Source organism: Pseudoduganella violaceinigra DSM 15887, assembly GCF_000425385.1.
In the GTDB taxonomy this organism is placed as follows: domain Bacteria; phylum Pseudomonadota; class Gammaproteobacteria; order Burkholderiales; family Burkholderiaceae_D; genus Rugamonas; species Rugamonas violaceinigra.
In genome coordinates, this window is record NZ_KE384356.1 from 318,380 (window position 1) to 374,533 (window position 56,154).

Below are 56,154 nucleotides of genomic sequence, written 5' to 3' on the forward strand. Positions count from 1 at the left end.
GTTGCTCCGGCCCCAGCGCCAGCAGCCGCTCCTGCGGCAGCCGCTGCGGTCTCGAGCACCAGCGTTAAAGCCGAAGCCAAGGTCGACGCGAAGACCGAAGCCAAGTCCGAAACCAAGGTTGAAAAGAAGGCCATGCACAAGGAAGCGCACAAGAAGGCTGAAAAAGCTGTTGAAACCAAGTCCGAAGTGAAGGCGAGCCCGGCCCCGACCACGGCCGCGGCGCCTGCACCGGCAGCAGCTCCAGCAGCCAAGTAATACCCGGCTAACCGCGCAGCGCCTTCTGCGCCGCGCGGTATCCCCACCAGGAGGCTTCTTCGAATACGGAGAAGCCGCTCAAGTCAGAATGGGCAAACAACACCGGCCCATCCATCTCCCGCAAAGCCTTCAAACCCGCATCGCTGCGGAATCCCGGAACCGGCACCGCCATCGCATGTCCGCGCAGCGTAATGTCGACACGCTCCACGCATCGTTCAAACTGCTCGCCGTACGCCGCTTTCAAGTCGATGCTGGCCAGCGCCAGCAATTCGTCGGCACTTGCATCCATCATCCACTTGCGCGCCTCGCGCGGGTCGCGGTCCGATAGCGCGACATAGCTGGTGAAGACGGTTTTTTCGGGCGGCGCCACGCGGATATCCTGGTGCGTCGAGACGACATAGCCCAGGCCTTTCGTTCCATGCACGACGTTATCCCACGACAGCGGCGCGGCTGGCAGCTCCTGTGGAAAACGCTTCATCAGGAAGTTCGCCACCATCCATGGCGCATGCATCTGCTTGTGGACATCCGGCATGTTGCCCACAACCCGCGCCGCGACATGCAATGGCATCGCGCAGATGACGCGCCGGGCGCGGATCGTGAACGTACGCGGCACACCGCGTTCAAGCGCAAAGCAAAGCACTTCGGCCCCGCCCGCTGAAGACGTCCGCACCTGCACCGCGCTGCCGGCCAGCCGCTTCGGCCGGGCCAGCCGCTCCATGCCGCTCGCCAGCGCCTGCAGCCCTTCCGGCCAGGTTAACCAGGCGCCCGGCTCCGCGTTTTCCGCCTCGCCGCCGCGGCCGCAGAAATAATGCAATCCTGCCCAGGCGGAAATCGCTTCGATCCCCGCCCCGTAATCATCGCGGCAGCAATATCCCAGGTACCACAGCAAGGAAGGCGAGCGGTAGCTGTTCTGGGCAATCCAGGCGCCAAAACTCATGCCATCCAGGCGCGCCGCCTCGGCATCGGACGATGAATGTTCGCTGGGGAAGGTGAACCGGCGCTTGCCATCCGCCCCCACCGCGCCACGCAAGGCCTCGACCTGGGCCAAGAAGCGCTTATGCTCCGCCAATTCGGCATGCGGTACGCCCTCATGCGGCAGGACGCCTTCCTGCCAGGCGCCGTCGAACAGTACGCGTTCTTCCGGACCATGCAGCACAAAGCGCTCGTCGTAATAGGGTTTGCGGGAATTCGCACCGCGCTGGATGATTTCCAGGTCCGCCAGGATTTCGCGCACGTGCGAACATTCTTCGGTCGGCAACGGCAGGTAATGCGCGCCGGTCGGATAGGCCAGCTCACCGAATTTGCCGCCCGCCGCGTTGCCGTAAGGTTCCGGCCCGTCCAGCATCAGGAAGCCGTCATGCCCCTCCTTGCGCAGCTTCCAGGCGGCGGTCAGCGCCGCAATGCCGGAGCCGAGGATCAGCACATCGGTCGACAAGGACTCCGAAGGCGCCGGCAAGGGCTTGCGGTCGCGCAGGAAATGGCCCTCCTCGCGTCCTGGCGCATTCACCGTCGGCGTAATCTCTTGCCAGCGCAAATACCCCGCCACGCTGGCGGCGGCGGTCACACCGCTGGCCGCGGCCCACGCCAGGAAGGATCGGCGCAGCATCAGCGGATCACCCGGCGCCAGTCCTGCTCGAATTCATGCACCAGCGATTGCGTGTTGAGGCGATTCGGCGCCATCGGCAAGGGCTTCATATCCGGAGGGAAGTCGAACATCGCTTTGGTGGTTTCCGCATCGAGGAAGCGCATCGGCAGGCTGTACTTCTCCGGCGGATGGTAATCGAGCTGCGGCGACGCCATGATGAAACCCCATTCGCCGAACGACGGCACATAGAGGTGATATGGCCAGGTGCGCATGCCGACGTCGCGCAGCGTGGCGTCGACCGTCCAATAGGCGTGCGGCGCAAAGAATGGCGACGTCGCTTGCACCACTGCCAGGCCATTGACGGCGAGGTGCTTTTTCAGCACGCCGTAAAACGGCACCGAATACAGCTTGCCCAGGGCAAAGCTGGATGGATCCGGGAAATCGACGATGGCCGCATCGAAAATTTCCTGGTTCTGCTGCAGCCAGATCGCCGCGTCGGCGTTCACCACCTGCACCCGTTTATCGCGGAAAGACCCCTTGTTCAGCGCCACCAGCTCATCGCGCTGGGTAAAGGCTGCCGTCATGGCCGGGTCCAAATCCACCAGCGTGACATGCTCCACCTGTGGATAACGCAGGACTTCGCGCAGCGCCAGTCCGTCGCCGCCGCCCAGGATCAGGACCCGCTTGGCCCACGGCAGCGCCGCCATCACCGGATGCACCAGCGCCTCGTGGTAGCGGTACTCGTCGCGCGACGAAAACTGCAGATTACCGTTGATGTACAGGCGCAGGTCGTCCTTCCATTTGGTGATCACCAGGCGCTGGTAAGGCGTACTTGTCGAATACACAATCTCATCGCCGAACAGTCCATGTTCGCCCCAGCCGGTCAGCCGGTCCGCGCCGCTGAAACCGATCACCAGCGCCAGCATCACCGCACTGGCACGCAGCAAGCGCCCCGTCACGTTCGCCAGCTCTGTGCGGAAAACGTAAATTGTCCACAGGGCCACGGCAATATTCAGCATCCCGAACAGGAAGCCGGTGCGCACCAGGCCAAGCTGGGGCGCCAGCACCAAGGGGAACAAGAGCGAGACCGCCAGCGCGCCGAGATAGTCGAATGTGAGCACCTTGCTCACCAACTCGCTGAACTCCGTCTGCCGCGCGTTCAGGGCGCGCATCACCAGCGGAATTTCCATGCCCACCAGGGCCCCGACCAGGAATACCATTACATACAGCATGGTGCGGAAAGGCGCGGATGCCCATGCAAAAGTCATGAACAGCGCCGCTGCCGACAGGCCGCCGATCAGGCCCACCGCCAGCTCAATATCGACAAAGCGCGCCAGCACATCGTCGTCTTTTACGTATTTCGAGAAGTGGGCGCCCACCCCCATGGCAAACAAATAGCAGCCGATAATGGTGGAAAACTGCAGCACCGAATCGCCCAGCAGGTAGCTGGAAAGGGCGCCCGCAATCAGTTCATAGGCGAGACCGCAAGACGCGACGACGAACACTGAAACAATGAGAATCTTTTTGGTCATTTGCTCGCTTATGCTCTAATATGTTTTCCTGTTAGCAAGCTTGTCACTTTAACCGGGGATCGACGTGAACGCCATCCTAAATTATTTGCTCCACCTGGCCCTCGCTGCGGTGCTGCTGGTAGTATTTTTCCAGGCCTATACTTGGTTGACGCCTTATGATGAACTCAAGCTGATCCGCCAGGGCAACCATGCCGCGGCGATTTCGCTGGGCGGGGCCATGCTGGGCTTTTCGCTGACCATTGCGTCGAGCATCCTGCATACGAACGACTGGCAACAGTTCCTGGGCTGGGCCTTCGGCGCCATGGTGGTCCAGGCGCTGGGCTACGCGATCACGACACGCTGCCTGAAAATGGCGCAAGACCAGATTGAAGCCGACAACAGCGCCTTCGGCGGCTTGCTCGGCACTATTTCGCTTTCCATCGGCGGCATCAATGCCGCCTGCATTTCCTGAAGAGGTTACATCATGGGTATCGGCAGCTTTATCAAGAAGCAGTTTATCGACGTACTGCAGTGGAACGAAGAGACGGAGGGTGTTCTGTCCTGGCGTTACCCGATGCAGGACTTCGAAATCCAGAACGGCGGCGTGCTGATCGTCCGCGAATCGCAGATCGCGGTCTTCGTCAATGAAGGCCAGATCGCCGACGTCTTCGGCCCGGGCACGCACAAGCTCACCACGCAGACCTTGCCCCTGCTGACCAACCTGAAGAACTGGGACAAGCTGTTCGCCTCCCCGTTCAAGTCGGACGTCTACTTCTTCAGCACCCGCGTGCAGACCGGCCGCAAGTGGGGCACACCGCAGCCGATCACGATCCGCGACAAGGATTTCGACATGATCCGCGTGCGCGCCTTCGGCATGTATTCCTACCGTGTGACCGATCCGCGCAAATTCTTCACTGAATTGAGCGGTACCCGCGAGACCTACACCCGCGACAACGTGGAAGACCAGCTGCGCGGCATCCTGCTGGCCTCCATGGCCAATTCCCTGGGCGCCTCGCAAATCGCCTTCCTCGACATGGCGGCCAACCAGGCCCTGATGGCGCAGGAAGTCAAAGGCGGCCTGGCCGATGCGTTCGCACGCTACGGGATCGGCCTGGACGAATTCAACGTAGCCAGCGTCAGCCTGCCGGAAGAACTGCAAGCCGCGCTGGACGAGCGTATCTCCGCCGGCATGAAGGGCGGCATGAGCGCCGACAAGATGGCCGGCTTCACCAAATTCCAGGTGGCGCAATCGATCCCGCTGGCGGCCCAGAACGAAGGCGGCCTGGCAGGCATGGGCGCCGGCCTCGGCGCCGGCCTGACCGTCGGCCAGGCGATGGGCCAGGCCATGGGCCAGGCCTTGACCCCGGGTGCTGCTCCCGCAGCCCCGGCGCAAGCCGCACCCGCTTCCGCTCCGGCCGCACCGGCGGAAGAATCGATCGAAGACCGTCTGGGCAAGCTGAAAGGCCTGCTGGACAAGGGCCTGATCTCGCCGGCCGATTACGACGCCTCCAAGGCTGAACTGCTGAAAAAGCTGATCGGATAAGCACGGCCGCATGCAAACCGTTTCCTGCCCTAGCTGCGGCGCAGAGGTCAACTTCCGCTCGCACGCCTCCGTCATGGCGGTGTGCGAGTACTGCAACACGCGCGTACTGAAAGAGGCCGGCGCGGTCAAAGACCTGGGCAAGATCTCCTCCGTGCTGGAGGACTATTCCCCGATCCAGATCGGCACCAGCGGCGCGCTGGGCGGCCGCAACTTCAATGTCGTGGGCCGCATCCAGCTGCGTTACGACGCGGGCATGTGGAACGAGTGGTACATCGTCTTCGATGACGCCACCAATGGCTGGCTGGGCGACGCTTCCGGCCAGTACATGGTGACCACGCTGCGCGCGCCCGAAGCGGTGCTGCCGGCGTTTGAAGATCTCAGCCCCGGCAAGCCCTACCAGATTGCCGGCGAACGCTATATGTCGGCCGACGTCCGCACCGCCCAGTGCATCGGCGGGCAGGGCGAGCTGCCGTTCAAGGTGGGCGACGGCTGGCAAGCCAAAGTCGCCGATTTCCGCCGCGGCGAGCAGTTCCTGACCATCGACTATTCCGATGCCGGGCCGCCGCTGCTGTACACCGGCATCGGCGTCACGCTGGAAGCCATGCAGTGCCAGCTGCTGCGCGATGCCGAGGAAATCAAGCGCACCGCCGGCCGCTACCGCGGCAAGCTGGACGCGCTCGATTGCCCCAATTGCGGCACCCAGATCAGTTACCTGCCCGGCCTGACTGCCAGCCTGGTTTGCCAGTCCTGCAACACCCAGATCGACGCCGCCAACCCCAAGGCGGAAGTCATTGCCATCGGCGCGCGGGCGGAGAAAGAGTATTTCACCCTGCCGCTGGGTTCCACGGGCAAGCTGGGAAACCAGGACTTCGCCGTCATCGGCGTGATGCGCCGTGCCGACGATGAAGGCAATGGCTGGACCGAATACCTGCTGTACGGCAGCCGAAACGGCTTCACCTGGCTGGTCGAGACGGAAGACGGCTGGTCGCGCGCCAACGTCCTGGACCAGTGGCCGGACGCGAAATCGCTGGAATCCCAGTCGGTCACGGTCGACAAGGCCGATTACAACAAGCTGTACGACTACAATTCCGTCGTCACTTACGCCGCCGGCGCCTTCAATTGGCGGGTGCAGGTGGGCGACCACACCCACGTCTACGAATACAAGCGCCAGCAGGTCACGCTGGCGGCGGAACTCACGACCTCGGAACTCGGGTGGTCGCGTTCCACGCCGGTGGCCTGGGACCAGATGAAAGCCTGGTTCGGCGATGCGCTCAAAGGCGAAGGGCGCAGCAGCGCTGACGAGGATGCCGGCAAGGAGCGCTACAAGCGCTCGGCCAAGAACTGGATCATGGGCATGCTGGCCTTGAATGCGATTCCGCTGCTGTTCAACTTTGGCGGCAGTATTGGCGTCACCATCGTGGCGGCCCTTTCGCTCTACCTGCCGGCCCTGGTGCTGGACGCGATCGAGGAACAAAAGAAAAAATGAATAGATTCTTCGGCTACGCCCTGGTGGTGACCCTGTTCAGCGTCGGCACCAGCTGGGTACGATTTATCAGCGCTCCCTCGTCGAGCAGCGGTGGCGGCTATCACGGCAGCAGCTGGTCTTCCAACGCCGGCGGCTGGGGTAGCGGCGGCGGTGGCGGCGGTGGAGGCCACAAGTGAGCACGCACCAACCAATCGGAATCCATCTGTTGGCCGACATGTCCGGCATTGAACCGGATGTGCTGGCCGACTGCGCAAGGATTGAGCAACTGCTGCGCGACGCGGCAGCGGCGGCCGGCGCCCAGGTCCTGCACAGCCACTTCCATGGCTTCGGTCCCGGCCTCGGCGTGACCGGCGTGGTCCTGCTGGCCGAGTCCCATATCTCGATCCACACCTGGCCGGAAAACGGCTTCGCAGCCGCCGACATCTTCATGTGCGGCGCGGCCCAGCCGCAGCTCGCACTGGAGCTGATCGAAGAAGCGCTGCAGCCCGAATACTCCGAAGTCCGCACCGTCGATCGCGAACCACCGCATTGACTTGCCATCCCGCCAATGCGACACTGGCGCCTTTCCCCCAAACTGACAGGAGACTAGCCATGCGTACCTTTGATCTTGCCCTCCTGTCGGCTGCCTGAGCTTCCAGCGTTGAGCTAGTGCGCCCAGCCGGGCGCCGACTTTTCCAGACTATCTTTGCCCGCCACGCCCTGCGTGGCTGGCCGCGTTCACCTATGGAAAAAGCTCAACATCATGATCGACTTCGATTACGAAGCATTACGCAGCATCGGCCTTAACAACACCATTATTTCGCGCCTGGCTGGCGCACCGGCAGGCAAACTCTGCCGCATCACCGAATACCAGCGCGACCGCATCACCCTGCACAACGGCACCGCCGAGTTTTCCGCCCGTGCCCTGCCCCGCCTGTTGGCGGATACACCGCTCTGCGTCGGCGACTGGATCATCGCCGACACCAACCATCTGGGAGAGGTGTGGATAATCCAGCGCTTACCCCCAATGAACCAGCTATCCCGTGCCGATGCCCCGGCGATCGCCAGCAATATCGATACGGCTTTGCTGGTCATGGGGCTCGATGGCGATTTCAACCTGCGCCGGATTGAGCGCTACCTGGCGGTCGTCGCCGCGGCGGAAATTACGCCGCTCATCGTGCTCAGCAAACCGGACATTTGCCCGAATACCGGCACCCTGATCGCGGCATTAAGCGCCCGCATTCCCGGCCATATTCAATTCCGGATAATTAACGGCACCAGCCGGGAATCGGTCGCCCAATTGGATCCCTGGCTGGGCGGTGGACAAACGATTTGCCTGCTGGGTTCATCCGGCGCCGGTAAATCGACCTTAACCAACGCCCTCACTGGCGCCGATCAGGAAACCGGCGGGGTCAGGTATGGCGATAATCGCGGACGCCACACGACGACCGCACGCTCCATGCATTTCTGTTTATCGGGCGCCTGCATTATCGATACGCCGGGATTAAGGTGCCTAAGTCCGGAAACATTATCGTCGGCATTCGATGATATTGAATCCCTGGCGGCCGGCTGCCAATTCCGCGATTGCCGGCATGAAGCAGAGCCCGGCTGTGCCGTCGTGGGCCACGTCGACCCGGATCGCCTGCGCAACTTCCATAAGCTGCAACGCGAAGTGCGCCGCAACCAGCAGACCGCACTGGAACGCATCGCAGAGCGGCAAAAGTGGAAATCACTGATCAGGTCGGTACGCAGCCGCCAGAGAGCAGGATAGTTTTCATTATGCCAATTGTTGACATGATTGAACTAAACCTTAGCTCTCCTGGACAGTGGCTTCGATATTGTTACCATCGAAGTCGAGAATGAAAGCGCTATAGAAGTTAACATCGCTCACACGCGGCCCTGGGGAGCCATTATCTTCGGCCCCCAGATCGATCGCCGCATAATAAAAGGCATTGACTGCCGCCCGGTCGGGCGCATTAAATGCCAGATGAATTGGGCTGCGTGAGGCTTCGTGCCGGTGATCCCAATAACTGGGAATTTCGGCGCCGACCCAAAGAAAAGGATGGCCGGCGGCCTCGGCATAAATTGCCCAGTCCAGATCGCTCACCGCGCGTCGGATTCCAAGCGGAGCCAGGCAGGCATCAAATAGCGCCGCGCTGCGCATAAAATCGGACACCACAATACCGAGATGGTGGATCATGCATGCCTCCCATCGCCACTGTTGGTTCAAGACTAGCACCGCCATTAGGCCCGTGGCGCACCACTCGGCCAGCCGGTCATCGGGTAAACTGTGGGGACTGAAACAAGAGGTCTTACGCCATGCGCAAAGCCGCGCCATTTGCCCTGCTATTCATTCTCGCCGGCTGCGGCGATACCTACACGCCCGGACCACTGTACCAGGCGACTTCCCCCGATTGCAGCACGCCAGTCGACGCCGATACCTTCGAACTGCCACGCGGCGTTACGGTCGCCGCGACCACCGTCCTGCCCCAGCCGGCCGAAGGGGGCATCGAGATCGGGGTGAACTACATGCTGCCGCGTACCACGCAGGTGAAATTCGCCACGGCCCATTTCCAGGTCAGCCAGCCGAAAGGCGCCCTGATCGAAAATGCCACGGTGTTAAGCGTCTACCAGCGCCCGACCAATGCCCGCGCCGAAATGGTGGAGATAGTCAACGGCGTGCCGCTGGCACTCTTTTCCGTCGGCACCAGCGACGACACCCAGTTCCGCTACCGCCTGATCATCAAAGGCAAACTGCCGCAACGCTTCGACCTGACGCCGCCGGATGTCATCATCGGCGGCAAACGCTATGTCTCCCGCACCTTCACCTACCGCTGGTTTGAGGACAAGCAGGCGTTTGGCATGTGCCACTAATTTACGTACACGGGATCGCTGCGCCGTGGATGGCGCGGGCGGCGGGGCTGCAGAGATAGAGGATGACATCCGCCAGGGCTTCCGGCGTCACCCATTTGCTGTGGTCAGCCGTGGGCATCGAGGCACGGTTATCGGGCGTATCGATGGTGCCGGGCAGGACACAATTGACGTTGATTCCCTGGCCCCGCAGTTCCGCCGACATTGATTCCGTCAGCCTGGCCACCACGTCCTTGCTGGCGCAGTAAGCGCCCACATTTGCCATACCCTGGCGCGCGGAGGCGGACGCGATGTTCACCACCTTGCCGCCCTGCCCGTCCAGCATCCCAGGCACGACAGCCGCGACGGCATTACGCAGGCTGCGCACATTCAGATCGAACATTTCATCCCATTGCGCGTCGGACGTCGCATGCACAGGCGTGCCCATCGCGAAGCCGCCGGCGATATTGCAGAGCGCGTCAATGCGGCCAAAACGCTCGGCCGCAGCCCGCGCCGCGGCAGCAACCGAGGCCGCATCGCGCAAGTCGGCCACCGCCAACATGCGGCGTTCGCTGGCCGGTCCACAAGCCGCTTCCAGGCGCGCCACATCGCGTCCAAGCAGTACCGTATTGGCGCCTGCGGCATCGAATGCCTTTGCGACCGCACGGCCAAGTGCGCCAGCGGCGCCGGTGATGAAGATAGTGGTCATTGGATTCCTTCGGTCGACAATTTTCGAATTGTGCTTTCAACCAGGACGCGGGCCGACTGACAGTCCAACGCAGCCAGCGCCGGCAGGTCGCGGGTCTTGCCGGCCTCGCGGGCAAGCAGGTAACCAAGATAATAACCGCGCCGTACAGGCAAGCCGGAGCTTTTCCCCGCCATCAGGAAGAACTCCCTATACGTTTCCAGGTCGTCCCTGTCCAGCACGGACAGCAGTTGCTTCCAAGCGGCCGGCAGCTGGGCCCGCATGGCGTCGGGCATGCCGCGTGGATAATCGAGCATCAGCTCCTTTTCGTTGGCGCCCGGGTTCATGACCTCGGAGACATAGGTCGCCAGGCCTTCCGACCAGAGATTGGCCCATACCAGGCCATCACCGCACTTGAAATGCTCCAGGTGCATGACGTGGAAAAGCTCGTGATGGAACAGCGGGGCGGCATTGCCGTTCGGGTCAATCCTCGCAATCACGTCCGCCCCAAACACCAGGTGCTGTTCGCCATTCGGCCCGAGCGTGCGCATACCGCCATTCATTTCCCCCAGCGAATGGAGCACGGTGGTGGGAGCGTCGAGCTGGAAGTGCGGGAATTTGGCCTGATAGGTCGCCATATGCTGCTGCAGGGCGCCGCCAAAGTCGTTGGCTTTTTCCAGATAGCTTGCGCGGATGGCAGGGAAGCCTTCAATGGCGGCCTGCATGCGCCGGTCCTGCTCCGCGCGCGTGAAGCGGCCGTAGAACTCGGGGTATAGCCGCTGCATAGCCTTCTTCATTGCAGCGACACGCTCGGGCATTGGCATCTGCGCCGTGGCGTCATAGGCTGCGGCGAAATCGGGGGCGATATTGCGCAAAGGTGCGGCGAACGCGGAGCTGGCCGCGAGTACTGCGCCGGCAAGGAGGAGGCGTCGCATCATTGCGAAAAATGCAAATCGTAGCACAGGCCCGTGCCGAAGAGGCAAAGGTAAGCGAAGTTGCCGCTAAAAAGAAAAAGGCAGCCGAAGCTGCCTTTCCAATGCGGCGGGAAAAAAGGGATCAGCCCTTGATCTTGCGCAGTTTTGCGATTGCTGCCAGCTGGCCGATAGCCGCTGCCAGTTCCGCTTGTGCTTTCGCGTAGTCGATACCGGTCTGCTTGTTGGCCAGGCTTTCTTCCGCCAGTTTCTTGGCGGCTTCAGCTTTGGCTTCATCCAGGTCATGACCACGGATCGCGGTGTCAGCCAGGACCGTCACGGAATTTGGCTGCACTTCCAGCAGGCCACCGGCGACGAAGACGAACTCTTCTTCAGCCTGGCCAGGAATCTGGATGCGCACCGCGCCCGGACGGATACGGGTGATCAGGGGGGTGTGCTTCGGGTAGATACCCAGCTCGCCCTGCTCGCCCGGCAACGCCACGAAAGTCGCTTCGCCCGAGAAGATCTGCTCTTCGGCCGAAACCACATCAACGTGAATAGTGTTTGCCATGTTTATCCTCTGTAGCTATAGCGGCCCCGGTGAGGAGGCCGCTACGACAATCGAATTAGCCCAGTTTCTTGGCTTTTTCGATGGCTTCTTCGATGGTACCAACCATGTAGAAGGCCTGTTCTGGCAGGTGGTCCAGTTCGCCGGAAGCGATCATCTTGAAGCCCTTGATCGTGTCTTTCAGCGAAACGTACTTACCTGGGGAACCGGTAAACACTTCAGCAACGTGGAACGGCTGGGACAGGAAACGCTGCATCTTACGCGCGCGTGCCACGACCAGCTTGTCTTCCGGCGCCAGTTCGTCCATACCCAGAATCGCGATAATGTCGCGCAGTTCCTTGTAGCGCTGCAGGGTGCCCTGTACGGCGCGTGCGGTGGCGTAGTGCTCATCGCCCACGACCAGCGGATCCAGCTGGCGGGAGGTCGAATCCAGTGGGTCAACCGCAGGGTAGATACCCAGGGCGGCGATGTCACGGGACAGAACGACGGTGGAATCCAAGTGACCGAAGGTGGTCGCTGGCGACGGGTCGGTCAAGTCATCCGCTGGAACGTACACGGCCTGGATCGAGGTGATCGAACCGGTCTTGGTGGAGGTAATACGCTCCTGCAGACGGCCCATCTCTTCAGCCAGGGTCGGCTGGTAACCCACGGCGGAAGGCATACGGCCCAGCAGTGCGGACACTTCGGTACCGGCCAGGGTGAAGCGGTAGATGTTATCCACGAAGAACAGAACGTCACGGCCTTCGTCACGGAAGGACTCGGCGATGGTCAGACCGGTCAGCGCCACGCGCAGACGGTTGCCAGGTGGTTCGTTCATCTGACCGTAAACCATGGCCACTTTGGAGTTGGCCGGGTTTTCCAGGTCAACCACTTTGGCGTCAGCCATTTCGTGGTAGAAGTCGTTACCTTCACGGGTACGCTCACCAACACCGGCGAACACGGACAGACCCGAGTGCGCTTTAGCGATGTTGTTGATCAGTTCCATCATGTTCACGGTCTTGCCCACACCTGCGCCGCCGAACAGACCAACCTTACCACCCTTAGCGAATGGGCAGACCAGGTCAATCACCTTGATGCCGGTTTCCAGCAGGTCTTGGGATGGGGACAGTTCGTCGTAAGCAGGCGCCACGCGGTGGATCGAAGCGGTTTGCTCGTGGGAGACAGGGCCGCATTCGTCGATCGGGTTGCCCAGCACGTCCATAATACGGCCCAGGGTGGCTTTACCCACTGGAACCATGATTGGTTTGCCGGTGTTCTGGATGGTCATACCGCGACGCAGACCGTCGGAGGAGCCCAGAGCAATGGTACGGACAATGCCGTCACCCAACTGCTGTTGCACTTCCAGGGTCAGCTCGGAGCCTTCCATTTTCAGCGCGTCAAAAACCTTAGGCATCGCGTTGCGTGGGAACTCAACGTCCACCACAGCGCCGATACACTGAACGATTTTGCCATCAGCCATGTTCGTTCCTTCAAATATAGTTAAATTCGTTTAAACCGCTGCCGCACCGGCGACGATTTCAGACAGTTCTTTGGTAATTGCAGCCTGGCGGGTCTTGTTGTAGACCAGCTTCAGCTCACCGATCACGTTGCCGGCGTTGTCCGATGCGGACTTCATCGCCACCATACGCGCCGATTGCTCGGACGCCAGGTTTTCTGCAACGGCCTGGTACACCAGCGCTTCGATATAGCGCTCAAGCAGTTCGTCGATCACGGAAGCCGCGTCAGGCTCGTAGATGTAATCCCAGTTGTGGGACTTGTCATCGGCCTTCATCTTGTCCGCGGTCAGCGGCAACAGCTGCTCGACCAACGGTTCTTGCTTCATCGTGTTGATGAACTTGGTGTAGCACAGGTAAACGGCGTCCAGTTTGCCTTCCTGGAATTTCTCCAGCATCACTTGCACCGGGCCGATCAGCTTTTCCAGGTGCGGCGTATCGCCGATCTGGGTTGCTTGTGCGACCACTGGTACACCGACGCGGTTCAGGAAGCCCAAACCTTTGTTACCAATTGCGACTGCTTCAATCTTGTTGCCTGCAGCTTCCAGCTCGCGGGTCTTGTTGGTCACCATACGCAGAACGTTGGTGTTCATACCACCGCACAGACCTTTGTCGGTCGTTACGATGATAAAGCCCACAGCCTTGGCTTCCGACCCGGCTTCAGCCAGGAACGGGTGCGTGTACTCGGGGTTGGCATTCGCCAAGTTTGCAGCGATGTTACGAATCTTGTCACTGTAGGGACGGGCGGCGCGCATACGATCCTGCGCCTTGCGCATTTTCGATGCGGCGACCATTTCCATCGCCTTGGTGATCTTCTTCGTATTCTCTACGCTCTTGATCTTGCCACGTATCTCTTTACCTGCTGCCATGATCCTTCTCCTTTGCGGGGTGGCCCGTTGCCGGGCCACCAGGTATTAGTTTGCGAAGGATTTCTTGAAATCAGCAATGGCGGCGGACAGCGCAGCTTCGCCATCTTTGTCCAGTTGCTTGGTTTCTTCGATCTTGGCCAGCAGAGCGGAGTGCTTGGTCTTCAGGAACGAGTGCAGTTCGCCTTCGAAAGCCAGCACGCGCTTGACAGCGACGTCGTCCAGGAAGCCCTTGTTCACTGCGAACAGGGAAGCGCCCATCAGGGAAATCGACAGCGGCGAGTACTGAGCTTGCTTCAGCAGTTCGGTCACGCGGGCACCGCGGTCCAGCTGCTTACGGGTCGATTCGTCCAGGTCGGAAGCGAACTGCGCGAACGCAGCCAGTTCACGGTACTGTGCCAAGTCGGTACGGATACCGCCGGACAGGTTCTTGATGACCTTGGTCTGGGCTGCGCCACCAACGCGGGACACCGAGATACCTGCGTTAATCGCAGGACGGATACCGGAGTTGAACAGCGAGGTTTCCAGGAAGATCTGGCCGTCGGTAATCGAAATCACGTTGGTTGGAACGAACGCGGAAACGTCGCCAGCCTGGGTTTCGATGATCGGCAGCGCGGTCAGGGAACCGGTCTTGCCCTTGACTTCACCCTTGGTGAAGGCTTCGACGTAGTCGGCGTTCACGCGGGCGGCGCGTTCCAGCAGACGGGAGTGCAGGTAGAACACGTCGCCTGGGTATGCTTCGCGGCCTGGTGGGCGGCGCAGCAGCAGGGAGATCTGACGGTAGGCAACTGCTTGCTTGGACAGGTCATCGTACACGATCAGGGCATCTTCACCGCGGTCGCGGAAGTATTCGCCCATGGTGCAACCGGAGTAAGCCGAGATGTACTGCATTGCGGCCGATTCCGAAGCGGAAGCGGCGACAACAATGGTGTACTCCATCGCGCCGTGCTGTTCCAGGGAACGCACGATGTTCTTGATGGTCGATGCTTTCTGGCCGATCGCAACGTAGATACAGGTCATGCCCTGGCCTTTTTGGTTGATGATCGCATCAACCGCAACGGCGGACTTACCGGTTTGACGGTCGCCAATGATCAGCTCACGCTGGCCACGGCCGATTGGTACCATCGCGTCGATCGACTTCAGGCCGGTCTGCATAGGCTGGCCGACGGACTCACGGGCGATAACGCCTGGAGCGATCTTTTCGATCGGGGAAGTCATCTTGGCGTTGACCGGACCTTTGCCGTCGATCGGCTGGCCCAGGGCGTTCACAACGCGGCCGCGCAGCTCAGGACCGACTGGAACTTCCAGAATACGGCCGGTGCACTTCACGGTGTCGCCTTCGGAGATGTGCTCGTAAGCGCCCAGAATAACGGCGCCAACGGAGTCGCGCTCCAGGTTCATTGCCAGACCAAAGGTGTTGCCTGGGAATTCCAGCATCTCACCTTGCATCACGTCGGACAGGCCGTGGATGCGGCAGATACCGTCTGCTACGGAAATTACGGTGCCTTGATTGCGCACTTCAGCGCCGCCGTCAATGCCTTGGATCCGGCTCTTGATCAGCTCGCTGATTTCGGATGGGTTGAGTTGCATACTAACTCCTAAATGTTTTCTCTCTAGCTGTCGCGAAAGGCGGCCTGATTAGGCGACCAGCGCGGAACGCAGCTGCTGCAGCTTGGCGCTAACCGAAGTGTCCAGCACTTCGTCGCCCACCACGACACGCACGCCGCCGATCAGGGCCGGGTTAGTGGTGACGATTGGCTTGAGCTTGCGGCTGAATTTCTTTTCCAGCGTCTTGATCAGCTCGGCCACTTGGGCTTCGCTCATGTCGAATGCGCTCGTGATTTCGGCGTCTGCCGCACCTTCGGCCGCATTCTTCAGCAGCACGAACTGGGCACCGATTTCCGGCAGCAATGCGATACGACCGTTTTCGATCAGCATCGAGAGGAAGTTGTTCGCTTCCGCGTTGAGCGGCGATTTCAGCAAGGCCTTGATGGCTGCGATGACATCGCTATCCAGAACTTTTGGATTGCGGGCATATGCCAGCACCTCTTCATGCGAACCGATCTGGGCCATTTCGGACACCAGATCGGACCACTGCGCGAGGTTGCCAGCCTGGGCTACGCGGAAGAGGGCTTCCGCGTAAGGACGGGCGACGGTTGCGAGCTCTGCCATAATCAGAGCTCGGTAGCCAGGCGAGACAGCAGGTCAGCGTGAGCCGACGCGTTGACTTCGCGCTTCAGGATTTGTTCCGCGCCCTTCACAGCCAGGTCGGCCACTTGACCACGCAGAGCTTCGCGGGCCTGGGTTACTTGCTGCTCAGCTTCAGCTTTGGCTTGTGCCACGATGCGGGCAGCTTCGGCTTGTGCGTTTGCTTTTACTTCTTCAGCGACCAGTTGAGCACGCTTTTCAGCGTCCGAAACGAGCGACGAAGCATCGTTACGGGCAGAGGTCAGAAGTGCTGCGGCAGCCTTTTCGGCGTCCTTCATAGCATTCTGACCTTGGTCGGCCGCAGCCAGACCATCTGCAATTCGCTTGGCACGCTCATCCAGCGCTGCATTCAGCGCCGGGAATACGAACTTCATCGATACGAAGACGAGCACCGCGAAGGTGAGCATCTGACCGAGAAGCGACATATTGATGTCCATACCTTGCTCCTAAAAATTTTCTCCGAAAGGGAGAAAGATTACTGAGCGTGGGCCAGCAGAGCAGTGACGAATGGGTTGTTGAAGGTGAACAGCAGAGCAACACCAACGCCGATCATGGAGATCGCGTCCAGCAGACCAGCGATAACGAACAGTTTGGTTTGCAGTTGTGGCATCAGTTCAGGCTGACGTGCGGATGCTTCCAGGAACTTGCCGCCCAGGATAGCGAAGCCGAGTGCGGTACCGATGGCGCCCAGGCCAACGATGATTGCTACGGCCAGAACGGTCATGCTTTGTACTTGTGCGATCAGAGCTTGCATTAGATTTCTCCTAATTTAAAAAAAACGAAAATACCAAAAAACTAAAACCAAATACTACGAATAAGTTGCTGATTAGTGCTTTTCAACCGCGAGGGCCAGGTACACAACCGTCAACGCCATAAACACAAACGCTTGCAGAGTCACAACCAGAATGTGGAAGATTGCCCATGGACCGCCCAGCAGCCACTGTGCCCACCATGGCAGCAGCGCGATCAGGATGAAGATCAGTTCGCCGGCGTACATATTGCCGAACAGTCGCAGCGACAGGGAAATTGGCTTGGCAAACAGTTCCAGCATCTGGAAGATGAAGTTCACAGGGGCCAGCAGGATGGTGGCCACGGTGCCGTGTGCGTGGAATGGCGCGGTGAACAGCTCTTTACCCCAGCCGCCAACGCCTTTGGCGGAAATCGAGAAACCGATGATGCAGATCAGCACGCCGAACGACATACCAAAGGTGTGGTTCACGTCGGCGGTAGGAACAACGCGCAGGTAGTTGACGCCGGCGAAGCTCAGCAGCTTAGGCAGCAGGTCGACCGGCAGGAAGTCCATGGCGTTCAGCAGCCAGACCCAGACGAAGATGGTGATGGCCAGTGGAGCGATCACTTTGGACTTGGCGTGGAATGCGGAATTGACGGTATCGTTGACCAGTTCCATGATCCACTCAACGAAGTTCTGCAGCTTGCCTGGCACACCAGAGGTGGCGCGGCGGGAAGCCATGTAGAACAGACCCAGGAATACGAAGCCCAGGATCAGGGAGATCCAGAAGGTATCCAGGTTAATGGTGCCGTTGCTGTTGTGAGTAAGGTGGTGCTGGATATACTCGGTGGCGTTTGCCGGGCCGGCGTGACCGCCCGTAGCGTGTTCAGTAGTCATAGGTCCGAATTTTTAATGATTAAATCTTGAGCAGCGACAGCCAGTAAGCCAGGGTTGCCACTACGAATCCTAGGATCAGCCACAACCAGGCGGCTGACTTAAACAGCACCAGTGCGCAAATAAACAGCACTGCCGTTACAAATACCTTCAGCATTTCGGCGCGGAAATGCGTTCGAAATGCTTTCTTTGCATCATCGGTGCCACGTGCCACCATCAGCGCGTAGACAAAGCTCCCGATGACTGCCATACCGCCGCCCATGGCTGCGGACCAGCCTTTTTCCACCCCGGCGAAAAGCGCCACGGTGGCAGAAAACAGGACGGCGATTGTTAATTGCAGGGCAACGACTCGGAAAACTGGCCAGGCGATACTTCTCGAAGAATCACTCACTTGCCCCATTCCTTTAGACCCAAAGACACGGGATTATAGTTTGTTTACGTCACCAAGGTCAAACGCGGTGCGCGCCTAAAAGCAGCTCTAACAACAAGTTATTCTGCTGAAAAGGTAGGCATCTGGCGATTACTTGCGGGGTAATCGGAACCTGTCAGGGGCCCTCGAGGATCGGTGTCGGACCCCGCGGGTCCGACACCGGCTTACCCGTTTTAGCTGCGCAGACGGGCAATCACGCCATCAAGAATATCGAGATCGGCAAAATCGATAATCATCTGGCCACGGCCCTTGGCGCCCATCTTGAACACCACCGAGGTCGCCAAGGTATCCGACAGCTCTTCTTCCAGCCGCTTGATATCCCCCGACTTCTCCTTGGCACGGGCGAGCGGCTTGGCCTTCGCCTCTTCCATATGGTTGTGCACAAGTTTCTCGGTCTCGCGTACCGACAGTCGTTTCGCTACAACAACATTTGCCAGGGCGATCTGCGAAGCGGCATCAACGGCCAGCAAAGCGCGCGCGTGGCCCATATCGATATCGCCAGCCATCAGCATGGTCTGCACCGGCTCCGCCAGGTTGAGCAATCGTAGCAAATTGGAAACAGCCGAGCGCGAGCGGCCGACAGCCTGCGCCGCCTGCTCATGCGTGAAGGAAAAATCGGTAATCAGGCGATGGATGCCATGCGCCTCTTCCAGCGGGTTCAAGTCTTCGCGCTGGATGTTCTCGATCAGGGCCATCGCGGCCGCGGTCGTGTCGTCCACATCCTTCACCAGGACCGGGACGGTTTCCAGGCCAGCCAGCTGGGCCGCGCGGAAACGGCGCTCGCCCGCAATAATTTCATATTTGACATGACCGGTCGGCTTATCGATGCCCACCGGGCGCACCAGCAGCGGCTGGATGATGCCCTGGGTCTTGATCGACGACGCCAGTTCCGCCAGGCTGCCCTCATCCATCTGGGTGCGTGGCTGGTATTTACCGGCTTGCAAAAATTGCACCGCCATCTCGGAGGGGGTCGGGTGCGAAGTTGGATTGGACGGATCTTCGTCGCCGCCGAGCAGCGCATCCAGACCGCGGCCGAGGCCTTTCATTTTTTTCGTAGCCATTGTGGATAACTCGATTACATTTTCTTGATACGTTTAACCATCTCGGCGCCGAAGGCGATGTACGCCTGCGCCCCCTTCGACGTCGGGTCGAAGGTTACCCCGGGCATGCCATAGGATGGCGCTTCCGCCAGCCGTACATTACGCGGAATGATGGTCTTGAATACTTTGTCGCCGAAGTGCTGCTCCAGCTGAGCCGAAACCTGTTGCGACAGCGTCATGCGCGGATCGAACATCACGCGCAGCAAACCGATGATCTTCAGGTCGGGGTTCAGGTTGGCATGCACCTTCTTGATCGTGTTGACCAGGTCGGACAAACCTTCCAGCGCGTAATACTCGCACTGCATAGGAATGATCACGCCATGCGCCGCGCACAGGCCATTCAGTGTCAGCATCGAAAGCGCAGGAGGGCAATCGATCAACATGAAGTCATAGTCTTTGGCCGCCAGGGCCAAGGCGTCGCGCAGGCGGCGCTCGCGGTTTTCCAGTTGCACCATCTCGACTTCAGCGCCGGCCAGCTCGCGGTTGGCTGGGAGCACATCAAAGCGCCCCGCTTCCGAACGCAGGACAGCACTGGCTACATCGGCGGTACCGAGCAGGACTTCATAAGTGGAAGCTTTGAGGGTCGCCTTGTTGATCCCCGCGCCCATTGTCGCGTTACCTTGTGGATCGAGGTCAACCAGCAACACCCGCTGATTTAGTTTGGCCAGGCCGGCGGCCAGGTTAACTGTCGTGGTAGTCTTACCGACGCCGCCCTTTTGATTTGCTACACAGAAAATTTTGGCCATGTATGGTCTAAATTATTTATAAGGTATAAAACGTTTATACTATTTAAATCGTTTATACGATTAATATTATTTATACTGTTTAGCTGCTTACGTCCTGCCGATGAAAACCAGGTGGCGCTGTGCATCCAGTCCTGGTATTTGCAAAGGCTGTAGCTCGTTCACTTTCCATGGGTCTGGCAGTCGCTCCCGCTCCTCTGCCGGCGCCGTGCCTTTCAGGGCGATGAACTGCCCGCCCTCCGCCAGCAGGTGCCCGGACCAATTCACAAAATCGCTCAGGTCCGCAAAGGCGCGCGAGGTGATGACGTCGTAAGGCGTCTTGACCTGCAGCTCCTGCACCTTCTTCGTGTACACCGTGACGTTGCCCAGTTCCAGCTCGGCTTTCACCTGGTTCAGGAAGGCCGTCTTCTTATGCACGATGTCGATCATGGACACCTTCATGTCCGGCCTGGCGATTGCCAGGACCACGCCCGGCAAACCGCCCCCTGCCCCAACATCCAGCACATTCTGCGCATCCTTGAAGGCTGGCACTGCCGCCAGCGAATCCAGAACATGCAGGGTCATCATTTCCATCGGGTCGCGCACGGCCGTCAGGTTGTACACCTTGTTCCACTTGTTCAGCAAGGCCAGGTAGTCCAGCAGTTTTTCCTGCTGCGCCTCGTCCAGGCCCAGGTCCAGCTTGTCGACACCATTCTTCAGCACATGCGCCAGTGCGGCGCGATCGAACACCGCCATCAAGCCGCCTCGTCTTTCAGCGTCACGAAACCGCCGTAGCCGGCTTTCTTCAGATGCACCAGCAGCAGCGAAATCGCCGCCGGGGTCACGCCCGAAATGCGGGAGGCCTGGCCCAGGGTTTCCGGGCGGTGCTTCTGCAGCTTCTGCCGCACTTCCATCGACAGGGCCGTGATCTCCGCATAGTTGAAGCCTTCCGGCAGCTTCAGGTTTTCGTAATGCTCATGACGTTCCACTTCGCGCAGCTGGCGGTCGATATAACCCGAATACTTCAGGGTGATCTCGATCTGCTCCATCACAGCCTCGTCGGCGACGCCCGGGCCAGCCAACTGCTGCCCCTCGTTGCCCGTCATGGTCATCAGCTTTTCGTAGCCGACGCCGGGACGGCGTAACAGGTCAGCCAGCGAGTATTCGCGCTCGATGGCTTGGCCAATCACGCGCTCGGACTCCGCCGCCGCCAGGATGCGCGGGTTGACCCAGGTCGACTTCAAGCGTTCCAGCTCCTGCGCCACGGCCTCGCGTTTGCGGTCGAACGCTTCCCACTGCGCATCGCCAACGACACCCAGCTTACGCCCGATTTCTGTCAGGCGCATGTCAGCGTTGTCTTCACGCAGGCTCAGGCGATACTCGGCGCGGCTGGTGAACATACGGTACGGTTCCTGCACGCCCTGGGTAACCAGGTCGTCGACCAGCACGCCGAGATATGCTTCGGAGCGGGCCGGGGTCCAGGCTTCCTTGCCCTGGGTTTGCAGCGCAGCGTTGATGCCTGCCAGCATGCCCTGGGCCGCAGCCTCTTCGTAACCCGTGGTGCCATTGATCTGGCCGGCGAAGTACAGGCCGTTGATCGCCTTGGTTTCCAGCGAAGCTTTCAGGCCGCGCGGGTCGAAATAATCGTACTCGATGGCATAACCTGGACGCAGGATGTGGGCATTTTCCAGCCCCTTCATCGAACGCACCAGCTCGATCTGCACGTCGAACGGCAGGCTGGTCGAGATCCCATTCGGGTAAAACTCGTGGGTCGTCAGGCCTTCCGGCTCCAGGAAAATCTGGTGCGACTCCTTGGCCGAGAAGCGATGGATCTTGTCCTCGATCGACGGGCAATAGCGCGGGCCGACGCCTTCGATCACGCCTGTGTACATCGGGCTGCGATCCAGGCCGCCACGAATAATGTCGTGGGTGCGCTGATTGGTGTGGGTCACCCAGCACGGCAACTGCTGCGGATGCATGGATGCATTCCCCATCACCGAGAACACCGGCACCGGATCGAGATCGCCCGGTTGCTCGGTCATCTGCGAAAAGTCGATGCTGCGGCCATCGATACGCGGCGGCGTGCCGGTCTTCAGGCGGCCCTGCGGCAGCTTCAATTCCTTCAGGCGCGCCGACAGGGAAATTGCTGGCGGATCGCCGGCGCGGCCAGCCGAGAAATTCTGCAGGCCGACGTGGATCTTGCCGTCCAGGAAAGTGCCGGCCGTCAGCACCACAGCACGGCCCACGAATTTCAACCCGATCTGGGTGACGGCGCCGACTACGCGGTCACCCTCCACCATCAGGTCATCGACCGCCTGCTGGAACAGCCACAAGTTCGGTTGGTTTTCCAGGCGATGGCGGATGGCAGCCTTGTACAAAATACGGTCAGCCTGCGCGCGCGTGGCGCGGACAGCAGGTCCTTTGGACGAATTCAGGATACGGAACTGGATGCCCGACTCATCGGTAGCAATAGCCATGGCGCCGCCCATGGCGTCGACCTCTTTCACGAGGTGGCCCTTGCCGATGCCGCCAATAGATGGGTTGCACGACATCTGGCCCAGAGTCTCGATGTTGTGGGTCAACAGGAGAGTTTTCTGGCCCATACGGGCCGAAGCGAGGGCCGCCTCGGTACCGGCGTGACCACCGCCGACAACGATAACGTCGAATTCAGTAGGAAATAACATGGTAAAAATGGGGGATTGCTGGGGATCGAACTGAATTATAAAGTTTTTTCGCCCCTGCGAATTTTTTGGGCAGGATTTTTTTGCACGCAATGTTTCACGTGAAACAAAGAAAAAGGGGGCGCGCCCGTTTTTTGAGCCCGCCCCCTATTGTTTCACGTGAAACACTATCACTTCAACCATGCGTCATAGCCTGTTTTGATGATCAACAGCGCTACCACCACCAGGAACAGACGGCGCACAAACTCGCTGCCATGCTTCAATGCCAGCTTGGTGCCAAGCACCGAACCGACCACCTGGCAGACGGCCATCATCAGTCCCAACTGCCAGATGATATGGCCGGTAAATCCGAACAACAAAATCGCCGCGACATTACACGCCACGTTCACCACTTTGGCCGCTGCGGAGGCGCCCAGGAAGTCAAAACCAAAACTCCGCACAAACAGGAAGACCAGGAAGCTCCCGGTTCCCGGACCAAAGAAGCCATCGTAGAAACCAATCCCCGCCCCCACCAACACGGCGAGTACCTTCTCCTTCGTGCCGGTATGCAGCGGAGCATGGACGCTACCAAGATCCTTGCGATAGAAGGTGTAAATCGCCACCGCGAGCAAAACGAAGGGCAGCAGCCCTCGCAGGAAATTGGCCGGAATCCGGGTCAGCGTGTAGGCGCCGAGAAAGGCGAACAGGAAAGCCGTGATCGCAGCCGGAGCAACGGTCGACCACGCGATACGCGTACGGCTCGCATAATTGAGGGCCGCCGCGCTAGTCCCGAAGACACTCGCCACCTTATTGGTCCCGAACAATGTCGCCGGCGGCGTACTGCCCATCGCCGAGAACAAAGCGGGAATCTGGATCAAGCCGCCGCCCCCGACCACCGCATCCACAAAGCCCGCAACGAATGCAGCACCCGCCAACAATCCGTACTCAACCATCACCCTGCCCCAGCCTTATTCGGAAATGTAATATTGTACGGGGGAACTACCGGGGTTGCTGATGGTTGCTGAAGGTTGCCATTGGCCGGTGCCGGCCGTTGGCCAAAATGTTTCACGTGAAACAATCTGCCGAGCTATCAACAGCACAGGCCGCGGCAACCTTGGGGTCAGGCTCTTTGCTTGCCACAGACTCATGCAATACCTTGAGCTGAAACAAGTCCAGTTGGCGTGATGCGGATATTGTGAAGCTATGAATAGACCAACTCGCATCCAATTCCCCAGCGCGACTTACCATGTGACGTCGCGCGGGAATCGGCGTGCGCCCATCTACCTGGACCGCCGGGACTTCCTCATCTGGCTCGATCTGCTGGCGGGAACAGTCGAAAAGCATGCCGTGAAAGTCCACGGCTACTGCCTCATGCCCAATCATTACCACCTGCTGATCGAAACCCCGAACGCCAATCTTTCGAAGGCCATACACATGCTGAACGCTCGGTATTGTCAGCACTTCAACAAGCGGCATCACGTCAGCGGGCACGTTATCCAAGGCCGCTTTCACGCAATCCTGATCAAATCCGACCGGCAGCTGCAAGCAGTGTCCCGATATATGAACCTCAACCCGCTACGGGCGCGGCTGGTACGCAATCCGTCCGAATGGCCATGGAGCAGTTACCCGGCTTACCTCGCCCCCGAGAACGCCCCCAACTGGCTGGAAACCGAACGGGTCCTTTCCGAGTTCGGCGACATCGCCGACTCCACACGATCAAGCAGCTACCAAAGCTTCGTCCTGGCGGGTTTAGGCGCGCCCAACCCATTGCGATTCCACGGCCAGCGGCCAAATGCCAGACGCGAACAAGCGCTGAGCCTGCAAGAGTATGCGGAAGAATATGCGGATCGGACTGAAGCAATGGCCCGCGCACTCCAATCGACCGCCTACACCCGCCAGGAAATTGCCGAGTTCTTTGGCGTCTCCACAAGGACGATCAGTCGCGCCGCCACGATTTTTCCAGCCGCTGACGGCTGAGCCTGTGGCAAGCAAAGAGCCTGACCCCAAGGTTGCCGCGAGCTCAGCCCTTAGTGCGGGCAACGATCTCGCCGACGATGCCGCGGCGGAAGAGCAAGACGCAGGTGACGAAGATCAAACCGGTCACCAGGCTCACAGCTTCACCAAGGCTGGTGAACCATTCGATGCCGGTGGCGTTCGCCATCATCGCGCCAAAGTCCCCAAGCTTGTTTTCCAGGGAGATGATCAGGATCGCGCCGATGACCGGCCCAGCCAGCGTTCCCATGCCGCCGACAAGCGTCATCAGGATCACCATCCCGGACATGGCCCAGTGCACATCCGTCAGCGTCTCGAAACCCAGCACAACCGATTTGGTGGCGCCAGCCAGCGCGGCCAGCGAGCCGGATAGCACGAAGGCCGTCAGCTTGTATTTGTCCACGTCGTAGCCAAGCGAGATCGCGCGCGGTTCATTTTCCTTGATCGCCTTCAGCACCTGCCCGAACGGCGAGTGCACGGTACGCACGATCAACGCAAAGCCGGCGATGAAAATTCCCAGCACAACGTAGTACATTGCCAGGTCGCTTCCCAGGTCCAGCAAGCCAAGCAGCTTGCCGCGCGGGATGCCTTGCAGACCATCTTCTCCTCCCGTGAAATCAGTAAACCGCAGGGCGCCGAAATAGACCATCTGCGCCAGCGCCAACGTAATCATGGAGAAGTAAATCCCTTGGCGGCGAATCGCCAGCCCGCCCATCACCAATCCAATCATTGCTCCGGACAATACCGCGACCAGCAAGCTCAGTTCAAACGGCAATCCCCAGTGCTTCAACGCGTTGCCGGCGACATAGCCCGCAGTACCGAAGAAGGCCGCATGGCCGAACGACAGCAATCCCGTAAAACCGATCAGCAAATTGAACGCGCAGGCAAACAGGGCGAAGCACAAGAGCTTCATCAGCAGCACGGGATAGCCGATGAACGGCGCTACCAGCGCCAACGCGAATGCGATGGAATAGCCCAGCTTCTTGTTCATTTACTTTTCCTTGCCGAACAGGCCGGCGGGACGCAGCAATAGGATGATGACCATCACCAAAAAAACGACGGTGTTGGCGAACTCCGGGTAGAACACCTTGGTCAGCCCCTCGATCACACCGAGCGCAAGGCCGGTGACGATCGAGCCGAGAATGGACCCCATGCCCCCGATCACCACAACGGCGAATACGACGATTATCAAGTTAGACCCCATCAAGGGTGTCACCTGCTGGATCGGGGCCGCCAGAACGCCTGCAAAGCCCGCCAAAGCGACGCCAAAGCCGTAGGTCAGGGTCACCATCAGCGGAACGTTGATACCGAAGGCTTCCACCAGCTTGGGATTCTCGGTTCCGGCACGCAGGTAGGCGCCCAGTTTGGTCTTATCGATCACGAACCAGGTGGCCAGACACACCACCAGGGAAGCCAGCACCACCCAGGCGCGGTAATTCGGCATCACCATGAAGCCCAGGTCCGTCGCCCCTTGCAGGGCTTCCGGCGTTTCAAACGGCTGCCCGGAGACCCCGTAAAACGAACGGAAACCGCCTTCGATCAGCAAGGTGAGGCCGAATGTCAGCAGCAGTCCGTAAAGGTGATCGAGCTTGTACAGCCAGCGCAGCATGGTCTTTTCGATCACCACGCCAAGCACGCCCACGATCAGCGGCGCCAGCACCAGCATGCTCCAATAGCTCATGCCGAAATACGTCATGCCGATCCACGCCAGGAAAGCGCCCATCATGTACAAGGCGCCGTGCGCGAAATTGATCACGTTCAGCAGCCCGAAAATCACGGCGAGGCCGAGCGAGAGCATGGCGTAAAAGGAGCCGTTGACGAGCCCCAGCAAGAGCTGGGACATCATCATCGGCAGCGGGCGGCCAAAGATCTCCATTTAGCTCACTTCCAGAGCGGGCATTTGGTTTCGGCCTTCGACATATAAGCCTGGTCCCCCGGGATCGTCGCGGCGATCTTGTAGTAGTCCCATGGATACTTGGAGTCCGCCTGCTTTTTCACCTCCATCAGGTACATATCGTGCACCATGCGGCCGTCGGGACGGATCACGCCGTGATTGGTGAAGACATCCTTGATGACGGTGGATTTCAGCTTGGCCATCACCTTGTCCGAATCGTCGGTGCCGGCAGCCTTCACTGCCGCGAGGTATTGCGAGGCCGCGGAATAATCGCCCGCCTGGAGCATCGACGGTTCCTTCTTCATCTTCGAGAAATAGCGCTTGGACCAGGCGCGGGTCTGGTCGTTCATGTCCCAGTACCAGCCATCGGTCAGGTACATGCCTGCCGTTGCATTCAATCCCAGCGAATGGATATCGTTGATGAACACCAGCAAGCCGGCCATCTTCATCTTCTTGGCGACGCCGAATTCATTGGCCGCTTTCACCGAGTTGATGAAATCGCCGCCAGCGTTGGCCAGGCCCAGAACCTGTGCGCCCGATGAGGAAGCCTGCATCAGGAAGGACGAAAAATCGGTGCCCGGGAAGGGATGGCGCACGCTGCCGATCACCTTGCCGCCGGATTTGGCCACCACCTCGCTTGTGTCCTTTTCCAGCGAGTGGCCGAACGCATAATCGGCGGTCAGGAAGTACCAGTTCTTCCCGCCCTGCTTGACCATGGTACTGCCCGTGCCACGCGCCAGCGCTACCGTGTCGTAGGCGTAATGCACAGTGTAAGGCGTGCATTCTTCGTTGGTCAGGCGCGAGGATCCGGCGCCGATCACCATGAAGATTTTCTTTTTGTCCGCCGCCACCTTGGCCATCGCCAGATTGGCGCCGGAGTTGGTGCCGCCGATCAGCATGTCAACGCCCTGCTGGTCGAACCATTCGCGCGCCTTGGAGGCAGCGATATCGGCTTTGTTCTGGTGGTCCGCGAAGACGAATTCGATCTTCTTGCCGTTGACGGCGCCGCCCGCATCGGCAATCGCCATCCTGATCGCTTCCGCACCGCCTTGCCCGTCGATGTCTGAGTAGACGCCCGACATGTCGGTGATAAAGCCGATCTTGATGGTGTCGCCGGAAATTTGCGCTTGTGCGCTGCCGAAGGCGCAAAGGGCTGCTGCGAAGGCAATGGCGTTGCGTTTCATATGGTCTCCGTTTTCAGTTTTAGTATTCAAACGCCGAGCAGCTCGGTCAGTACCGGCATGCGGGCATCCAACTCCGATGACGCAAAACTCTCAACAATCTTCCCGTGCTCCATGACGTAAAACCGGTCGGCCAGCGGCGCCGCAAACCGGAAATTCTGCTCGACCATCACGATCGTGTATCCCTTGGCTTTCAGCGTACGGATCATGCGCGCCAGCCCTTGCACAATCACCGGCGCCAGCCCTTCCGAAATTTCATCGAGCAGCAGCAGGCGCGCACCGGTGCGCAGGATGCGCGCGACCGCCAGCATCTGCTGCTCCCCTCCCGACAGGCGCGTGCCCTGGCTGCTTCGGCGCTCCTTCAGGTTAGGGAACATCTCGTAGATTTCTTCAACCGACATTCCCGGCCCCGTCTTCAAAGCAGGCGGCAGCAGGAGGTTCTCCTCCGTGCTCAGCGAGGCGAAAATGCCGCGCTCTTCGGGGCAGTAGCCGACCCCAAGGTGGGCCACCCTGTGCGTGGCCATTCCAACGGCCTCCTGGCCATTGATACGGATCGAACCTTTGCGCGCGCCGGTAAGGCCCATGATGGCGCGCAGCGTAGTCGTGCGGCCGGCGCCATTACGGCCTAAAAGCGTCACCACTTCGCCGTGGTTCACACTCAAATTCACATCATGCAGGATGTGCGACTCTCCATACCAGGCTTGCAGCCGGCTGATCTCCAGCGCCGCCGTCATGCTTCGGTTCCCATATAAGCTTCCATCACCTGAGGGTTTTTCGACACCTCGCCGTACGGTCCCTCGGCCAGCACCGAGCCGCGCTGCAGCACGGAGATGCGGTCGCAGATACCCGAAACGACGTTCATATTGTGTTCAACCATCAGGATGGTGCGGCCGGCCGAGACCTTTTTGATCAACTCCGTCACGCGATGCACGTCTTCGTGGCCCATGCCTTGGGTCGGTTCATCGAGCAGCATCAATTCGGGCTCCATTGCCAGCGTCGTGGCGATCTCCAATGCGCGCTTGCGGCCATAAGGCATGTCGACCGTTTTGGTTTGGGCGAAAGAAGCCAGGTCGACCTCCGCCAGCAATTCCATCGCGCGGCCGTTCAATTTCTCCAGCGAACGCTCGCTGCGCCAGAAATGGAAACTCGTGCCAAGCTTGCGCTGCAGGCCGATACGCACGTTTTCGAGCACGGTCAGATGGGGGAAGACGGCGGAAATCTGGAAGGAGCGGATCACGCCCATGCGCGCAATATGCGCCGGCTTATGCGAAGTGATGTCCTTGCCGTTGAAGAGAATCTGGCCCGATGTGGGCACCAGGAATTTGGTCAGCAGGTTGAAGCAGGTCGTCTTGCCGGCGCCGTTCGGGCCGATCAGGGCGTGGATATGCCCGCGCTGGACCTTCAAGTCCACGTTGGCGACAGCGGTGAATCCCTTGAACTCCTTGGTCAAACTCTTTGTTTCCAAGATGAAGTCGGACATTGCGTCTCCCCGGTTTTGCTAAATCATACACAAAAGTGCTGCCTTTTCCGCAATCATGATGACCGGAGAATTTGTGTTGCCGGAAGTTATAGACGGCATGACCGACGCATCCGCGATGCGCAAGCCGCGTACACCGCGAACCCGCAGTTCGCTGTCAACCACGGCCGAAACGTCGTCCGCACGCCCCATCTTGCAAGTGCCGACCGGATGGAAAATCGTGGTGCCGATCGCCCCTGCCGCCTCGGCCAATTCCTCTTCGGTGCGAAAATGCACACCGGGTTTGCATTCCTGCGGCCGATATTTCGCCAATGCCGGGGCCGCCACAATCTTGCGCGTCAGGTTCAGCGCAGCCGCCGCGATACGCCGGTCTTCGTCCGTGCTCAGATACTTCGGGGCAATTTTCGGCGGCGCGTAAGAGTCGGCGGAAGTGATTCGCACATGACCGCGCGAAGTCGGACGCAGGTTGCAAACACTGGCCGTGAAAGCAGGGAAGTCGTGCAACGGTTCGCCAAACCGCTCCAGCGATAGCGGCTGCACGTGATACTCGAGATTCGGCGTTGCCTGCTCCGGACCTGAACGCGCAAACGCCCCCATTTGCGAAGGCGCCATAGACATCGGCCCGCTCTGGAACAAGGCATATTCAAGCCCGATGCGCGTCTTGCCAAACCAGTTGGAGGCAAGCGTATTCAGGGTGCGGGCGCCTTCCACCTTGAACACCATGCGCAATTGCAGATGGTCCTGCAGGTTGGCGCCGACGCCAGGCAAGTCGTGCAGCGGCGGCACACCAGCCTGCGCCAGAACTTCCGCTGGTCCCATGCCCGACAATTGAAGAATCTGCGGCGACCCTATCGCTCCAGCAGCCAGCAAGGTTTCGCGAGCTTCGGCACTCCAGCGCGTACCGCCGCCAGTGAACATCACGCCTTTGCAGACGCCCTCTTCCAGCACCAGTTTCTCAACGTGGCAGCCGGTCATCAAGGTGAGGTTGGGGCGCTTGGTTGCAGCACGCAGGAAGGCTTTCGACGTATTCCAGCGTATGCCGCGCTTCTGGTTCACCTCGAAATAGGAACAGCCGAAATTATCGCCGCGGTTGAAGTCCTCGATCTTGGGAATTCCAGTCTGTTCGGCCGCATCGCGGAATGCGTCCAGGATATCCCAGCGCAGGCGCTGCTTCTCCACCCGCCATTCGCCGCCGGCACCGTGGAAGTCCGAAGCGCCGCCATGGTGGTCCTCACTTTTCAGAAACAGCGGCAGGACTTCCGACCAGCGCCAGCCCGGATCGCCGCACATCTCGGCCCATTGGTCATAATCGTTCGCCTGGCCGCGCATGTAGATCATGCCGTTGATCGAGGAACTGCCCCCCAAGACCTTCCCGCGCGGATAAATCAGGCTGCGGCCGCCCAATCCCGGTTCGGATTCCGTGCGAAACAGCCAGTCCGTACGCGGATTATTGATGCAATGCAGGTAACCGACGGGAATGTGAATCCAGACGTAATCGTCCTTTCCTCCCGCTTCAATCAACAAAACCTGGTTTTTGGGATTTTGCGTCAGGCGCTTGGCCAGTACGCAGCCAGCCGTCCCTCCACCGACGATGATGTAGTCGAACTGGCCCGCAGATTCCAAGCTTTCTCCTGGCTCGAAGCTGTGGATAACGCTATGAATATCCACAGGTATCGTTTGTGAGTAAACAAGACTTCCCGAAAAACTCCAAAAATTGTCCAAAAACAGTTTGCAGCTCACGCAAGGTTTACGCGCCCGCTTATACAGCCCGTAAACCCCTGATTGTTCTCCGCAAGGTGCACTTATCCACAGAAAGTCGGGGTTGTTAACAATCACTACTACTTTGTATACACACTAATCTAACGTAAACAAAACTCGCCACCTATACTGAACAAGAAAGTTGTTCCATGCAATTCGCTTGGAGGAGCTCTTGTCGACCACCGACGCCTATCGACGTTTTCGCCGACGATTGCTCGTCACGATGACTATGCTCGCCCTGCTCGCCACGGCAGTCGTCGCCTGGCAGCTGCTTTCATCTGCCCGCGATCGTGAACAAGCCATCCGCCAACAGACGCAGCACTACGCACGCGCTATCGAAGCGCAGGTTCTGAGCGCAATCCAGCTGTCCGACATCGCCTTGCTCGGATTTGCCAATGCAATCAAGGTCGCGCCTTACACGCCACAGACCATAGACGCCCTGCTTTCTTCTCGAGGAGCCACTTTTGGAGGTAGTTTTTGGATAACCTTCCTGGATCCAAACGGCTTTGCAATCGCCAGTTCACGCGATATTCCCGTCAAAGGCATCAACTATGTAGACCGCGACTACTTCAAAGCCCATCTTCAACCTGGAAATCAGCTACATGTTGGCGAACCAACCCATGGCCGGATATCAAAATCACGGCTGTTCTTCCTTAGCCGACGAGTCGAAAATGCCAAAGGCGAATTCCTGGGCGTGATCGTGGCTCCGATTGATGCCAGCAGCCTTGCCAAAACCTTCGAAAATTCGCGCCTTAGCGACGACGTCACGGTCACGCTATTCCATACAAACGGCCATATCGTTGCTCGCGCCCCACTGTTCGAACAAACCTTTAACCGCGATATCCATGATTCGAACCTGTTTCGCGCCTTTGCCAACGCGCCAATTGGAACCATCGACACAGTCAGCCCCATCGACAATCTATCGCGCATTGCCAGCTATCGAAAATTACCGAACCTGCCACTCGTAGTCAGCGTTGGCAGTTCCAGCATCGGCCTGGCACTGATCTCGCAAAGGCAATTCCTCATCGCCAGCGCGGCACTGTTCCTGATCTTCCTGCTAATTGCCGCTGTCATCCTCTATGCCTTGCGCTCTTTCGCAGCAGCCGAAGAACGCCAGCGACGCTACCGTGCCCTCTATTCCAGTTCCGTAGAAACCGAGAAAAAGCTGGCGAGCAGTGAGCAACGCCTACGCCTGATCGCTGATAACCTGCCGATCGTGATCGCATATCTGGACCGCGACGAACACTACACATTCAAAAATCGCCGCTTTACAGAAAATTACGGCGACTGCGACAGTCTTCAGCACGCCCTTCCCGCAGCGCTTTACGCCGAGACCAAACCCCACCTCGATCGCGCATTTACAGGACAAACCGTCTACTTCGAACGCCGCATACGCCGTAAAGACCAGGAATGCTGCGATGCCATTACCTACGTCCCTGATCGCGACCAGGATGGCAATGTCATCGGCCTATTCATCATGGCCGAAGACATCAGCGAACGAAAACGTCACGAGGAATCAAGCAAACTGGCTTCGCTGATGTACGAAAATGCCAGCGAAGGCATGATGGTCACCGACGCCGATGGCCGAATCCTGTCCGTGAACGCAGCGTTCTCCCAGATCAGCGGCTACCAGCCGGAAGAAGTCATAGGTCACCTGGCCTACGAATTTACTTCCAGCCACCAAGACATCAAGTTCTACAGCCGTATGCGCCAAACCATTACCCACACCGGCTATTGGGAAGGCGAAATCTGGCACCAGCATAAGAACGGCGACCATTACCTCGTCTCGCTTCGCTTCAACACCGTCTTCAATGACAAAGGCCATGCACTGCGCCACGTCGCTCTGTTCACCGATATCACGAAAAAAAAGGCGAGCGAAGAAGCGATCTGGAAACAGGCCAACTTCGACACGCTGACCGGCCTGCCCAACCGGCGCATGTTCAATGACCGCCTGCGCCACGAAATCAAAAAAGCCGCCCGCGACCAGCTGCCAATGGCCCTGGTGTTCATCGACCTGGACGGTTTCAAGGCGGTCAACGACACCCTTGGCCACGACTTTGGCGACATCCTGCTCAAGCAAGTGGCAGAACGCCTGCTGCAATGTGTGCGCAACGCCGACACAGTCGCCCGGCTGGGCGGCGACGAGTTCACCGTCATTCTCAGCGAATTGAAAGAACCGGGAGACGTGGTCAGGATCGTGCAGGAAATTCTCCACTGCCTGGCACGCCCCTTCCAGCTGAAGCACGAAGTTGCCCATATATCGGGCAGCATCGGCATTTCCCTGTTCCCGGACGACAGCAGCGATGCCGAAGTGCTAATCAAAAATGCGGACCAGGCCATGTACCTCGCCAAGCGGCAAGGCCGCAACCGCTTCAATTACTTCGCGCCCTTCATGCAGGAAGCCAGCCAAATGCGCATAGAGCTCGCCAACGAGCTGCGTAGCGCCTTGAAAAACAAAGAGTTACGACTACTGTTCCAGCCAATCCGCAACCTGGTCAATGGCAGGGTCGACATGGCTGAAGCGCTGATTCGCTGGGAGCACCCGCAAAGGGGCTTGTTAAAGCCGGCCGAATTCATCGGCGTCGCAGAAAACACGGGCATCATCCCCGCCATCGGCGAATGGGTATTCCAGGAAGCTGCGGCCCTCGCAGCCAGTTTTGGCGACGGCTTCAAAGTCTGCGTCAACAAATCGGCGTGGCAATTCCGTCACGAGGCAGTAGGCGTCGAGCATTGGCTGGAACTGTTACGCGAACAAGCACTCTCGCCACGCTCCATGGTGATCGAAGTTACGGAAGGCCTGCTGCTGGAAGCAAACCGGGAAGTCGTACAGCGAATTCAGTCGCTCAGGGACGCCGGACTACAGATATCGCTGGACGATTTCGGCCACGGATATTCCTCGCTCAACTTCCTCAAGCGCTTCAAGATCGATTTCCTCAAGCTCGACACCAGCTTCAGCGATAACCAGCTTCTTTGCGAGGCAATTGTCGCCATGGCGCACAAGCTGGACATCAGAGTCATTGCGGAAAAGATAGAAACCGACGACCAACTGGGAATTTTGATGGCTGCGGGGTGTGATTTTGGCCAGGGTTACCTGTTCGGAGAGCCCATTTCAGCTGAAAAACTGCATCATCTGTTGATAAGTCAATGAATATCCACAGGATCGAATGTGCGTAAACACCGTTTTTGAGTTCACGCACAAAATTTGTTCAGAACTCGTCCGTTTCAGACGCAGTTCTTGTCCAGCCAGTTCTACAATTCGTAAACTTCTGATTCTGTGGATGTTAACAGCTTTATCCACAGATAAGGTCGCGTTTACTATCTACTACTATCCTTTCGTATACAACTTTAAATAAATAGAGGACAACTCACGCATGCGTCTCGGGATCATCTCAGCCTTGGCAGAAGAACAGCAAGGTCTACTGGAAGCCATGGAGAGCCCCTACAAGCTCATCCACGGTAAGCGTGAGTACACAGCCGGAAAACTCTGGAAAATCGATTCTGTGGCTGTTTTATCGCGAATTGGCAAGGTTGCTGCTGCAGTGACCGCTGCAACACTTGTGGAGAAGTTCAACGTTACCCACATAATTTTTACCGGCGTCGCCGGTTCTGCAGACTTTGGGGTAAAAGTTGGAGACGTTGTCGTCGCGGATTCCCTGGCCCAACACGACTTTGATGCCAGTCCGCTGTTCCCGCGCTTTGAAATTCCACTGACAGGGCTCTCGCGCATGCCTACTGACCGCGAATTGAGCCTGAAGCTCAGCCTCGCCACACGCGAATTTCTGGAAAACGAGTCAAATCAGCCACAAATGCATCGCGGATTGATTGGAAGTGGCGATCAATTCATCAAGGATCGCGCGCATCTGGGAGCTTTGAAGGACGCACTGCCTGATTTACTGGCAGTGGAAATGGAAGGAGCAGCGGTAGCCCAGGTCTGTCACGAACTGGGAGTACCGTTCGCAATCATGAGGACGATTTCGGACAACGCCAATGAAGAAGCGGCGACGGATTTCATGCACTTTGTGCAAACCGTCGCCTCTCGCTACGCCTTTGGCGTCATTCAGAATTTCTGCAAATCGCTTACTTGATCGGCAGTTTGGTGGTGTTTTTGACTTCTTCCATCACCGCATAGGTATGGGTCTCGCGAACACCTTTCTGCAGCAAAGTCTTGCCAAGGAACTCGCGATAAGCCGCCATATCCTTCACGCGGGCCTTGACCAGGTAGTCAAATCCGCCCGCAACCATATGGCATTCGAGGACTTCGGGGATCAGCTGGACGCTATGTTTGAAGGCATCAAACACCTCCGGCGTCGTACGGTCCAGAACAACTTCGATAAACACCAGCAGAGAGACATCGAGTAGCTGCGGATTCAGCTGCGCTGTATAACCCATGATGTAGCCCGCTTCGTGCAATTTGCGCACGCGTTCCAGGCAAGCGGCTGGCGAAAGATTCACTCGCGCAGCCAGTTCAACGTTACTAATCCGGCCATCATTCTGCAACTCGGCCAGAATCTTTTTACTGATCTTGTCCAGCATTACATCTCCACGATTAATTTTATTCGGTCAAATTCTCGCACCAAAAACTATCTATTGCTAGTACAAAGTATTACCAGAATTAATCCGCACGATTCCGGCATACAATCGAATCATTAGTTGCACCGCACAACACGCCCGCGCAAACAGCGTTTGCCGGGCGTGTTTTCGTGTCGACGCCAAGGATTTTTACATACTAGCCAATAGAGACATTCATGCATCTGAACACCACCCCGTTCGCCGCCCTTCAAGCAGAAATCCTGCGGGACCCCACTCCGCTCCGCAGCGCAATCACGGCAGCCTACCGTCGCGACGAACAAACCGCTGTCCAGTGGCTTCTGTCGCAGATTAACGTCGGTTCCCCTGAAACGACACAGGAAGCCCAGTCCCTGGCCAAACGCCTGGTGACCGCGGTTCGCGAAAAACGCACCCGTTCTTCCGGCGTGGACGCGCTGATGCATCAATTCTCCCTGTCCTCCGAAGAAGGCATCGCCCTGATGTGCCTCGCGGAAGCGCTGCTGCGTATTCCCGATACCGCCACCGCCGACCGCCTGATCGCCGACAAGATTTCCAAAGGCGACTGGCGCAAGCACCTGGGCGAATCGCCATCCATGTTCGTCAACGCAGCCACCTGGGGCCTGCTGATCACCGGTAAGCTGGTCAGCTCCTCCAGCGAGGAAGGCCTGGGCTCCGCCATCACCAGCCTGATCGCCAAAGGCGGCGAACCGCTGATCCGCAAAGGCGTCGACCTCGCCATGCGCATGCTGGGCAACCAGTTCGTCACCGGCCAGACCATCGACGAGGCGATCAAGAACGGCAAGGACAATGAAGCACGCGGCTACCGCTACTCCTACGACATGCTGGGCGAAGCAGCGTTGACCGAAGCCGATGCGGCCAACTACTACGCCGCCTACGAAAAAGCGATTCACGCCATCGGCAAAGCCTCGAATGGCCGCGGTATCCGCAATGGTCCAGGCATTTCCGTCAAACTGTCAGCCCTGCACCCGCGCTACAGCCGCGCCCAGCGCGATCGCGTGATGACCGAATTGCTGCCGCGCCTGACCGCCCTGGTCAAACTGGCCAAGGGCTACAACATCGGCCTGAACATCGATGCCGAAGAAGCCGACCGCCTCGAACTGTCGCTCGACCTGATGGAGGCCATGGCCTTCAACCCTGAACTGGAAGGTTTCGACGGCATTGGCTTCGTCGTCCAGGCCTACCAGAAGCGCTGCCCATACGTGATCGACTATTTGGTCGACCTGGCAAAACGCAGCGGCCGCAAATTCATGGTGCGCCTGGTCAAGGGCGCCTATTGGGATGCAGAAATCAAGCGCGCCCAGGTCGACGGCATGCCCGGCTATCCGGTCTACACCCGCAAGGTCTACACCGACGTCTCCTACCTGGCATGCGCCCAGCGCCTGCTGGCTGCAACCGACGTGATTTACGCGCAATTTGCCACCCACAACGCGCAAACCCTGTCGACGATTTACACCTGGGCCAAGCGCGACGGTATCACCGGCTACGAATTCCAATGCCTGCACGGCATGGGCGAAACCCTGTACGACCAGGTGGTCGGCGCCGAAAACCTCGACAAAGCCTGCCGCATCTACGCGCCGGTCGGTTCGCACGAAACGCTGTTGGCCTACCTGGTGCGCCGCCTGCTGGAAAACGGTGCCAACTCCTCCTTCGTGAACCAGATCGTCGACGAAAGCATTCCGGTCGACTCCCTGATCTCCAACCCGATTGAAGTCGCGCGCAGCCTGAAAGGCGTCGCACACACCGGCATCGCCCTGCCACTGGACATGTTCGGCGCCGAGCGCAAGAACTCCGCCGGCATTGACCTGTCGAATGAAGACGTCTTGCGCGAAGTATCGCTGGCAATGGCCCAAGCGCGCAGCTGGACCGCCGGCCCCCTGCTGGCTGTCGAAGCGAGCACTGGCCAGGCCTCCCAGCCGATCATCAACCCGGCCCGCAAGGACGACATCGTCGGCTCCGTGACCGAAGCGACGGCGGACGACGTCAACAAAGCCCTCAACGCGGCCAGCCAGTTCGCCATGGACTGGCAGACCACCGAACCATCGCAACGCGCCGCCTGCCTCGATCGCGCCGCCGATCTGTTCGAAACCCACAAGCTGGAACTGATGGCGCTGGCCGTACGCGAAGCGGGCAAATCCCTGCCGAACGCCATCGCAGAAGTACGTGAAGCCGTCGACTTCCTGCGCTACTACGCAGTGCAGGTGCGCGGATCCACCAACACGCTGGCGCTGGGCCCTGTCACCTGCATCAGCCCATGGAACTTCCCGCTGGCGATCTTCACCGGCCAGGCTGCCGCAGCGCTGGCCGCCGGCAACGTCGTGCTGGCAAAACCGGCAGAACAAACCCCGCTGATTGCCCAACGCGCAGTCGAACTGCTGCATGAAGCCGGCGTCCCGCGCGCCGCGCTGCAATTCCTGCCGGGCCGCGGTGAAGTGGTCGGCGCTGGCCTGTGCAACGACGCACGCGTCAAAGGCGTGATCTTCACCGGCTCCACCGAAGTGGCACAGTTAATCAACCGCACCCTGGCCAAGCGCGCCGCTGCGGAAAACGTGGATATCCCGCTGATCGCCGAAACCGGCGGCCAGAACGCCATGATTGTCGACTCGTCCTCGCTGCCGGAGCAGGTGGTGGGCGACGCCATCTCCTCCGCCTTCGACAGCGCCGGCCAGCGCTGCTCCGCACTGCGCGTATTGTTCCTGCAGGAAGACATCGCCGAGAAGACCATCAAGATGCTCAAAGGCGCGATGAAGGAACTGCGCGTTGGCTCGCCCGACCGCCTGGTGACCGACATCGGCCCAGTGATCGACAAGGAAGCGCAGCAAAACCTGCTGACCCACATCGAAAAAGTGCGTGCACACGCCAAATCCAGCTTCTCGCTGGACGTGCCGGATGCCGATGCCGGAACCTTCGTACCGCCAACAGTGCTGGAGATCCGTTCGCTGTCCGAGCTGACCAAGGAAGTCTTCGGGCCGGTCATGCACGTCATCCGCTACAAGCGCTCCGACCTGCCGAAAGTAATCGAACAAATCAATGGCAGCGGTTTCGGGCTGACGCTGGGCGTGCACTCGCGTATCGATGAAACCATCGACTACATCACCTCCAGCGCCCACGTCGGCAACATCTACGTCAACCGCAACATCGTTGGCGCGGTGGTAGGCGTGCAGCCGTTCGGCGGCGAAGGCAAATCCGGCACCGGCCCGAAAGCAGGCGGCCCGCTGTACCTGAAGCGCCTGCAGCGCGGCGCAGTCGCCCAGGACCGCCACGAGCGCCAAGGCGCGCCCGCGATCGACTCCCTGGCCGCATGGGCCAAGGCACAAGGCAAGAGCCGCCTGGCCGCGCATATCGAAAGCTATGCACGCACCACGCCGGTGGGCAACCTCACCGCCCTGCCAGGCCCGACTGGCGAACGCAATACGCTGGCCTACGTCCCACGCGGGAACATCGCCTGCTTCGCCACGCATACGGAAGTAATGCTGAACCAGGTGGCCGCCGCACTGGCCACCGGCAACCGCGCGCTCGTCGTGGACGGCGCACTGCCGGCAGACTTGCCGGCCGACGTCAAAACCGTCATCCAGGTGATCAAAGCCGCCGATGTGGCGAAAGCCGACTTCCAGATCGCGCTGGTCGAAAGCAGCCTGGGCGCGAAACTGCGCCCGGAACTGGCAGCCCGCGACGGAGCTATCGTTTCCGTGATCGACACGACCGAAGAAGGCGACGTCCCACTGTGGCGCCTGGTGGCCGAACGCGCCCTGTGCGTCAACACCACCGCCGCCGGCGGCAACGCCAGCCTGATGACGCTCGAGGCATAACTACGCCCGAGCTCGTAGCAACCTTGGGGTCAGGCTCTTTGGTTGCCACAGGCATAGCCGTAGCAGCCGCATGAGGCCGTGGCAACCTGGGAGCCTGACCCCAAGGTTGCTACGGAGTCAGCCGTTAGTAGGTGTCGTTTTTGGGGTTGGTGCCCGGGGCGGTTTTCTGGGCGACGGCGTTCATGCCTTCGAGATGCGTGCGCAGCCATTTGTGGGCCGGGCTGCGGGCGTCGCGTTCGTGCCAAAGCATGTCCAGGTGCACCGCCGGGAGCGGGAACGGCAGTTCTTTGTAGATCAGCGCGTCCGTCATCCCGGTCGATGCGATCAGGTGTTTCGGCAGCACTGTGATCAGGTCTGAGTTCGCGACCACCCGGCCGGCGGTGAAGAATTGGTTTACCGTCAACAGAATACGGCGTTCGCGCTGGATCTGCGCCAGCGCTTCATCCACCAGGCCATGGGCCCGGCCGGAAAAGCTGACCAGCAAATGATTGGCCGAGCAGTAGTTGTCCAGCGTCAGGTCTTGCTTGGCCAGCGGGTGGCCGCGCCGCATCACCGCTACGTAAATCCCGGAATACAGCCGTTCATGCCGGATCGGGGAGCTCGGCTCGCTCATCAGCTGCGCCGCCACGCCCGGGAAGAAGCCGACCGCCAGGTCGATATCTCCACGCAGCAGCATTGGCCGCGGTTCGCGCGTTGTCAAAGGAACCATGCGGATGTTCAAGCCCGGCGCATCCCGTTCGATCGAACGCATCAGGGCCGGCAGCCAGAATGCCGCCGTGGCGTCGGCCATGGCCATGCGGAAGGTGGCGTGGGTCTTGGAAACGTCGAACGTCCCCGGCGTGACCGCAGCCTCCAGGGAAGCCAGGGCGCTGCGCACTTGCGGCCACAGCGCTTCGGCGCGGGGTGTCGGTTTCACGCCGTAGGCGGTGCGGATCAGCAAATCGTCGCCCAGGCTTTCGCGCAGGCGCTTGATGGCGTTCGACACCGCTGGTTGCGTCATGGCGAGATGGCCGGCAGCGCGCGTCAGGTTCTGCTCAGTCATGACCGCGTCGAAAACGCGCAGCAGGTTCAAGTCCAGGGTCAGAAAGCTCATCGATTATTCACACCAATAATAATTGTTATCGAGAAACGAAATTGGCGTTATATGTTGCGGCGCACTATAGTACCAACAGATTCTAAAGGTACTGAAACCGCCATGTCCACTTACATTAACATCATCGAAGTCGCACAGTACTTGCCGCTGGTGATCCTGGCGCTGGCGCTGGCTTTCGTGTTCAAGCCGCTGCTGCGTGGTATCGTCCGCGCCGCTGTGCTTGTCGTTAAGCCAAAGTTGAGCAAAGAAGAACGCTTGCAGCGCCGCCTGATGCACGACACCATGATGTTCAAGCGTATGCTGAATTCCTCGGAAGGCTCGCCGAGCCACGTCGCAGAACTGCGAGCGATGGCCTGCCGGGCTTAAGCCTTCCGCGGCGCAGCAATTAGTTCGTTTCGGGCGCTGGCGCCTGGTTCCGCTCCGGGTTCCAGAGCAGCTTTGGCTTGAGGGCGGTATCCACCGGCTTGCTGCCGATCCAGATGCGCATGATGGCGTTGAAGAATGCCACGTCGGGCACCATCTCCCCTACTTTTTTACCGTTCAGCATGGCTTGCGAGCCGGTGCCGGTCCAGTCGACGATCAGCTCGTCACCTTTCTTTAGGCCTGGGAACTGGGCAAACATTTCGCCGAAAGCCTTGGTCTGCGACAGCAGTTTGGTACGCTCTTCCGGGCTGACGTTGTCGTTCAGGCCTTTCATGAAGGCCATGCCGAAGTCGTCCGAAGTCAGGTCACGCAAGGGCATGATGCGGATGCGGCGCGGTCCATTCGACGCCAGCACGTCGGCGACCGTGGATTTTCTTTCTTGCAGGTAAAAGCCCAGGGCGTAGACCTTGAACACCAGCTTGGTGCGCACACCGGCGCCGTTCAGCCTGAGTTCATGACCGGAAACCGATACAGTTTCTGGAAATTTCACGCCAGCAACTTCTGCTGCGAATGCGGGGAGGCTGCTGGCGGCCAATAGTGTGGCGGCCACAGCCATCTTTAGGATATAACGACGGGTAATGCTCATTTTGTCTCCAATTGTAAGTAGCTTCCCGCGAATATAACGCAGAGCTACCCTTTTCGGGTAGGCATTAGCTCTTATCGGCCTGCAACTTCTCGAATTTTGCCAACAGTTGTTGCTTACTTTCCTTCCAATCAGGATTGAAGGGGATGCAAGAAACGGGGCACACTTGCTGGCATTGCGGTTCATCAAAGTGACCGACGCACTCGGTGCACTTGTTGGGATCGATTTCGTAGATCTCCGGACCCATATAGATTGCGTCGTTCGGGCACTCCGGCTCGCACACATCGCAATTGATGCAGTCGTCGGTAATCATTAAAGCCATGGCAATACTCTCTTAATCGCCCTTGCGCGCTGCGATTTTTTTACGCAGCCAGCGGTCGACGGACGGGAAAACAAACTTGGAAACATCACCGCCAAGCTCGGCAATTTCGCGCACAATCGTGCCCGAAATGAACTGGTACTGGTCCGACGGGGTCAGGAACAGCGTTTCGACATCCGGCAGCATGTAGCGGTTCATGCCCGCCATCTGGAATTCGAATTCGAAGTCGGAGACGGCGCGCAGGCCGCGCACGATCACGCGCGCATCGTGCTCGCGCACGAAATCCTTCAACAGGCCGGAAAAGCTCTCGACCTTAACGTTTGGATAATGGCCCAGCACTTCATTGGCAATTTCCAGCCGCTCTTCGAGCGTGAAGAAGGGATGCTTGTTTTGGCTGTCGGCCACGCCGACGATCAGCGTGTCGAACAGGCCCGATGCGCGGCGCACCAGGTCTTCATGCCCACGGGTCAGCGGGTCGAAAGTACCCGGATAAACTGCTACAACCATTGCAACTCCATGCGTTTGGCGACAATTACAAAGAAGGATTATGCCTCATTTTCAGGCAGAGCCTGAAGCAGGTGGTAGTACACCATGCCCGCTTTATCGGCGCGCACCACGTCCCAGCCCTCGATGGCCAGCGGCGCTTCGGCCTCGGCATAGACCAGGCCGCCGTCCTTGAGCAGAGGGCGGCACAGCGGCAGCGCGCGTTCCAGCAAGCCTTGCTGGTAAGGGGGATCCAGGAAAATCAGGTCGAAACGGGCGCCGCGGCCGGCCAGCGATTGGGCTGTGGCCAGGGCGTCGCCGCGCTGGATGGCGACATTGGGCGCTTTCAGCTTGTCGCGGTTAGCTTCCAGCTGGCGCACCACGGCGCTGTTGGCGTCGACCATGGTGACCTTGGCCGCGCCGCGGCTGGCCGCTTCGAAGCCGAGGGCGCCGCTGCCTGCGAACAGGTCCAGCACCTGGGCGTCGCCCCAGGCGCCGTCGTGCAGGTGGTTGATCCAGTTAAAGACGGTTTCGCGCACGCGGTCGGGCGTCGGACGCAGGCCCAGCGCTTCCAGGACAGGCAGCGGCGTGCGCTTCCAGTCGCCGCCGATAATGCGTACCTGGTTAGGAACTTTCTTTTTTTGCATGGCCGGCATTATCGCATGCCGCCCGCCGGCCAAGCTCTTAATGCACTTGCCCCGCAAGGGTATTCAAATCCTTGATCCAGCCATCCATGCGCTTTTGCGCGTGGTTTTTCTGCTCCGGCGTGGCGATGCGCACCACGGTGTGGACCAGTTCCACCGTGCTTTGCGTGTAGTTGTCGAAGAAGGCTTTACGGTCGGAGAAGCCGAAGCGGTCAAAGCCTGAACGTATCAATTCCTCGATCCACTGCGTGGCCACCTGCTTGCTCGGCTGCTCGCGCATGATCTTGCGCGCCAGGGTCATGATCTTGAGCTGGCGCCGCATGCGTTCATCCAGCCACAGTTCATTATTCAGCGGCCGGGCGTCGGACGCCCGGCGGATAAGCGCTTCCTGTTCACCGCTGAAGCCGCCGAACCAGAGTTCGAACTGCTCCATCGACTTTTTGTAGCGGTATTTGTTCTGCTCCTGGGCATCGCCCTTCATATTCTCCTTGCGGAACTTGGCGTTGTTCTTGGCGAACTTCTTTTCCATCGATGCCAGCTGTTCCGGTTTCAGCGACAGCGCCAGTTCGGCAATATCCGGTGCGGAACGCAGCAGCAGCGCCTCGGTGCGGTCGCGGATATCCACGTAATCGGCCATCAGCTCGGCCTGGCTGGGGTTGCCTTGCAGCTGGCGCTGGCATTTCTGCAGCAGTTGCACATAGTCCTGCAGCTGGGTCTTGCGGTGCCAGCGGAAGAAATCGCCGATGTCCTGTTTGACGTCCGCCTTTTGTTCGCTGTCGAAATCGATATAGGCGTCGAGCCACCAGTACAGCAGCGTATCCCCATTGTTATAGGCCAGCCGCAGGGAGCTGCACGCCGCGAGCAGAAGGGCAAAAGCCAGCACGATGCACGTGTTAAACTTTTTCATATCTCAACCTACACAAGAAAACACGGTCTATGAACGTTGTCATTCTCGCCGCCGGCATGGGCAAACGCATGCAGTCGGCGCTGCCAAAAGTACTGCATCCCGTCGCTGGCAAGTCGCTGTTGTCCCACGTTATCGACACTGCGCGCAGCCTGTCTCCGGCCAAATTGTGCGTCATTTACGGGCACGGCGGCGCAGCGGTGCTGGCTTCGCTGGACAAACATAAAGCCGTTCCCGGCACCGATATTTCCGCCGCGCTGCAGGAGCCTCAGCTGGGCACCGGCCACGCGGTCCAGCAAGCCCTGCCCCACCTGGACGACGACCAGTCGACCCTGGTGCTCTACGGCGATGTGCCGCTGACTTCCGCCGCCTCGCTGAAACGCCTGGCCGAAGCCGCCGGCAAGGACAAGCTCGGCATCCTGACCGTGGTGCAGGACAACCCGTTCGGCCTGGGCCGCATCGTCCGCGTAGGCGGCGCCATCCAGCGTATCGTTGAAGAAAAGGATGCCACAGAAGCCGAACGCATGATCAAGGAAATCAATTCCGGCATCATGATGATCCCGACCGCCAAGTTGAAGCAGTGGCTGGGCAAACTGAAAAACGAGAACGCGCAGGGCGAGTACTACCTGACCGACATCGTCGCCATGGCCGTGGAAGAAGGCGTGCAAGTCGTCTCCGCCCATCCGGCCGCGCCATGGGAAGTGCTGGGCGTGAACAGCAAGGCCCAACTGGCCGAACTGGAACGCATCTACCAGCGCAATGTCGCCAACTCGCTGCTGGACAAGGGCGTGACCCTGGCCGACCCGGCGCGTATCGACGTGCGCGGCGAACTGTCCTGCGGCCGCGACGTCACCATTGATGTCGGCTGTGTCTTTGAAGGCAAGGTCGAACTGGCCGACAACGTGACCATCGGCCCGAACTGCGTTCTGATCAACGCCCGCATCGGCACCGGCGCGAATATCAAGGCCTTCACGCATATTGAAGACGCGGTAGTCGGCGCCGCTTCGCAGATCGGCCCTTACGCACGCCTGCGCCCTGGCACCGAACTGGCGGAGGACGTCCACGTGGGTAACTTCGTCGAAATCAAGAACAGCCAAGTCGCCGCGCACAGCAAGGCCAACCACCTGGCCTATGTGGGTGACGCCACCGTCGGTTCGCGCGTGAATATCGGCGCCGGCACCATCACCTGCAATTACGATGGCGCGAACAAGTTCCGTACCGTGATCGAAGACGACGCTTTCATTGGCAGCGACAGCCAGCTGGTGGCTCCCGTGACCGTGGGCGCAGGTGCGACCATCGGCGCCGGCACGACGCTGACCAAGAATGCGCCAGCCGGCAAGCTGACCATCTCGCGTCCGAAGCAGTTGACGGTGGAAGGCTGGACCCGTCCGGTCAAGCAAGCGAAAACTGGCGGCGGCGCTGGTAAGTAAATTTCACCAGCTCGGGGAAGAAGCGGTCGAAGCCGTTGGCGATCGCATCGTAGTGCTGCTGCACTTCCCCGATTCCCTCCCGCAGCAGGTGGCCATTGCGGCTTAGCCTGTCCGACATGCGGGTCAGCGCCAGCTCGACCCCGCTGAATTCGCCGTAAGCGCCCAGCCAGTCCTGTTTGATCATCTTCGGCAGGATTTCGCGCAGCCGCTCCGGCAACTGCTGCTCATGCGCTGCCAGCGCCCCGTAAAAGCGCTCAATCAGCTCCGCACGCGGTTCCTCGCAATATTCATCCCAGCGCTGGCTCAGGATGTGGTCATAGAACACGTCCAGCACGATGCCCGAGTAGCGGCGCCGGCCTTCGGTAAACAGGCTCTTGGCTTCCGTCACCACCGGGTGGCTATCGGTGAACGAATCGACGAAGCGGTGAAGTGCGATCTCATTTGCGATCTCAGGCGCGTAATGCTCGCTGCCGTTCGGCTTGACGAAATCCCCCAGCAAGGCGCCAACCATCGCCGCTTCGCTATGGCGTGCCAGGTAGATGTGAGCAAGGTAGTTCATCCGCCTATTCTAGCGCTGTGGATAAATATGTGTAAAAGCAGGTGTAATTGCGTTTGAAAAGCACGGGATAGGCATGGGATAAAGAGCAGGTGGTATGGCGGAATTGTCCACAGCCCTGGGTTTTCGCGTCGTGCTGTGGAAAAGCCTGGGGAATACTGGCTGATAAGATTGGATAACTCAATTCTGTGGATAAGGCTGTGGGGAACCTTGCGGAAAACACGAGGATAGACGGTGGGAATCGCTGGATAAGTGCGTCTGCGTCGTTCGATGTTGTGGAAAAAGATGTGAGTAAGCCTGTGCCTATCCCGGTATAAGCCGGGATAAGTCCTTCAGACCGCGATGCTGGTCTCGAACTTGCTGCGGAAAGTGGAGAAGTAGGCTTTCACGTTGCGGACATTGGCCTGGGCCGCGAACAAACGGTGGGCCAGCGCGTGATAGGCCGGCATATCCGCCACCTGCACGATCAGGACGAAATCAGGCCCCGGCGAAACCCGGTAACATTGTAGAACGGCTGGTTCTGGCGCCACCAGCGCTTCAAATTCCGCCATGCGCTCGGCGGCCTGGATTTCCAGCGAGATTTCCACAACCGCCGTCAGATGCGAGCCCACCTTTTCCGGCGCCACCAGGGCCACTTCGCGCTCGATCACCCCGGAATCGCGCAATTGCTTGACCCGCCGCAGGCAAGTGGGCGCCGAAACGTGGACGTCGGCGGCCAGTTCGGCGTTGGTTTGAGAGGCATCCTTCTGCAAAGCATTTAGAATGCGACGATCAATTTCATCAAAGTTCATAATTTGAAAGAATATTTCGCGCTATGCGCCATAAGAAATATTCTTTCATATAAGTGAGAATTCAGAAAGCAAATTTCTTCACACCTGCTCTAGCATGGGCTCATTAACTTTTTACGAATGAGGTCACGTATGTGCGGTATTGTTGGCGCTGTTGCCCAGCGCAATATCACCCCTATCCTGGTTGAAGGGCTGAAGCGCCTGGAATACCGTGGCTATGACTCCTGCGGCGTCGCCCTGCACCTGGATGGCAAGCTGCAGCGCTCGCGCAGCACTTCGCGCGTGGCCGACCTCGAAAAACAGATCAATGAAGGCGGCCTGAACGGCTTCACCGGCATCGCCCACACCCGCTGGGCCACCCACGGCGCCCCGGCGTCGCACAACGCCCACCCGCACTTTTCCCCAAGCGAAGCGGCAGCCCGCATTGCCTTGGTCCACAACGGCATTATCGAGAACCACGACGAACTGCGCGCCGAATTGACGGCGCTCGGTTATGTCTTCACCAGCCAGACCGACACCGAGGTGATTGCCCACCTGGTCGACCACATGTACAACGGCGACCTGTTCGACACCGTGCAGCACGCCGTCAAGCGCCTGCAGGGCGCCTACGCCATCGCCGTGTTCTGCCGCGAAGAACCGCACCGCGTGGTCGCCGCCCGCCAGGGTTCGCCGCTGATCGTTGGCATCGGCCAAGGCGAAAACTTCGTCGCCTCGGACGCCATGGCGCTGGCCGGCACCACCGACCAGATCATCTACCTGGAAGAAGGCGACGTGGTCGACCTGCAACTGGGCCGCACCTGGATCGTCGACGTCAACGGCAAGCAAGTGCAACGCGAAGTGAAGACCGTGCACGCCCACACCGGCGCCGCTGAACTGGGTCCATACCGTCACTTCATGCAAAAGGAAATCTTCGAGCAACCACGCGTGGTCGGCGATACGCTGGAAGGCGTCACCGGCGTCATGCCGGAACTGTTCGGCGACGGCGCCTACAAGGTGTTCAAGGAAATCGACCGCGTGCTGATCCTCGCTTGCGGCACCAGCTACTACGCCGGCCTGACCGCCAAGTACTGGATCGAATCCATCGCCAAGGTACCGGTGAATGTGGAAATCGCCTCCGAATACCGCTATCGCGACAGCGTGCCGAATCCGAAAACGCTGGTGGTCACCATCTCCCAGTCCGGCGAAACCGCCGACACCATCGCCGCGCTGAAGCACGCGCGCGAACTGGGCATGGAACACACCCTGACCATCTGCAACGTCGCCACCAGCGCCATGGTGCGCGAATGCAAACTGGCCTACATCACCCGTGCTGGCGTGGAAGTGGGCGTGGCATCGACCAAAGCGTTCACCACCCAGCTGGCCGCACTGTTCCTGCTGACCCTGAGCCTGGCGCAAGTCAACGGCCTGCTGACCGAAGAACAGGAAGCCGCACACCTGAAGGCCATGCGCCACCTGCCATCCGCGATTGGCTCCGTGCTGGCGCTGGAACCGCAGATCATCGCCTGGGCCGAAGAATTCGCCCGCAAGGAAAACGCCCTGTTCCTGGGCCGCGGCATGCACTACCCAATCGCTCTGGAAGGCGCACTGAAGCTGAAGGAGATCTCGTACATCCACGCCGAAGCCTATCCGGCCGGTGAACTGAAGCACGGCCCGCTGGCGCTGGTGACCGACGAAATGCCGGTCGTAACCATCGCCCCGAACGACGCCCTGTTGGAGAAGCTGAAATCGAATATGCAGGAAGTGCGCGCCCGCGGCGGCCAGCTGTACGTCTTCGCCGACGTCGACTCGCGCATCACCTCCACTGACGGCCTGCATGTGATCCGACTGCCGGAACACTACGGTCACCTGTCGCCTATCCTGCACGTGGTTGCGCTGCAGCTGCTGGCATATCACACCGCGCTGGCGCGCGGCACCGATGTGGATAAGCCGCGTAACCTCGCGAAATCGGTAACGGTGGAATAGGCTGAATCAAAGCCTTAAGTGGCGGTGTAGAAAATAATAAAGTCTGACAAAAAATAATAAAGTTTGACAATTTGCTGGGCAACTAAACTGGGGCGCTGATAAACCGGCGCCCCTTTTCGTACCTGAGCCCAACGCAGCTTGAGGTCATGAGGAACTCAGGCTGCTACACTTGACGGAAATGCATGAGTCAATTCAGACTAAATGCCGTGCTTGTTTCGCGACGATGCGGGTAACCTCTTAACTGACGGAAATCGGCCAAAAGCCGACCTCGAGAAATCGACGGTGAACCAAACGGCTTTGTTTGGAAGTGCCAAGCCCATTTGACTCCACGGAAATCGCAATGTTTGAATATGAAGTAGTCGACGTGCTCCCAATCGGCGATCGGTGTATCGTCTTCACTGGAAAAATTGGGAAAGGCCAAGTGCACGTTGGCGATGAGCTTCGCTTAAAATCTCCGAAAGGAGAGGTTGGTGTAATCGTAATGAGTCTTGAGCCGAGAGGCTTCCGGCTGGCAGGCGCGTTAGCTGGTGATAACGTTGCTATTGTTGTCGAGCCTTTCTGCCTTGACGATATCGCGGATGGCTTTGTTCACGTCGAGGGAATTACCTATCAGGTCAGCGCACTTACGTTGCATGGCTAATGTCCGCACGGTCGGTATCGGCCATGAGCAGACCTTGAAATTTTCGCCGATACCTCGTCATCTAATAACATGAGTTACGAAACGTTTTTGCTTTCCGACCAGCTCACTATCCCGCGTGCAAACTTCCAAGCGTGCGTGGATGACATTTGCACGTTTCACCGGTCTATCAATCCGAACATCGAATGTCCGGGAGGCGTCGCCTCGTTCGTTGCAAAAACGGTGGAGGTGAAAATGATCGAAGCGATGGCCTTTTTCGGTTGGCGACCATTCGTATCTGATGAAGGGATAACGGGCCTCGATTTAGAATTGCCACGCGCTGGCTCGGCGGACTTCTTAAAGGCAATAGCGCCGCACGTGGAATCAGAATCGACGATCGAATATGTGGGCGAAGACGGTGTCGCCGTTAAATATATATTTCGTGAAAAGAGAGTAATAACGTATGTTGGTAGAATTCAATACGATGTACTCGACTAAAGCGCATCTTAGTCATTGCTACCGGTAGGCTAAAATCGGCCAGCTGCAGACAGCGGGTAGCTGACCTGTACACCTAGCCGCGGAGGCTGAAACCCAGCAAGGAACGTAAGTGGATTTCGCGGAACTAGCTTTTAGAAGAATTGATGATCGCCAGCTAAAAGCTGACGCCTATGTTGATTGGGCAAATGAATTGCTTGAAGGCGGTTGTGGCGTCCCAAGCATTTGGGCGTTGGCGGTCTACCGCTGGGATGCCTATATCGATCCAGATCAGGTTGAACGGCTATTTCTGTCATGCGTAGTCGACCTGGGGCTCGAATTGCCGAGCGATTGGTATGTCGCTCTTTGCGCATATTCAAGCAGCTTATGCGAGCGAATGTTGCGTGGTATTACACAACCGTGGGACTGCTTGATTGAGATGTTGACTCTCGCAGACGATCACAATGAACCGTATATCCATTGGATTTGGATAGACCTCTCAAACGACCTTGAACCGACAGAAAGAAGAAGACCAAATTACATTTGCTTCAATGGCACATTGGACCTTAAGAAATCCGATGAGTGCATACGCACGGTCGCGCAGCAATTCATCGCCCTTTGCAATTTACCTCTCCCCGAAAAATTCCCATGGGTCTGGCTATGTCAGGAATGCGGTGCGGTTGGCGAGGAGAGTACCTTTACCGATACAAAGGCTTGTACGTGTACAAAGTGTGGAACTACTTTCGCAATGAAAAACATGCGCTTCTTCGAGCATCGAGATGAACTTGTTAGGCGCAGCGCGGCGAAGTGAGCTGGGATCACGGCTGGCGCGACCATGTTAACAATGACCGAACCGATGTCGGCAACGCGACGGCTGCGTCCACGCCGTGACCGAGTACAATCGGCCAGGAGCGGACGAGCGGTCGGCCACTAATTCATTGCGCGTATGTCGAACCTCTCCTTCTTAAAACGACTCTTTCGCGTTACCCGGAATGACAAAACGTTGAACTCTCAGGAGGCTCGACGCCTCGTCGATCTTGTCGTTCAGGCGCCAAACCTCGATGCCGCAGTTGCCGCAGCAGAGTCGGCATTTTCATTTCTGGTTGGTCAATTGCACATCCTTGGCGATAGCGCGAATGGTTACCCGAGAAACCCCATTAGCGCCCATGTTTGGACCGAAGGATGCAGCCTGGCGAATGCATGCGATCGCTTTGCAGATGCTGTCGCCGGTTGGGATCAGCGACGGGGCGAAGAGCAGGCGACACGTCTCGCCGCTACGATGGCCTTGCAAATTGTGGCTCACTACCCCGAAGAAATATTTCCCCGTGTCTTTCGCCATGCGGCGTGCTGCGAGGCTCTCGGCATGACGAGTGAGGCCGTAGAAGGCTACGGCAATATCATTGGCGACTTCGACCAGCTCTGCCTGGAAGAGATTCTGGATAGCACCGAGCCTTTTAGTGACTCAGAGGTTAAAATCCTGACTTCGGTCCGGAATTCACTTATTGCACTGCTGCGGCTGTCCCCTCAGGGCCTTTCAGACGCTCAGCATGAAATTTGCGAAAGGCTTAACGCGGCCCTGGACTCGTTGCCTCAAAAGGACGATGAACCGACGTGAGTGTTCCGGAATCTCAGGAAGGCGGCGGCACTGTTAACGGGTGTGAGATCAAACAATATCCACGACCGTTGTTCGAAATTTTCAAGCCCGCTTCGCCGTTGTTCGTCATCAGCGCAATAGCCGTTGGAGCTTGCTTGCTCATTGATCGTTCAGACTACCCAAAGGCTTTTTCTTTGGCAGTCTTAGCAATGTTTGTCGCAGTCCCAGCCGCTATGATTGCCGCTTATGTGTGCGCAACAAACATTCTCTGCCCTAACTGCAAACGAAAATGTAAATCGTCAATTCTGTCCACCGGCAATCAAAGCGCAATATGCGCTCGTTGCAAGATTGAATGGGATACGGGGCTAGGCAGCGATTAATTCGCGCAGCAAGACCCGCTGTCTGCATTGGGGCGGAAAACTGTCAACTGACACGCAATGTTAGATCAAGCCTGAGCTAGTACAGTTGAATTGTTTGTATAGCCTCAAGCATACACCGAGTGCATCACCGACGAGCAATCCATAAAGACCACCTCGAATTCGTTCCCATCTGTCATTCATAACAATCCTTCTAAAGCCTGAGGCCCGCCGTGCCCTCTGCCACCGCGCCGCCGAAAGTATCAATCATCATGTCTCCTATTTGAGCGCGATGCCGCCGCTGCTGCGCTCGCCTGTGCGCGACGACAAGACAAAGGGTTCCCATCCGTCCGGTGGGTCCCACTCTCCGTCTCCTTCGATACCTGTTGAAGAGACCTTGTGGACGATGACGCCATCAATCCCAAGTTCCTCTGTCTTCCAAAACAGCGTTCCATTTTGATCGAATGCCAGTACCTCAGATGCGGAACTCGCCAAAATAGAGAAGTCGCTACCGGCATACTCGAGTTCTTCGGCGTCGAAGAGATGACAAAAATACCCAGCCATTTTGTAGAGGACCACCTGCTCCGTCGTGATGTCGACTACAAATAAGCGCTCTCCGAAGCCGATAAACGCCTTGTTTCCCAGCATTCGAACATCTTGGAAGCAGGTGTATTCGAAGGTCTCCGCCAAATCGATTCGCAGGAATTCTCTGCCGCCGACCACGATTCCGACGCTGGCAGATACAGCGTCGCGAGAAACGGACGAGCCTACAAGAAGAGATTTTTCAAACGCAGATACGTCACCATCCAGGAACGAAATCGTCATCGCTAGCATATGAGTTCAGAGGCCTATAATGCGTTTCACTTTTCCCAAATCTTCCAGATCGCTTTGAGTAGTGGAAGCTTTTGCGATTCGTTTTGCTTGGAGACATAACTAATGGCTGCAGCCTTTTCCGGCTTCGCCTGGCGCCGCGGCATGGCCGTAACTGTCATCTCATCGGAATCGGACGGCTGCTCAACGGATGTGCCTCCTCGATGAGCAATCTGCACATAATTGGAGTGTGGCGTGGGAAGCGAATTCGTGCATTGCTTGGAACATGAGTTAACAAGAAGTGGGAGCACGTCGGTACCCACCTTCAAACTGATCCACAATTGCCAAGTCTTGTCATAGCTGATCTCGCAGCCGCAGACACTACATTTGACCGTGTCGCCATGATAACGGACTGGATTCCCCTTCAACCAAGGGAAGTGGAGACGGTATTTGTAATTGCCATACAGGACGCGGGTGCTGACGCGACTTTGCACTAGGTTCTTGCACCGTGTTAGTTCGTACGGAAACCACCGTAAGCCATACGAAGTGTAGACATCGAAGTGCGTCAACGCGGTCATTTCACCGATTTCCGGCGGAATGCGTTTGAGCTTACTGCCGTAAAGATGAATCTTGGTGACGCGCTTCAGCTTGCCGATCGATTCCGGAAGAGTGAAAATGCCAGCGTAGAGTTTAGGGCCGAGTGCCTCTAACGGTGAAAACTCTTCCGCCCCGCTCGCCTCAAGCTCGTCGATATAACGGCACAAAGCTTTCCAGGCATCCGTGGTCCGATCCTGAACATCGTTCTCGATAGGCGAGACATGTCGGTTAAATTTCATTGCACTTGCCTCCCTAGTCAAGCTTCAATATGCCGTATCGGAATACGCCGTTGAAGCGCCGCATCCTTAACGCGACTCGCCAGGTCATCGTCCTCAATCAACAATGTGCGCTTGGTCAATTCATTGACCAGTAAATACCGCGGGAGTTCATTCACCAGCTGAACGACATTAAGACCGGCGTCTTTGCATGACTGGGCGAGTTTGCGAGCCTCGCTAGATTCGAACTCTCCCAATGGAAGAGATGGTTGGCCTTTGATGCGCTCGATAACAGAGCTTAAAGACAGCGTTTGGAAATCAGGGACAACCTTCCTTATGGATCCGAGTTCTCGTGCTGATGGTCCGTCGTTTGCAAACTCGATTGTTAGCTGAACACGCTCCCCATCTATGCGAAGCAATATCCAGCCCGGCTGGGATCCGTCCCATAAATAACTATACCGCTCAACCCCCACCCAAACACCCCTGCACCTATTATTCAAAGAATCGAAAGTCAGCAGATTGCCGACCTCTCCTGATGTTCAGCAGAATAGCATCTTGCGCGCTAGAAAAATACACGAAATCCCACAGTATGGGAAAGGCGAGACGCCTTGCGAGAATGTGCAGACGCACTAACCTGATTGTATGGTGGCGACAAACCAGAGTGCGGGCCGACGATGGTGAGATCACTCAGCAACCCAGTGGTCGCACGCTTAGCACCGATGTGCCTGCACAATGAGCCGCTGAGAAGTCTGTATCTCTAGCGCTGCAAGAAGGCTGCCAGTAACATACGCCCCTTTTTTCAATTGGGCGACGTGGTCGACATTCGCGAGCAGTACCCTTTATTTCCGACTGCGCGGGCCCGTGACATCGCAGCCGAATTAGGAATTCGCTACCCAATGTACGTAGGGACCCAAGTTCCCTTTGTGGTGACCCCAGACTTTGCTGTCACTTTGGCCGATGCTCAAGGCAAGCGTCGCATTGCGATCAGAACGTGCAAGTACGAGGACGAACTGTCGGACCCGAACAATGGATTGGCGGTCCTCGAAAAGTTAGAGCTGGAGCGGGCAATTTGGGTAGATCAAGGAGTCACAGACTGGATGATCGTGACCGACCAGTTAATGGGGGCGATCCTCAAGGACAACTTGGACTGGCTCCATAAGTCCGCATTTTCGAAATTTCTCCAGGAATGGAAATGGCAATGGAGTGGCAGCACCTCTGAGGTGGCGACTACCAGCGTTTGGCAGCTTCCAGCAACTGCTGCCGGCACAGGTCCACACGTTCGCCTTTGGACGCCCCCTTGGCATGGGCAAGGTAAAGCGAAAACTGTGGCGCGCGCCTGGGCTGGGATACTGCGATGAGCCGGCCCGAGTCCAGCGCCTGTCGGCACAGGCATTCCGGCAATACCGCCAGGCCCGCGCCAGCCAGGGCAGCCTCCATCGCGGCGTGAAAGTCGGGTACGACGATGGCCGGTTTGTCCGCCGCCGCACCATACACATCGCGCCAGTAGGCTTGCAAAGGCGGCACCGGCCCTTGCTGGTCGATCAGCGGCAAGCCTTTCGGCGCGCTGGATTTGGGCAGGCGCTCGCGCCAGGCGGGCGAGCAGGCAAGAAGGCGTTCGCCTTCATGCAGCAGCGTGTATTCCACTCCTGCGTGTGGAATGCGCGCCAGGCAAACCGCCAGGTCAATTTTCCCCTCGCTTAATGCGGCCAGCAAGCCCGGCGGCGGCAGCGCATGGATATCCAGGCGGATGCCGTGCGCGGTAACCGGGCTTAAGGCCGCAAGCAGCAAGCTGGAAAATCCACTGCTGGTGCCCACGTGGACAATGCCAGCCAATGCGCCGCGCGACGTCACGCCGTTCTCCAGCAAAGCTTCCAGCGCATCAAGGTGCGGCGCCGCCTGCCGTTCCAGTTCGGCGGCGGCGGGTGTCGGTGACAGTCCGCGCGGCAGGCGCACAAACAGCGGCGTTTTCAGCCGCGATTCAAGAATCTTGATATGGCGCGATACCGCGGGCTGCGTGAGTTGCAGTTGCGTGGCCGCGCGCGAAATCGAGTTGTGCCGGAACACCGCGAGGAAGGAGCGAAGATGAGGCAAGTAGGACATTGGTCACCAAGGCATCAAAAATTTTATGGATAGACCCATAATTGATGATTGGAATATAGCCTGAAACTTCCTTACCCTGCATGCATTGCACATCAACCGGAGAGCAAGCATGTCCACCCCTGTTTCCCTGATTTCCACCTACCCTGACCTGCGTGGCAAGGTAGCCCTGGTCACCGGCGGTTCGCGCGGTATTGGCGCCGCCACCTGCATGGCGCTGGCGCGCAATGGTGTGAAGGTCGCCGTCAACGGTCGTGATGAAGCGGCGATTGATGCCGTCGTCGCCAGCATCCAGGCGCAGGGCGGCACGGCAATGGCGGCGCCGGCCGATTGCTCCAGCCTGTCGTCCGTGAGGGCAATGCAGGAAAATGTCTCCGCCGCACTGGGCGCGCCTGAACTCCTGCTCCCGTTTGCGGGGGGCGGCAGCAGCAAGCCCATGCCCTTCTCTGAAATCAGCGAACAGGATTGGCGTTCCAGTCTGGACCAGAACCTGACCTCCACCTTCTTCGTGTTGAAATGCTTCCTGCCCGCCCTGCTGGCGCGCGGCGGCGGGGCCATTGTGACGATGGCGTCGGCCGGTGGACGGATGGCGGCGGGCGCGCCGGCAGCTTATGGCGCAGCAAAGGCGGGCGTCATTATGCTTACCCGCCATCTGGCGGCCGAAATTGGCGCCAGCGGCATCAGGGTCAATTGCATTTCCCCTTCTGCGATCCTGACCGAAAGGACCGCAGCCCGCATTCCTCCCGAACGACAGGAGCACATGCGGGCCGGGTTTCCCTTGGGACGCCTGGGGCAGACGGAGGATGTCGCGGCCGCAGCATTGTTCCTGCTGTCCTCGGCCTCGGCCTGGATTACAGGCGCGACGCTGGACGTTGCAGGCGGCCGTGTGATGTCCTGATCAGCTGAGTTTCATGGTCAGTTCGACATCTTCCGCGAACGGTAGCGACAGGTAGTTGCCTTGCGGCGCGCGCACCATGGTCATGTACTCGGGGCAGTAATCGGCGTTGTCGGCGACGATCAGGGCGCCGGGACGCAGGCGGTCCTGCACCAGGCGGAA

57 protein-coding genes and 2 pseudogenes (1 of these 59 running past the window's edge) are annotated in these 56,154 nt (G+C 58.7%); 21 read left to right on the forward strand and 38 right to left on the reverse strand.

Going from position 1 to position 56,154, the window contains the following annotated elements; translation table 11 throughout:
- A pseudogene (locus H597_RS35400) lies at positions 1–255 on the forward strand (hypothetical protein); the annotation flags it as partial.
- A gap of 7 nt (positions 256–262) precedes the next feature.
- Here the strand turns inward: H597_RS35400 and H597_RS0118080 are convergent.
- Both H597_RS0118080 and H597_RS0118085 read right to left on the reverse strand, forming a co-directional pair.
- Positions 263–1,861, reverse strand: coding sequence for an NAD(P)-binding protein (locus H597_RS0118080; protein WP_028103360.1), 1,599 nt, complete (start codon positions 1,859–1,861; stop codon positions 263–265).
- Positions 1,861–3,372 (reverse strand): polyamine aminopropyltransferase, encoded by a 1,512-nt coding sequence (locus tag H597_RS0118085; RefSeq protein ID WP_028103361.1) that lies wholly within the window; start codon positions 3,370–3,372, stop codon positions 1,861–1,863. The genes H597_RS0118080 and H597_RS0118085 overlap by 1 nt, the downstream gene beginning before the upstream one ends.
- A 64-nt stretch (positions 3,373–3,436) precedes the next feature.
- Here H597_RS0118085 and H597_RS0118090 point away from each other — a divergent pair, with 64 nt between their 5' ends.
- The 6 genes from H597_RS0118090 (at position 3,437) to rsgA (ending at position 8,130) form a co-directional block, all read left to right on the forward strand.
- The gene (locus tag H597_RS0118090) at positions 3,437–3,823 is read left to right on the forward strand and encodes a DUF350 domain-containing protein (protein WP_028103362.1); all 387 of its coding nucleotides are present in this window, start codon (positions 3,437–3,439) and stop codon (positions 3,821–3,823) included.
- Positions 3,824–3,835: 12 nt separating this feature from the next.
- A complete protein-coding gene (locus H597_RS0118095; RefSeq protein ID WP_028103363.1) occupies positions 3,836–4,894 on the forward strand; it encodes an SPFH domain-containing protein in 1,059 nt (352 codons plus the stop codon).
- A gap of 10 nt (positions 4,895–4,904) precedes the next feature.
- On the forward strand, positions 4,905–6,380 hold the full coding sequence (locus H597_RS0118100) for a DUF4178 domain-containing protein (RefSeq protein WP_028103364.1): 1,476 nt from the start codon (positions 4,905–4,907) through the stop codon (positions 6,378–6,380).
- Positions 6,377–6,556 carry a hypothetical protein gene (locus H597_RS0118105; protein ID WP_028103365.1) on the forward strand — a complete coding sequence of 60 codons (180 nt, stop codon included), beginning with the start codon at positions 6,377–6,379 and terminating at the stop codon, positions 6,554–6,556. The genes H597_RS0118100 and H597_RS0118105 overlap by 4 nt, the downstream gene beginning before the upstream one ends.
- Positions 6,553–6,912 (forward strand): adenosylmethionine decarboxylase, encoded by a 360-nt coding sequence (speD, locus tag H597_RS0118110; protein WP_028103366.1) that lies wholly within the window; start codon positions 6,553–6,555, stop codon positions 6,910–6,912. The genes H597_RS0118105 and speD overlap by 4 nt, the downstream gene beginning before the upstream one ends.
- Positions 6,913–7,122: 210 nt before the next feature.
- Positions 7,123–8,130, forward strand: coding sequence for a ribosome small subunit-dependent GTPase A (gene rsgA / locus H597_RS0118115; RefSeq protein WP_028103367.1), 1,008 nt, complete (start codon positions 7,123–7,125; stop codon positions 8,128–8,130).
- Positions 8,131–8,169: 39 nt separating this feature from the next.
- Here rsgA and H597_RS0118120 read toward each other — a convergent pair whose 3' ends face one another.
- Entirely contained in the window at positions 8,170–8,559 is a 390-nt protein-coding gene (locus H597_RS0118120) for a VOC family protein (protein ID WP_028103368.1), read from the reverse strand.
- A gap of 119 nt (positions 8,560–8,678) precedes the next feature.
- Here H597_RS0118120 and H597_RS0118125 point away from each other — a divergent pair, with 119 nt between their 5' ends.
- Entirely contained in the window at positions 8,679–9,233 is a 555-nt protein-coding gene (locus tag H597_RS0118125) for a hypothetical protein (protein ID WP_028103369.1), read from the forward strand.
- 1 nt (position 9,234) lies between these two features.
- Here the strand turns inward: H597_RS0118125 and H597_RS0118130 are convergent, their stop codons facing one another.
- The 16 genes from H597_RS0118130 to H597_RS0118205 form a co-directional block, all read right to left on the reverse strand.
- Positions 9,235–9,918 (reverse strand): SDR family NAD(P)-dependent oxidoreductase, encoded by a 684-nt coding sequence (locus H597_RS0118130; protein WP_051293898.1) that lies wholly within the window; start codon positions 9,916–9,918, stop codon positions 9,235–9,237.
- The gene (locus H597_RS0118135) at positions 9,915–10,832 is read right to left on the reverse strand and encodes a hypothetical protein (RefSeq protein ID WP_028103371.1); all 918 of its coding nucleotides are present in this window, start codon (positions 10,830–10,832) and stop codon (positions 9,915–9,917) included. The genes H597_RS0118130 and H597_RS0118135 overlap by 4 nt, the downstream gene beginning before the upstream one ends.
- Positions 10,833–10,950: 118 nt before the next feature.
- Positions 10,951–11,376, reverse strand: a complete 426-nt coding sequence (locus tag H597_RS0118140; protein WP_028103372.1) for a F0F1 ATP synthase subunit epsilon — start codon at positions 11,374–11,376, stop codon at positions 10,951–10,953.
- Between the two features lie 55 nt (positions 11,377–11,431).
- The gene (gene atpD / locus H597_RS0118145; protein WP_028103373.1) at positions 11,432–12,832 is read right to left on the reverse strand and encodes a F0F1 ATP synthase subunit beta; all 1,401 of its coding nucleotides are present in this window, start codon (positions 12,830–12,832) and stop codon (positions 11,432–11,434) included.
- 30 nt (positions 12,833–12,862) lie between these two features.
- A complete protein-coding gene (atpG, locus tag H597_RS0118150) occupies positions 12,863–13,735 on the reverse strand; it encodes a F0F1 ATP synthase subunit gamma (protein WP_028103374.1) in 873 nt (290 codons plus the stop codon).
- Positions 13,736–13,780: 45 nt separating this feature from the next.
- Complete coding sequence (atpA, locus tag H597_RS0118155) at positions 13,781–15,322, reverse strand: F0F1 ATP synthase subunit alpha (RefSeq protein WP_028103375.1); 1,542 nt, start codon at positions 15,320–15,322, stop codon at positions 13,781–13,783.
- Positions 15,323–15,370: 48 nt separating this feature from the next.
- A complete protein-coding gene (locus tag H597_RS0118160) occupies positions 15,371–15,904 on the reverse strand; it encodes a F0F1 ATP synthase subunit delta (RefSeq protein WP_028103376.1) in 534 nt (177 codons plus the stop codon).
- A gap of 2 nt (positions 15,905–15,906) precedes the next feature.
- Complete coding sequence (locus H597_RS0118165; protein ID WP_028103377.1) at positions 15,907–16,377, reverse strand: F0F1 ATP synthase subunit B; 471 nt, start codon at positions 16,375–16,377, stop codon at positions 15,907–15,909.
- A 38-nt stretch (positions 16,378–16,415) separates the two neighbouring features.
- A complete protein-coding gene (atpE, locus tag H597_RS0118170; RefSeq protein WP_028103378.1) occupies positions 16,416–16,694 on the reverse strand; it encodes a F0F1 ATP synthase subunit C in 279 nt (92 codons plus the stop codon).
- 72 nt (positions 16,695–16,766) lie between these two features.
- Positions 16,767–17,567 (reverse strand): F0F1 ATP synthase subunit A, encoded by an 801-nt coding sequence (gene atpB, locus H597_RS0118175; protein WP_051293899.1) that lies wholly within the window; start codon positions 17,565–17,567, stop codon positions 16,767–16,769.
- Positions 17,568–17,586: 19 nt separating this feature from the next.
- Entirely contained in the window at positions 17,587–17,955 is a 369-nt protein-coding gene (locus H597_RS0118180; protein ID WP_028103380.1) for an ATP synthase subunit I, read from the reverse strand.
- 212 nt (positions 17,956–18,167) lie between these two features.
- A complete protein-coding gene (locus H597_RS0118185; RefSeq protein ID WP_028103381.1) occupies positions 18,168–19,055 on the reverse strand; it encodes a ParB/RepB/Spo0J family partition protein in 888 nt (295 codons plus the stop codon).
- Positions 19,056–19,069: 14 nt separating this feature from the next.
- The gene (locus H597_RS0118190) at positions 19,070–19,840 is read right to left on the reverse strand and encodes a ParA family protein (RefSeq protein WP_028103382.1); all 771 of its coding nucleotides are present in this window, start codon (positions 19,838–19,840) and stop codon (positions 19,070–19,072) included.
- 87 nt (positions 19,841–19,927) lie between these two features.
- Positions 19,928–20,572: a 16S rRNA (guanine(527)-N(7))-methyltransferase RsmG gene (gene rsmG, locus H597_RS0118195; RefSeq protein ID WP_028103383.1), complete on the reverse strand. Its 645-nt coding sequence runs from the start codon at positions 20,570–20,572 to the stop codon at positions 19,928–19,930.
- The gene (mnmG, locus tag H597_RS0118200; protein WP_028103384.1) at positions 20,572–22,500 is read right to left on the reverse strand and encodes a tRNA uridine-5-carboxymethylaminomethyl(34) synthesis enzyme MnmG; all 1,929 of its coding nucleotides are present in this window, start codon (positions 22,498–22,500) and stop codon (positions 20,572–20,574) included. Before mnmG ends, rsmG begins: the two co-directional genes overlap by 1 nt.
- Positions 22,501–22,667: 167 nt before the next feature.
- Positions 22,668–23,429 carry a TSUP family transporter gene (locus tag H597_RS0118205; protein WP_028103385.1) on the reverse strand — a complete coding sequence of 254 codons (762 nt, stop codon included), beginning with the start codon at positions 23,427–23,429 and terminating at the stop codon, positions 22,668–22,670.
- 250 nt (positions 23,430–23,679) lie between these two features.
- Between H597_RS0118205 and H597_RS0118210 the strand changes: the two genes are divergently transcribed.
- Positions 23,680–24,453: an REP-associated tyrosine transposase gene (locus H597_RS0118210; RefSeq protein ID WP_028103386.1), complete on the forward strand. Its 774-nt coding sequence runs from the start codon at positions 23,680–23,682 to the stop codon at positions 24,451–24,453.
- A 43-nt stretch (positions 24,454–24,496) separates the two neighbouring features.
- On the opposite strand, the gene H597_RS0118215 is transcribed toward H597_RS0118210, so the two are convergent.
- The 6 genes from H597_RS0118215 to H597_RS0118240 are packed head-to-tail and all read right to left on the reverse strand — an operon-like array spanning position 24,497 to position 30,643.
- A complete protein-coding gene (locus H597_RS0118215) occupies positions 24,497–25,459 on the reverse strand; it encodes a branched-chain amino acid ABC transporter permease (protein ID WP_028103387.1) in 963 nt (320 codons plus the stop codon).
- A complete protein-coding gene (locus H597_RS0118220; RefSeq protein WP_028103388.1) occupies positions 25,460–26,344 on the reverse strand; it encodes a branched-chain amino acid ABC transporter permease in 885 nt (294 codons plus the stop codon).
- A gap of 5 nt (positions 26,345–26,349) precedes the next feature.
- Positions 26,350–27,546, reverse strand: a complete 1,197-nt coding sequence (locus H597_RS0118225) for an ABC transporter substrate-binding protein (RefSeq protein ID WP_028103389.1) — start codon at positions 27,544–27,546, stop codon at positions 26,350–26,352.
- Positions 27,547–27,572: 26 nt separating this feature from the next.
- The gene (locus H597_RS0118230) at positions 27,573–28,277 is read right to left on the reverse strand and encodes an ABC transporter ATP-binding protein (RefSeq protein ID WP_028103390.1); all 705 of its coding nucleotides are present in this window, start codon (positions 28,275–28,277) and stop codon (positions 27,573–27,575) included.
- Positions 28,274–29,023, reverse strand: a complete 750-nt coding sequence (locus H597_RS0118235; RefSeq protein WP_028103391.1) for an ABC transporter ATP-binding protein — start codon at positions 29,021–29,023, stop codon at positions 28,274–28,276. The genes H597_RS0118230 and H597_RS0118235 overlap by 4 nt, the downstream gene beginning before the upstream one ends.
- An 18-nt stretch (positions 29,024–29,041) precedes the next feature.
- On the reverse strand, positions 29,042–30,643 hold the full coding sequence (locus H597_RS0118240) for a GMC family oxidoreductase (RefSeq protein ID WP_028103392.1): 1,602 nt from the start codon (positions 30,641–30,643) through the stop codon (positions 29,042–29,044).
- Positions 30,644–30,950: 307 nt separating this feature from the next.
- Here H597_RS0118240 and H597_RS31510 point away from each other — a divergent pair, with 307 nt between their 5' ends.
- Both H597_RS31510 and H597_RS0118250 read left to right on the forward strand, forming a co-directional pair.
- Positions 30,951–33,926, forward strand: coding sequence for a bifunctional diguanylate cyclase/phosphodiesterase (locus H597_RS31510; protein ID WP_154668158.1), 2,976 nt, complete (start codon positions 30,951–30,953; stop codon positions 33,924–33,926).
- A 223-nt stretch (positions 33,927–34,149) separates the two neighbouring features.
- Positions 34,150–34,863, forward strand: a complete 714-nt coding sequence (locus tag H597_RS0118250; protein ID WP_028103393.1) for a 5'-methylthioadenosine/adenosylhomocysteine nucleosidase — start codon at positions 34,150–34,152, stop codon at positions 34,861–34,863.
- Here H597_RS0118250 and H597_RS0118255 read toward each other — a convergent pair.
- Positions 34,856–35,311: an Lrp/AsnC ligand binding domain-containing protein gene (locus H597_RS0118255; RefSeq protein ID WP_028103394.1), complete on the reverse strand. Its 456-nt coding sequence runs from the start codon at positions 35,309–35,311 to the stop codon at positions 34,856–34,858. The genes H597_RS0118250 and H597_RS0118255 overlap by 8 nt on opposite strands.
- A 212-nt stretch (positions 35,312–35,523) precedes the next feature.
- Between H597_RS0118255 and putA the strand changes: the two genes are divergently transcribed.
- The gene (putA, locus tag H597_RS0118260) at positions 35,524–39,153 is read left to right on the forward strand and encodes a trifunctional transcriptional regulator/proline dehydrogenase/L-glutamate gamma-semialdehyde dehydrogenase (protein ID WP_028103395.1); all 3,630 of its coding nucleotides are present in this window, start codon (positions 35,524–35,526) and stop codon (positions 39,151–39,153) included.
- Between the two features lie 124 nt (positions 39,154–39,277).
- On the opposite strand, the gene H597_RS0118265 is transcribed toward putA, so the two are convergent.
- The gene (locus H597_RS0118265; RefSeq protein ID WP_028103396.1) at positions 39,278–40,246 is read right to left on the reverse strand and encodes a LysR family transcriptional regulator; all 969 of its coding nucleotides are present in this window, start codon (positions 40,244–40,246) and stop codon (positions 39,278–39,280) included.
- 102 nt (positions 40,247–40,348) lie between these two features.
- Between H597_RS0118265 and H597_RS0118270 the strand changes: the two genes are divergently transcribed.
- On the forward strand, positions 40,349–40,612 hold the full coding sequence (locus tag H597_RS0118270) for a hypothetical protein (protein ID WP_035374603.1): 264 nt from the start codon (positions 40,349–40,351) through the stop codon (positions 40,610–40,612).
- A gap of 19 nt (positions 40,613–40,631) precedes the next feature.
- On the opposite strand, the gene H597_RS31515 is transcribed toward H597_RS0118270, so the two are convergent.
- The 5 genes from H597_RS31515 to H597_RS0118295 all read right to left on the reverse strand — a co-directional run bounded on the left by H597_RS31515 (position 40,632) and on the right by H597_RS0118295 (position 43,605).
- Positions 40,632–41,255: a chalcone isomerase family protein gene (locus H597_RS31515; RefSeq protein WP_267871891.1), complete on the reverse strand. Its 624-nt coding sequence runs from the start codon at positions 41,253–41,255 to the stop codon at positions 40,632–40,634.
- A 64-nt stretch (positions 41,256–41,319) separates the two neighbouring features.
- Positions 41,320–41,574, reverse strand: a complete 255-nt coding sequence (locus H597_RS0118280; RefSeq protein ID WP_028103398.1) for a YfhL family 4Fe-4S dicluster ferredoxin — start codon at positions 41,572–41,574, stop codon at positions 41,320–41,322.
- Between the two features lie 12 nt (positions 41,575–41,586).
- Entirely contained in the window at positions 41,587–42,078 is a 492-nt protein-coding gene (gene coaD / locus H597_RS0118285) for a pantetheine-phosphate adenylyltransferase (protein ID WP_028103399.1), read from the reverse strand.
- Between the two features lie 38 nt (positions 42,079–42,116).
- Positions 42,117–42,701 carry a 16S rRNA (guanine(966)-N(2))-methyltransferase RsmD gene (gene rsmD, locus H597_RS31520; RefSeq protein WP_083941193.1) on the reverse strand — a complete coding sequence of 195 codons (585 nt, stop codon included), beginning with the start codon at positions 42,699–42,701 and terminating at the stop codon, positions 42,117–42,119.
- 37 nt (positions 42,702–42,738) lie between these two features.
- Complete coding sequence (locus H597_RS0118295) at positions 42,739–43,605, reverse strand: DUF6279 family lipoprotein (RefSeq protein ID WP_028103400.1); 867 nt, start codon at positions 43,603–43,605, stop codon at positions 42,739–42,741.
- Positions 43,606–43,634: 29 nt separating this feature from the next.
- On the opposite strand from H597_RS0118295, the gene glmU reads away from it, so the two are divergent.
- On the forward strand, positions 43,635–45,032 hold the full coding sequence (gene glmU / locus H597_RS0118300; RefSeq protein ID WP_028103401.1) for a bifunctional UDP-N-acetylglucosamine diphosphorylase/glucosamine-1-phosphate N-acetyltransferase GlmU: 1,398 nt from the start codon (positions 43,635–43,637) through the stop codon (positions 45,030–45,032).
- On the opposite strand, the gene H597_RS0118305 is transcribed toward glmU, so the two are convergent.
- On the reverse strand, positions 44,995–45,591 hold the full coding sequence (locus tag H597_RS0118305; RefSeq protein WP_028103402.1) for an acyl carrier protein phosphodiesterase: 597 nt from the start codon (positions 45,589–45,591) through the stop codon (positions 44,995–44,997). The genes glmU and H597_RS0118305 overlap by 38 nt on opposite strands.
- 329 nt (positions 45,592–45,920) lie before the next feature.
- Positions 45,921–46,379: an Lrp/AsnC family transcriptional regulator gene (locus H597_RS0118310; protein ID WP_035374607.1), complete on the reverse strand. Its 459-nt coding sequence runs from the start codon at positions 46,377–46,379 to the stop codon at positions 45,921–45,923.
- Between the two features lie 129 nt (positions 46,380–46,508).
- Between H597_RS0118310 and glmS the strand changes: the two genes are divergently transcribed.
- From glmS to H597_RS0118330, 5 genes are all read left to right on the forward strand, one after another.
- Positions 46,509–48,338: a glutamine--fructose-6-phosphate transaminase (isomerizing) gene (gene glmS, locus H597_RS0118315; protein WP_028103404.1), complete on the forward strand. Its 1,830-nt coding sequence runs from the start codon at positions 46,509–46,511 to the stop codon at positions 48,336–48,338.
- Between the two features lie 340 nt (positions 48,339–48,678).
- Positions 48,679–48,978 carry a hypothetical protein gene (locus H597_RS0118320; RefSeq protein ID WP_028103405.1) on the forward strand — a complete coding sequence of 100 codons (300 nt, stop codon included), beginning with the start codon at positions 48,679–48,681 and terminating at the stop codon, positions 48,976–48,978.
- Between the two features lie 69 nt (positions 48,979–49,047).
- Positions 49,048–49,452: a hypothetical protein gene (locus H597_RS0118325; protein WP_028103406.1), complete on the forward strand. Its 405-nt coding sequence runs from the start codon at positions 49,048–49,050 to the stop codon at positions 49,450–49,452.
- 109 nt (positions 49,453–49,561) lie between these two features.
- Positions 49,562–50,239: a hypothetical protein gene (locus tag H597_RS34930; protein WP_154668159.1), complete on the forward strand. Its 678-nt coding sequence runs from the start codon at positions 49,562–49,564 to the stop codon at positions 50,237–50,239.
- A gap of 135 nt (positions 50,240–50,374) precedes the next feature.
- A complete protein-coding gene (locus tag H597_RS0118330) occupies positions 50,375–51,043 on the forward strand; it encodes a hypothetical protein (protein ID WP_028103407.1) in 669 nt (222 codons plus the stop codon).
- A 614-nt stretch (positions 51,044–51,657) separates the two neighbouring features.
- Here the strand turns inward: H597_RS0118330 and H597_RS33410 are convergent.
- Positions 51,658–52,203: a hypothetical protein gene (locus H597_RS33410; protein WP_154668160.1), complete on the reverse strand. Its 546-nt coding sequence runs from the start codon at positions 52,201–52,203 to the stop codon at positions 51,658–51,660.
- A 35-nt stretch (positions 52,204–52,238) separates the two neighbouring features.
- Positions 52,239–53,024, reverse strand: a complete 786-nt coding sequence (locus tag H597_RS31530) for a leucine-rich repeat domain-containing protein (RefSeq protein ID WP_051293903.1) — start codon at positions 53,022–53,024, stop codon at positions 52,239–52,241.
- A 788-nt stretch (positions 53,025–53,812) separates the two neighbouring features.
- Between H597_RS31530 and H597_RS36265 the strand changes: the two are divergent.
- Positions 53,813–54,100, forward strand: a pseudogene (locus tag H597_RS36265) (TnsA endonuclease N-terminal domain-containing protein); the annotation flags it as partial.
- Positions 54,101–54,227: 127 nt separating this feature from the next.
- Here H597_RS36265 and H597_RS0118345 read toward each other — a convergent pair.
- Positions 54,228–55,100 (reverse strand): LysR family transcriptional regulator, encoded by an 873-nt coding sequence (locus H597_RS0118345; RefSeq protein ID WP_083941174.1) that lies wholly within the window; start codon positions 55,098–55,100, stop codon positions 54,228–54,230.
- A gap of 109 nt (positions 55,101–55,209) precedes the next feature.
- Between H597_RS0118345 and H597_RS0118350 the strand changes: the two genes are divergently transcribed.
- Positions 55,210–55,995, forward strand: coding sequence for an SDR family NAD(P)-dependent oxidoreductase (locus H597_RS0118350; protein ID WP_028103410.1), 786 nt, complete (start codon positions 55,210–55,212; stop codon positions 55,993–55,995).
- Here the strand turns inward: H597_RS0118350 and H597_RS0118355 are convergent, their stop codons facing one another.
- Positions 55,996–56,154: the 3' portion of an O-methyltransferase gene (locus H597_RS0118355; protein WP_028103411.1), read on the reverse strand. The gene runs 507 nt beyond the window's last position; only the last 159 of its 666 coding nucleotides appear in the window; the start codon falls outside the window, past its right edge — the gene reads right to left on this strand; its stop codon occupies positions 55,996–55,998.

Bases quoted from the DNA above. Each gene is read 5' to 3' on its own strand.
- H597_RS0118120 (WP_028103368.1), bottom strand. From the start codon at position 8,559: ATGATCCACCATCTCGGTATTGTGGTGTCCGATTTTATGCGCAGCGCG.
- H597_RS0118210 (WP_028103386.1), top strand. From the start codon at position 23,680: ATGAATAGACCAACTCGCATCCAATTCCCCAGCGCGACTTACCATGTG.
- H597_RS0118295 (WP_028103400.1), bottom strand. From the start codon at position 43,605: ATGAAAAAGTTTAACACGTGCATCGTGCTGGCTTTTGCCCTTCTGCTC.
- H597_RS0118235 (WP_028103391.1), bottom strand. From the start codon at position 29,023: ATGTCCGACTTCATCTTGGAAACAAAGAGTTTGACCAAGGAGTTCAAG.
- rsgA (WP_028103367.1), top strand. From the start codon at position 7,123: ATGATCGACTTCGATTACGAAGCATTACGCAGCATCGGCCTTAACAAC.
- H597_RS0118215 (WP_028103387.1), bottom strand. From the start codon at position 25,459: ATGAACAAGAAGCTGGGCTATTCCATCGCATTCGCGTTGGCGCTGGTA.
- H597_RS0118080 (WP_028103360.1), bottom strand. From the start codon at position 1,861: ATGCTGCGCCGATCCTTCCTGGCGTGGGCCGCGGCCAGCGGTGTGACC.
- coaD (WP_028103399.1), bottom strand. From the start codon at position 42,078: ATGGTTGTAGCAGTTTATCCGGGTACTTTCGACCCGCTGACCCGTGGG.
- putA (WP_028103395.1), top strand. From the start codon at position 35,524: ATGCATCTGAACACCACCCCGTTCGCCGCCCTTCAAGCAGAAATCCTG.
- glmS (WP_028103404.1), top strand. From the start codon at position 46,509: ATGTGCGGTATTGTTGGCGCTGTTGCCCAGCGCAATATCACCCCTATC.
- H597_RS0118265 (WP_028103396.1), bottom strand. From the start codon at position 40,246: ATGAGCTTTCTGACCCTGGACTTGAACCTGCTGCGCGTTTTCGACGCG.
- H597_RS0118305 (WP_028103402.1), bottom strand. From the start codon at position 45,591: ATGAACTACCTTGCTCACATCTACCTGGCACGCCATAGCGAAGCGGCG.
- H597_RS0118135 (WP_028103371.1), bottom strand. From the start codon at position 10,832: ATGATGCGACGCCTCCTCCTTGCCGGCGCAGTACTCGCGGCCAGCTCC.
- H597_RS31530 (WP_051293903.1), bottom strand. From the start codon at position 53,024: ATGAAATTTAACCGACATGTCTCGCCTATCGAGAACGATGTTCAGGAT.
- H597_RS0118310 (WP_035374607.1), bottom strand. From the start codon at position 46,379: ATGAACTTTGATGAAATTGATCGTCGCATTCTAAATGCTTTGCAGAAG.
- H597_RS0118255 (WP_028103394.1), bottom strand. From the start codon at position 35,311: ATGCTGGACAAGATCAGTAAAAAGATTCTGGCCGAGTTGCAGAATGAT.
- H597_RS0118350 (WP_028103410.1), top strand. From the start codon at position 55,210: ATGTCCACCCCTGTTTCCCTGATTTCCACCTACCCTGACCTGCGTGGC.
- H597_RS31515 (WP_267871891.1), bottom strand. From the start codon at position 41,255: ATGAGCATTACCCGTCGTTATATCCTAAAGATGGCTGTGGCCGCCACA.
- H597_RS0118105 (WP_028103365.1), top strand. From the start codon at position 6,377: ATGAATAGATTCTTCGGCTACGCCCTGGTGGTGACCCTGTTCAGCGTC.
- glmU (WP_028103401.1), top strand. From the start codon at position 43,635: ATGAACGTTGTCATTCTCGCCGCCGGCATGGGCAAACGCATGCAGTCG.
- H597_RS0118270 (WP_035374603.1), top strand. From the start codon at position 40,349: ATGTCCACTTACATTAACATCATCGAAGTCGCACAGTACTTGCCGCTG.
- H597_RS0118250 (WP_028103393.1), top strand. From the start codon at position 34,150: ATGCGTCTCGGGATCATCTCAGCCTTGGCAGAAGAACAGCAAGGTCTA.
- H597_RS0118345 (WP_083941174.1), bottom strand. From the start codon at position 55,100: ATGTCCTACTTGCCTCATCTTCGCTCCTTCCTCGCGGTGTTCCGGCAC.
- atpG (WP_028103374.1), bottom strand. From the start codon at position 13,735: ATGGCAGCAGGTAAAGAGATACGTGGCAAGATCAAGAGCGTAGAGAAT.
- H597_RS0118095 (WP_028103363.1), top strand. From the start codon at position 3,836: ATGGGTATCGGCAGCTTTATCAAGAAGCAGTTTATCGACGTACTGCAG.
- atpB (WP_051293899.1), bottom strand. From the start codon at position 17,567: ATGACTACTGAACACGCTACGGGCGGTCACGCCGGCCCGGCAAACGCC.
- atpA (WP_028103375.1), bottom strand. From the start codon at position 15,322: ATGCAACTCAACCCATCCGAAATCAGCGAGCTGATCAAGAGCCGGATC.
- H597_RS0118320 (WP_028103405.1), top strand. From the start codon at position 48,679: ATGTTTGAATATGAAGTAGTCGACGTGCTCCCAATCGGCGATCGGTGT.
- rsmD (WP_083941193.1), bottom strand. From the start codon at position 42,701: ATGCAAAAAAAGAAAGTTCCTAACCAGGTACGCATTATCGGCGGCGAC.
- H597_RS0118280 (WP_028103398.1), bottom strand. From the start codon at position 41,574: ATGGCTTTAATGATTACCGACGACTGCATCAATTGCGATGTGTGCGAG.
- H597_RS0118190 (WP_028103382.1), bottom strand. From the start codon at position 19,840: ATGGCCAAAATTTTCTGTGTAGCAAATCAAAAGGGCGGCGTCGGTAAG.
- H597_RS0118220 (WP_028103388.1), bottom strand. From the start codon at position 26,344: ATGGAGATCTTTGGCCGCCCGCTGCCGATGATGATGTCCCAGCTCTTG.
- H597_RS0118140 (WP_028103372.1), bottom strand. From the start codon at position 11,376: ATGGCAAACACTATTCACGTTGATGTGGTTTCGGCCGAAGAGCAGATC.
- H597_RS0118330 (WP_028103407.1), top strand. From the start codon at position 50,375: ATGTCGAACCTCTCCTTCTTAAAACGACTCTTTCGCGTTACCCGGAAT.
- H597_RS0118185 (WP_028103381.1), bottom strand. From the start codon at position 19,055: ATGGCTACGAAAAAAATGAAAGGCCTCGGCCGCGGTCTGGATGCGCTG.
- H597_RS33410 (WP_154668160.1), bottom strand. From the start codon at position 52,203: ATGACGATTTCGTTCCTGGATGGTGACGTATCTGCGTTTGAAAAATCT.
- H597_RS0118125 (WP_028103369.1), top strand. From the start codon at position 8,679: ATGCGCAAAGCCGCGCCATTTGCCCTGCTATTCATTCTCGCCGGCTGC.
- H597_RS0118160 (WP_028103376.1), bottom strand. From the start codon at position 15,904: ATGGCAGAGCTCGCAACCGTCGCCCGTCCTTACGCGGAAGCCCTCTTC.
- mnmG (WP_028103384.1), bottom strand. From the start codon at position 22,500: ATGTTATTTCCTACTGAATTCGACGTTATCGTTGTCGGCGGTGGTCAC.
- H597_RS0118205 (WP_028103385.1), bottom strand. From the start codon at position 23,429: ATGGTTGAGTACGGATTGTTGGCGGGTGCTGCATTCGTTGCGGGCTTT.
- H597_RS0118085 (WP_028103361.1), bottom strand. From the start codon at position 3,372: ATGACCAAAAAGATTCTCATTGTTTCAGTGTTCGTCGTCGCGTCTTGC.
- rsmG (WP_028103383.1), bottom strand. From the start codon at position 20,572: ATGGCGGTGTTCGATCGCGCCGCACTGGCGCATGTGCTGAAGAATGGT.
- atpE (WP_028103378.1), bottom strand. From the start codon at position 16,694: ATGCAAGCTCTGATCGCACAAGTACAAAGCATGACCGTTCTGGCCGTA.
- H597_RS0118100 (WP_028103364.1), top strand. From the start codon at position 4,905: ATGCAAACCGTTTCCTGCCCTAGCTGCGGCGCAGAGGTCAACTTCCGC.
- atpD (WP_028103373.1), bottom strand. From the start codon at position 12,832: ATGGCTGATGGCAAAATCGTTCAGTGTATCGGCGCTGTGGTGGACGTT.
- H597_RS0118165 (WP_028103377.1), bottom strand. From the start codon at position 16,377: ATGGACATCAATATGTCGCTTCTCGGTCAGATGCTCACCTTCGCGGTG.
- H597_RS0118130 (WP_051293898.1), bottom strand. From the start codon at position 9,918: ATGACCACTATCTTCATCACCGGCGCCGCTGGCGCACTTGGCCGTGCG.
- H597_RS0118225 (WP_028103389.1), bottom strand. From the start codon at position 27,546: ATGAAACGCAACGCCATTGCCTTCGCAGCAGCCCTTTGCGCCTTCGGC.
- H597_RS0118230 (WP_028103390.1), bottom strand. From the start codon at position 28,277: ATGACGGCGGCGCTGGAGATCAGCCGGCTGCAAGCCTGGTATGGAGAG.
- H597_RS0118325 (WP_028103406.1), top strand. From the start codon at position 49,048: ATGAGTTACGAAACGTTTTTGCTTTCCGACCAGCTCACTATCCCGCGT.